This is a genomic window from Chryseobacterium sp. RLHN22 (assembly GCF_051011795.1).
In the GTDB taxonomy this organism is placed as follows: domain Bacteria; phylum Bacteroidota; class Bacteroidia; order Flavobacteriales; family Weeksellaceae; genus Chryseobacterium; species Chryseobacterium zhengzhouense.
In genome coordinates this window covers 1-57,671 of the sequence record NZ_JBPCHW010000018.1, presented here as the reverse complement: position 1 = coordinate 57,671, position 57,671 = coordinate 1, and the positions used below count along the sequence as shown (strand labels likewise).

40 protein-coding genes and 1 pseudogene (1 of these 41 running past the window's edge) are annotated in these 57,671 nt (G+C 35.8%); 10 read left to right on the top strand and 31 right to left on the bottom strand.

All coding sequences use genetic code 11. The features are described from left to right. Positions 1 to 165, bottom strand: partial view of a CoA transferase subunit A gene (locus ACR1PN_RS16175; protein ID WP_433980865.1) — the beginning only. 537 nt of this gene lie to the left of the window's left edge; only the first 165 of its 702 coding nucleotides appear in the window; its start codon is at positions 163 to 165; its stop codon lies beyond the left edge, outside the window. A gap of 282 nt (positions 166 to 447) precedes the next feature. Here ACR1PN_RS16175 and rplS point away from each other — a divergent pair, with 282 nt between their 5' ends. After that, positions 448 to 801 carry a 50S ribosomal protein L19 gene (gene rplS, locus ACR1PN_RS16170; protein WP_089742977.1) on the top strand — a complete coding sequence of 118 codons (354 nt, stop codon included), beginning with the start codon at positions 448 to 450 and terminating at the stop codon, positions 799 to 801. A gap of 169 nt (positions 802 to 970) precedes the next feature. On the opposite strand, the gene ACR1PN_RS16165 is transcribed toward rplS, so the two are convergent. From ACR1PN_RS16165 to ACR1PN_RS16100, 14 genes and pseudogenes are all read right to left on the bottom strand, one after another. Next, a complete protein-coding gene (locus ACR1PN_RS16165; RefSeq protein ID WP_433980864.1) occupies positions 971 to 1,966 on the bottom strand; it encodes an alpha/beta fold hydrolase in 996 nt (331 codons plus the stop codon). Positions 1,967 to 2,167: 201 nt separating this feature from the next. Beyond that, on the bottom strand, positions 2,168 to 3,151 hold the full coding sequence (locus ACR1PN_RS16160; RefSeq protein ID WP_433980863.1) for an EamA family transporter: 984 nt from the start codon (positions 3,149 to 3,151) through the stop codon (positions 2,168 to 2,170). Between the two features lie 116 nt (positions 3,152 to 3,267). Continuing rightward, the gene (locus ACR1PN_RS16155) at positions 3,268 to 5,871 is read right to left on the bottom strand and encodes a T9SS-dependent M36 family metallopeptidase (RefSeq protein WP_433980862.1); all 2,604 of its coding nucleotides are present in this window, start codon (positions 5,869 to 5,871) and stop codon (positions 3,268 to 3,270) included. Between the two features lie 116 nt (positions 5,872 to 5,987). Then, a pseudogene (locus ACR1PN_RS16150) lies at positions 5,988 to 8,444 on the bottom strand (T9SS-dependent M36 family metallopeptidase); the annotation flags it as partial. Positions 8,445 to 8,456: 12 nt separating this feature from the next. Then, a complete protein-coding gene (locus ACR1PN_RS16145; protein ID WP_433980861.1) occupies positions 8,457 to 8,588 on the bottom strand; it encodes a hypothetical protein in 132 nt (43 codons plus the stop codon). 169 nt (positions 8,589 to 8,757) lie between these two features. Further along, entirely contained in the window at positions 8,758 to 10,545 is a 1,788-nt protein-coding gene (gene rpsA / locus ACR1PN_RS16140; protein WP_433980860.1) for a 30S ribosomal protein S1, read from the bottom strand. Between the two features lie 265 nt (positions 10,546 to 10,810). Then, a complete protein-coding gene (locus tag ACR1PN_RS16135; protein ID WP_433980859.1) occupies positions 10,811 to 11,638 on the bottom strand; it encodes a hypothetical protein in 828 nt (275 codons plus the stop codon). Positions 11,639 to 11,648: 10 nt separating this feature from the next. Beyond that, positions 11,649 to 12,491, bottom strand: a complete 843-nt coding sequence (locus tag ACR1PN_RS16130; protein ID WP_433980858.1) for a hypothetical protein — start codon at positions 12,489 to 12,491, stop codon at positions 11,649 to 11,651. Between the two features lie 19 nt (positions 12,492 to 12,510). Then, a complete protein-coding gene (locus ACR1PN_RS16125; RefSeq protein WP_433980857.1) occupies positions 12,511 to 13,317 on the bottom strand; it encodes a hypothetical protein in 807 nt (268 codons plus the stop codon). A gap of 167 nt (positions 13,318 to 13,484) precedes the next feature. Then, a complete protein-coding gene (gene rluF / locus ACR1PN_RS16120) occupies positions 13,485 to 14,207 on the bottom strand; it encodes a 23S rRNA pseudouridine(2604) synthase RluF (protein WP_433980856.1) in 723 nt (240 codons plus the stop codon). Between the two features lie 43 nt (positions 14,208 to 14,250). After that, on the bottom strand, positions 14,251 to 14,949 hold the full coding sequence (gene truB / locus ACR1PN_RS16115; RefSeq protein WP_433980855.1) for a tRNA pseudouridine(55) synthase TruB: 699 nt from the start codon (positions 14,947 to 14,949) through the stop codon (positions 14,251 to 14,253). Between the two features lie 237 nt (positions 14,950 to 15,186). Further along, on the bottom strand, positions 15,187 to 16,005 hold the full coding sequence (locus tag ACR1PN_RS16110) for an undecaprenyl-diphosphate phosphatase (protein ID WP_433980854.1): 819 nt from the start codon (positions 16,003 to 16,005) through the stop codon (positions 15,187 to 15,189). 86 nt (positions 16,006 to 16,091) lie between these two features. Continuing rightward, positions 16,092 to 16,388 carry a DUF3098 domain-containing protein gene (locus tag ACR1PN_RS16105; protein WP_378181324.1) on the bottom strand — a complete coding sequence of 99 codons (297 nt, stop codon included), beginning with the start codon at positions 16,386 to 16,388 and terminating at the stop codon, positions 16,092 to 16,094. A gap of 2 nt (positions 16,389 to 16,390) precedes the next feature. Beyond that, positions 16,391 to 17,287 (bottom strand): cell division protein FtsX, encoded by an 897-nt coding sequence (locus tag ACR1PN_RS16100; protein ID WP_378181321.1) that lies wholly within the window; start codon positions 17,285 to 17,287, stop codon positions 16,391 to 16,393. Positions 17,288 to 17,378: 91 nt separating this feature from the next. Here ACR1PN_RS16100 and rsmA point away from each other — a divergent pair, with 91 nt between their 5' ends. Further along, positions 17,379 to 18,149: a 16S rRNA (adenine(1518)-N(6)/adenine(1519)-N(6))-dimethyltransferase RsmA gene (gene rsmA, locus ACR1PN_RS16095; RefSeq protein ID WP_433980853.1), complete on the top strand. Its 771-nt coding sequence runs from the start codon at positions 17,379 to 17,381 to the stop codon at positions 18,147 to 18,149. A 54-nt stretch (positions 18,150 to 18,203) separates the two neighbouring features. On the opposite strand, the gene ACR1PN_RS16090 is transcribed toward rsmA, so the two are convergent. From ACR1PN_RS16090 to ACR1PN_RS16055, 8 genes are all read right to left on the bottom strand, one after another. Next, entirely contained in the window at positions 18,204 to 20,552 is a 2,349-nt protein-coding gene (locus ACR1PN_RS16090) for a choice-of-anchor L domain-containing protein (RefSeq protein ID WP_433980852.1), read from the bottom strand. A 123-nt stretch (positions 20,553 to 20,675) separates the two neighbouring features. Further along, positions 20,676 to 24,287 carry a choice-of-anchor L domain-containing protein gene (locus ACR1PN_RS16085; protein WP_433980851.1) on the bottom strand — a complete coding sequence of 1,204 codons (3,612 nt, stop codon included), beginning with the start codon at positions 24,285 to 24,287 and terminating at the stop codon, positions 20,676 to 20,678. Between the two features lie 167 nt (positions 24,288 to 24,454). After that, positions 24,455 to 26,821: a choice-of-anchor L domain-containing protein gene (locus ACR1PN_RS16080; protein WP_433980850.1), complete on the bottom strand. Its 2,367-nt coding sequence runs from the start codon at positions 26,819 to 26,821 to the stop codon at positions 24,455 to 24,457. Positions 26,822 to 26,982: 161 nt separating this feature from the next. After that, positions 26,983 to 27,513: a DUF1003 domain-containing protein gene (locus tag ACR1PN_RS16075; protein ID WP_378181305.1), complete on the bottom strand. Its 531-nt coding sequence runs from the start codon at positions 27,511 to 27,513 to the stop codon at positions 26,983 to 26,985. Positions 27,514 to 27,523: 10 nt separating this feature from the next. Continuing rightward, the gene (locus ACR1PN_RS16070; RefSeq protein ID WP_433980892.1) at positions 27,524 to 28,291 is read right to left on the bottom strand and encodes a TIGR02757 family protein; all 768 of its coding nucleotides are present in this window, start codon (positions 28,289 to 28,291) and stop codon (positions 27,524 to 27,526) included. A 179-nt stretch (positions 28,292 to 28,470) separates the two neighbouring features. Next, on the bottom strand, positions 28,471 to 29,385 hold the full coding sequence (locus ACR1PN_RS16065; RefSeq protein WP_433980849.1) for a ribonuclease Z: 915 nt from the start codon (positions 29,383 to 29,385) through the stop codon (positions 28,471 to 28,473). A 210-nt stretch (positions 29,386 to 29,595) separates the two neighbouring features. Next, on the bottom strand, positions 29,596 to 30,171 hold the full coding sequence (gene rdgB / locus ACR1PN_RS16060; RefSeq protein WP_433980891.1) for an RdgB/HAM1 family non-canonical purine NTP pyrophosphatase: 576 nt from the start codon (positions 30,169 to 30,171) through the stop codon (positions 29,596 to 29,598). Positions 30,172 to 30,270: 99 nt separating this feature from the next. After that, positions 30,271 to 31,101, bottom strand: coding sequence for a lysostaphin resistance A-like protein (locus ACR1PN_RS16055; protein WP_433980848.1), 831 nt, complete (start codon positions 31,099 to 31,101; stop codon positions 30,271 to 30,273). A 173-nt stretch (positions 31,102 to 31,274) separates the two neighbouring features. Here ACR1PN_RS16055 and ACR1PN_RS16050 point away from each other — a divergent pair, with 173 nt between their 5' ends. Beyond that, positions 31,275 to 32,474 carry an MFS transporter gene (locus ACR1PN_RS16050; protein ID WP_433980847.1) on the top strand — a complete coding sequence of 400 codons (1,200 nt, stop codon included), beginning with the start codon at positions 31,275 to 31,277 and terminating at the stop codon, positions 32,472 to 32,474. Positions 32,475 to 32,738: 264 nt separating this feature from the next. Then, positions 32,739 to 34,334, top strand: coding sequence for a peptide chain release factor 3 (locus ACR1PN_RS16045; RefSeq protein ID WP_433980846.1), 1,596 nt, complete (start codon positions 32,739 to 32,741; stop codon positions 34,332 to 34,334). Positions 34,335 to 34,411: 77 nt separating this feature from the next. Here the strand turns inward: ACR1PN_RS16045 and ACR1PN_RS16040 are convergent, their stop codons facing one another. Next, entirely contained in the window at positions 34,412 to 36,760 is a 2,349-nt protein-coding gene (locus ACR1PN_RS16040; protein WP_433980845.1) for a reprolysin-like metallopeptidase, read from the bottom strand. A gap of 16 nt (positions 36,761 to 36,776) precedes the next feature. Then, positions 36,777 to 37,166 carry a hypothetical protein gene (locus ACR1PN_RS16035; protein WP_433980844.1) on the bottom strand — a complete coding sequence of 130 codons (390 nt, stop codon included), beginning with the start codon at positions 37,164 to 37,166 and terminating at the stop codon, positions 36,777 to 36,779. Positions 37,167 to 37,490: 324 nt separating this feature from the next. Here ACR1PN_RS16035 and ACR1PN_RS16030 point away from each other — a divergent pair, with 324 nt between their 5' ends. Beyond that, on the top strand, positions 37,491 to 38,414 hold the full coding sequence (locus ACR1PN_RS16030; protein WP_433980843.1) for a DUF4349 domain-containing protein: 924 nt from the start codon (positions 37,491 to 37,493) through the stop codon (positions 38,412 to 38,414). Between the two features lie 134 nt (positions 38,415 to 38,548). Here ACR1PN_RS16030 and ACR1PN_RS16025 read toward each other — a convergent pair whose 3' ends face one another. Together ACR1PN_RS16025 and ACR1PN_RS16020 are read right to left on the bottom strand one after the other, a co-directional pair. Further along, the gene (locus tag ACR1PN_RS16025; protein WP_433980842.1) at positions 38,549 to 38,914 is read right to left on the bottom strand and encodes a hypothetical protein; all 366 of its coding nucleotides are present in this window, start codon (positions 38,912 to 38,914) and stop codon (positions 38,549 to 38,551) included. Positions 38,915 to 38,936: 22 nt separating this feature from the next. Then, complete coding sequence (locus ACR1PN_RS16020) at positions 38,937 to 40,076, bottom strand: acyl-CoA dehydrogenase (RefSeq protein WP_378183740.1); 1,140 nt, start codon at positions 40,074 to 40,076, stop codon at positions 38,937 to 38,939. A 227-nt stretch (positions 40,077 to 40,303) separates the two neighbouring features. Here ACR1PN_RS16020 and ACR1PN_RS16015 point away from each other — a divergent pair, with 227 nt between their 5' ends. Beyond that, complete coding sequence (locus ACR1PN_RS16015) at positions 40,304 to 42,082, top strand: AMP-dependent synthetase/ligase (RefSeq protein ID WP_378183737.1); 1,779 nt, start codon at positions 40,304 to 40,306, stop codon at positions 42,080 to 42,082. A gap of 270 nt (positions 42,083 to 42,352) precedes the next feature. Here the strand turns inward: ACR1PN_RS16015 and ACR1PN_RS16010 are convergent, their stop codons facing one another. Together ACR1PN_RS16010 and ACR1PN_RS16005 are read right to left on the bottom strand one after the other, a co-directional pair. Next, on the bottom strand, positions 42,353 to 43,129 hold the full coding sequence (locus ACR1PN_RS16010; RefSeq protein WP_378183734.1) for a zinc ribbon domain-containing protein: 777 nt from the start codon (positions 43,127 to 43,129) through the stop codon (positions 42,353 to 42,355). A gap of 2 nt (positions 43,130 to 43,131) precedes the next feature. Further along, positions 43,132 to 44,229, bottom strand: coding sequence for a Nif3-like dinuclear metal center hexameric protein (locus ACR1PN_RS16005; RefSeq protein WP_433980841.1), 1,098 nt, complete (start codon positions 44,227 to 44,229; stop codon positions 43,132 to 43,134). Positions 44,230 to 44,287: 58 nt separating this feature from the next. On the opposite strand from ACR1PN_RS16005, the gene ACR1PN_RS16000 reads away from it, so the two are divergent. Together ACR1PN_RS16000 and ACR1PN_RS15995 are read left to right on the top strand one after the other, a co-directional pair. Next, positions 44,288 to 45,115, top strand: coding sequence for an ion transporter (locus ACR1PN_RS16000; RefSeq protein ID WP_433980840.1), 828 nt, complete (start codon positions 44,288 to 44,290; stop codon positions 45,113 to 45,115). 42 nt (positions 45,116 to 45,157) lie between these two features. Further along, a complete protein-coding gene (locus tag ACR1PN_RS15995; RefSeq protein WP_378183725.1) occupies positions 45,158 to 45,319 on the top strand; it encodes a hypothetical protein in 162 nt (53 codons plus the stop codon). 114 nt (positions 45,320 to 45,433) lie between these two features. Here the strand turns inward: ACR1PN_RS15995 and ACR1PN_RS15990 are convergent, their stop codons facing one another. Both ACR1PN_RS15990 and dnaE read right to left on the bottom strand, forming a co-directional pair. Continuing rightward, positions 45,434 to 49,033: a fibronectin type III domain-containing protein gene (locus ACR1PN_RS15990; RefSeq protein ID WP_433980839.1), complete on the bottom strand. Its 3,600-nt coding sequence runs from the start codon at positions 49,031 to 49,033 to the stop codon at positions 45,434 to 45,436. 323 nt (positions 49,034 to 49,356) lie between these two features. Next, on the bottom strand, positions 49,357 to 54,039 hold the full coding sequence (gene dnaE / locus ACR1PN_RS15985; RefSeq protein WP_433980838.1) for a DNA polymerase III subunit alpha: 4,683 nt from the start codon (positions 54,037 to 54,039) through the stop codon (positions 49,357 to 49,359). 225 nt (positions 54,040 to 54,264) lie between these two features. Here dnaE and ACR1PN_RS15980 point away from each other — a divergent pair, with 225 nt between their 5' ends. Beyond that, on the top strand, positions 54,265 to 56,337 hold the full coding sequence (locus tag ACR1PN_RS15980; RefSeq protein ID WP_433980837.1) for an alpha-ketoacid dehydrogenase subunit alpha/beta: 2,073 nt from the start codon (positions 54,265 to 54,267) through the stop codon (positions 56,335 to 56,337). Positions 56,338 to 56,432: 95 nt separating this feature from the next. Then, positions 56,433 to 57,464, top strand: a complete 1,032-nt coding sequence (locus ACR1PN_RS15975) for a bestrophin family protein (protein ID WP_433980836.1) — start codon at positions 56,433 to 56,435, stop codon at positions 57,462 to 57,464. The last annotated feature ends 207 nt before the right edge of the window (positions 57,465 to 57,671 follow it).

The following is a 57,671-nucleotide window of genomic DNA, read 5'->3' as shown; positions in this document are numbered from 1 at the left end:
AGCGTTGTTTGAAATACAGGTAAGATCCTTTACGTTACTATCTACCAATGCATTAATTGAATTTTCAGGAATTCCGCAAAGACCAAATCCCCCCAACATCAGCGTCATTCCATCCTGAATTCCTTCAATCGCTTCTTTTGCATTTTTTACTCTTTTATCTATCATTATTATAGTATTAGATTTTCAGTTCTAAATTTAAACATTTTTGTGAAACCGTGAAAACAAGTTCATATAAAGCAATATTTAAAAACAAAAGACTTTTTATTAACCATTAAGGTAATGAAGAAATTAAGTAAAACTTATCTGTTTTTCATGTTTAAATTTTTATAAAAAATATTACGTAAGGTATTGGTTTTTATATAAAAAAGTTATAATTTTGCATCCTGTTATTCAACCTCTGACGATAACCGTGTAAGTTGCTTAGCTTTAACATTTTATTTATTAATAATGGATTTATTAAAGTACGTACAAGATAAGTACATTGCGAAAAAAGAATTCCCTGAATTCAAAGCAGGTGATACAATTACTGTGTATTACGAAATTAAAGAAGGACAAAAAACAAGAACTCAGTTCTTCAAAGGAACAGTTATCCAATTAAGAGGTACTGGTTCTACAAAAACTTTCACGATCAGAAAAATGAGTGGAGACGTAGGTGTTGAGAGAGTATTCCCTATCAACATGCCAGCTTTACAAAAAATTGAAGTGGATAGAAGAGGTAAAGTTAGAAGATCTAGAATTTATTACTTCAGAGACCTTAGAGGTAAAAAAGCTAGAATTAAAGACGTTCCTTACAAGAAATAATTCAGACAACAATACATACAAAAAGAGACTGCTAATTTTTAGTAGTCTCTTTTTACTTTTTAGTTATCTATAGAAGTCAATCATGAATTTTTACTTCGTAAGTGAATAGTCAATTATAAATGCTTAAAATTAACAATTGATTGACCTTTTACTTTTAAAATTGACTTTCTCACTTTATAAATCCATACAACGCATTCCAAAATTTGTCATACACTTCTATATGCGGAAGATGACCTACATTTTCAATTTCAACCAATTTTGAACCCTCGATCTGCTGCTGGGTTTTCTTTCCTAATTCCTGATACTGGCCCATTTTTGATTGTAATTCTTTCGGAGCTCTGTCTTTCCCTATGGCTGTTCTGTCTCTTGTTCCGATAATTAATAAGGTTGAAACTTTGATATTTTTAAACTCATAGCAAACCGGTTGATTGTAAATCATATCTGAAGTTAAAGCCGCATCCCAGGCTACTTTTGGATAATCAGGATGTAACGTCCAACCTGCAATTAAATCCAGCCATGGTTGATATTCTGCTTTCCATTTATTATCATAATAGAATTTCAGCTGATAATTTTTATAGGTTTCAGCCGTATTTTTAAGTTCCGACTGATATGCCTGATCTATCGTCTGATACGCTGCAAAAGTTTTATAATCTTCCAATCCGATTGGGTTTTCAAGGATTAACTTCTGAACTCTTTCAGGATATAACAAAGTAAATCTAGTTGCTACCATACCTCCCATTGAATGTCCTAAAACAATAGCTTTATCGATTTTCAGTTCATCTAAAATAGCTTTTGTATTATCTGCCAATTGAGAAAATGAAAACTGGTAGCTTTGCGGTTTTGAAGACTTTCCAAATCCGATCTGATCCGGAATGATCACTCTAAAGCCTTTTTCGGAAAGATCTTTTGCTGTTCTTCCCCAATACGCTCCGTTAAAATTTTTGCCATGAAGAAGCAAAATTGTTTTTCCGTTTGATGCTTTTGGCAGTACATCCATATAAGCCATTTTCAAATCGTTATTCTGAGATTTAAAGTTAAGAAAGTGAACTTCATAAGGATATTTGTAGTCTGTAAGTTCCGCATCCAGAGGTTTAACCTGAGAAAAAACGAAAGACGAAGTAATTGTTAATGAAATTCCTATGAGAATATTTTTGAAATGGTTCATGAAAGTTGAATTTAAATATAAATTTAAAAAAACCGCTTCAAAAGAAACGGTTTTGAGTGTTATTTATAATTTAATTATGATTACTGTGAGTAAGTTTTAAACCCAAAGCTCACTAAGTTTTTTTACCATCTAAATGTTTTAAGTTGCACAAAGCTGTTTCACTTATAAAACTTCTCTGAATAATTCAACATCCAATCAACTTTACGAAATTTGTTCGGGAATCAGCTTTTCTTTTTTGGAAGGTAAATTCATTAAAACGATTGCCATTAAAATAAGGACAATACCAATCCATTGAACAAGGATTACTTTTTCGCTTAATAAAATAAAAGCCATCGTTACGGAAACCGGAAGTTCGAGAGATGAAATGATGCTTCCTAAGCCTAAACCTGTATTTGGAAAACCTAGATTGAACAAAATTGGAGGAAGAATAGTTCCGAATAATGATAATATAAAGCCATATGACCAAAAAATTGAATAATCAAACGGTCTTATATGTTCGGTATTTTCGGTAAAATTTAAATAAAAAGACTTAAGACCATCAGAATACAGCGGGCCGATCTGAGCAAAAAAGAGAAATGTTAAAACAATAACCGAACCTCCTGTCAGCATAATGATACTTTTTCTGAGAACCGGTAAATGGGTTGCCAAAGTGTTGGATGTAAACATGGTCATCGTAAATGATGCCGCAGCCATTAATCCCCAAAAAATTCCGTGCCCATCTAATGTTACTTCTAAATTAATAAGATTGGTAGCCAAAACTGTTCCCAACAAAACAACTAAAGTGGCAATTACTTTTTTGGTATTCGGAAATTTTTTAGTGATAAAACTTTCAACAACAACACTGAACCAAACTGACTGCATCAACAATACAATTGCAATAGAGACAGCAATATATTGAACGGCAATGTAATAAAATAAACTTGTACATCCCAAAGAAGTTCCTGCCAATAAAAGCATTCTGAATTCTTTACGGCTTGGCGATGACAACCTTTTTTTTGAGGTAATCGTCTGAATGAAATTTAAAACTAAAAGCCCCACCAAACCAAGCACAAACTGGGAGGTTGTAACTTCCGAAGTTGTAAAACCGTCTTTGTATGACATTTTAACGAAGGTAGCAAGCATTCCGTAAATACTTGCACCAAGGCCAACAAATAATACTCCTTTAAAAATATTTTTCTTCTTCATAATTTTTTTCGCGGCCGGCAAAGTTACGATATATTATTTTAAAAACCAGACATGTATATAATAACAAAAATCACTTCAGAAGACTCTGAAGTGATTGTATTGATAGGATTTAAAATCTATTTCTTTACAATAATTTTTGTACTTGAATTAATCCCGATCCCTTGCAATTTTACAACATAAGTGCCATTTTCAAAGTCTTTGGTAGAAACCGGAATTCTTGAATCCTGTGATGACATGTTTTCTGAAAGTACTAATTTTCCGGACATATCATAAATCTGCAGATGAAGATTTCCAATAGCAAAATCTTTTAAATAAATAAAAAATTCGTCTTTTGCAGGAATCGGATAAATTGATATTGAACTTCTATCCGGTTGAGCATTTGAGTTTCCGTCGGTACAGTCTTTAGGAATAGAAAAGTCTTCCACCTGATCGTTGATGTTCATTTTATTTCCCGGTAAAGCGTTTAAACCTAAACCTCTTCTTGCAAAGGTTTTCCAGATCATACAACGGTCTTCTCCTTTTGTAGTCAACATTTCGGCAGACAAAATAGCATTACGCCCATCTATAAATGTAGGATTACAAGCCTGTAATTTCAAAGCATCGGTTACCAACTGCAAAACTCTTGCACTACCGCTGTTTACGCTAGAAATAACGTCTGATGAATAACCATATTTTGCTGCATATTGCCAATGAAGATCCCAAAGCATTGAAGCCCAAACAAATCCGATTCTGTGTACATCGGGAACAATTTCGCCATCTTCCTCGATTTCCATTCCGTTTGTATCTCCGTAAGTATAATCATTGATAGAAAAATCCGCAGAATATTTTGCTGGCCTGAATCCCACTCCGTTTGTGTTTTGCCCACTCGCATAACTACCAATACTTCTTGGGACATTTGCGGTGGCGTCGGGTTGATTGGTTAGCATCAAAGCAAAAAAATCTGACCATCCTTCTCCCATTTGCTCTTTACTTGCCGATTTTAAAAGACAAGTGTAGCCGTTTCCTGTTAACCGGTTTGAAATTCCATGTCCATATTCATGGGTAATAATTCCATTATCGAAACTTCCATCAGGTGTAACTGCTGTTGCGGGATCACTTTTTAAAGTTACATTTACTGTTAATGAATTATTGAGCTGGATTTTGATAAATTCACCTTCATCATTTGTAATTAATACTGACGGAATTGTAATCGTAGTATCTGTTCCGCCCATTGAAGAAGGAAAGTTTGTAGCTGTAGGATTATTGTAAATAATTGCGGCAATTGCTCCTGCATTTTGTGCGTTTTTCACTTTTAAAGCAAATGTACAGTTTGTTCCGCCTCCTCTTTCAATCAATCCTATTTTTCCTGCTAAAGAACCTGAAGGCAAAGCGGAGCAAGCGTCAATTACAGAAGCTAAAACTATATCTCCTGTAACTCCTGTTCCATTCAGTTGTGGACCAAATTGGGCCGGATTCGCCTGTGGAACTCTTGGTATTGCAGCAATGGGTGTATTATAAAAGAAATACCTGTTTACTGTTGACCAAAGATACATTTGCATCAAAGGTTTGTTTCCATCGGAAGGTGTTGTGAAATTGGCGTTGTTTAAACCACCTCCATCCTGAGCTTCTGCTAAAACATAATCGTTTCCGACTCCACCTTTTCCAAAATTATTTTGCTGAAAGTTTCTGGCAGATTCCGTAAATCCGAATTTGTAGAATATATCATGTACTTTGTTATTGATATAAAATAGATTCGTAATTGCAGCACTTCGATTAAAAGACGGAGTTCCGTTTATTGAAAAAGGGAAATCAAAATTCCTGTTTACACCACCATCCGGGGAAAAGCCCGGCAAATTTTTATCTGCGGTATCTTCATAAGCATATACATTATTTCCTCTTGTAATGGTATAACTTGTATTTCCTGTTGAATGCCATCCTTCAGGAGAAGAAGCTAAAATCCATGGGTTTGAAACAATAGAGCGGCTTCCAAAAGTTGGTGCTTCAATTGGTAAAGGAAAAACATTGTAACTCGCGTTATCGGCTAATTTTAAAGAATTCTTCTGAATATTCTGAAAGTTTAAAATATCACTTGAGCCATTTGAATAAGCGTCAGAATGGAAGTTACAGGTTAGATTTAAATTTTCTTTTGAAATAATTTTACCTGAATTAGCATCTACTAAAATATTCCAATAGTTTGAAGAACCGGGTTCCCGGAAAGAAAATTCGTATGCAAGTTTCAAATCTGAATTTACTTCAATAAAAACCAGTCTTTGTTTAACAGAATTTTTATTTTCGGTTTCATCTGATGCACTTTCTAAAATCTGAAAATCAGCAATTTCATTTTTATTTAGGGCTAAAGCAATATTTTTAAGTGCTTTTTCCTTATTTATTGTAGCTTCAGATGTTGCCGAATTATAATTTTTAATAAATGAGTCTGAATAATAAAGAATTTTACTGTCTTTAATCAAAGCCGTTCCGACAGCATTATAAACGGGATAACCTTTAAATTTCTGCTGAATTTTTACAATATCTCCATTTAACGATTGAGATTTGTCAACATTATCAATTTCAAAATCTCTGAGATCAGATTTCTCAAAACTCTGCGCAAACTTTTTTGAAATATAATTCTGTAAAACTCTTTTGTACTCCTGAGAAGATAGAGATAATGGCAAAAAAGCAAACAGAATAGGTAAAAACCGACCTTTTTTAATTTTTATATTTAAAATAGAGTTTCTGATCATAATTATCGTATTAACTTTATAAAATTAAGAGATTTTATGTAAAATATTCTTTTTTTAAGATAAAAAAAGCTGCCTTAAATTTAAAACAGCTTTCATTATTAATAATTAAAAAAAGTTTATTTACTGATAATTACTTTAGAGGTTGTGTCAATTCCTAAACCTTTTACTTTCACAAGATAAGTTCCGTTGATTAATTTATCTGTAGAAATTGCTTTTTTAGATTCCGGTGAGACCTTGCTTTCTGAAGACACCAGTTTTCCTGACATATCATAAATCTCCACATTTACTTTTCCTAAAGTATTGCTCGGGAAGTTAATATAAAATTCGTTCTTTGCAGGATTTGGGTAGATTGAAATTCCAACATTTTTCACAGTATTTGTCTCAGATGTAGAAAGCAGACAATCTGCAGGAACTGTAAAATCCTGCACCTGATCATTGATATTGGTTTTAAGCCCAGCAGAAGCATTAATCCCCAAACCTCTTTTTGCAAAACTTCTCCAGATCATGCATCGGTCTGTCCCGTTTGTTTTTGCCAATTCAGCCGCCAAAATAGCATTTCTGCCATCAACAAAAGTTGGGTTACAAGCCTGTAATTTCAAAGCATCAGTTACCAATTGTAAAACTCTTGCACTTCCGCTCGCTGTATTTGCAGTTACATCTGAAGCATAGCCATACTTTGCTACATATTCCCAATTCAGATCCCAAAGCATTGTCGCCCATACAAAGCCAATTGAGTGTACATCCGGAACTATTGCAGAACCGTTGTTGTATTCCATCCCATTGGTGTCGGTATACGTATAATCGTTAATGGTAAAATCCGGCGAATATTTTGCAGGTTTGATTCCTCCTCCGGTTATAGACTGACCTATAGGATAAGTTCCCATTCCTCTTGGTACCGAAGCATTATCTCCCGGCTTGTTTGTCAGCATAAGCGCAAAGAAATCTGACCAGCCCTCTCCCATCTGTTCTCTACTTGCACCTGCGTTCAAGCAATTATACCCTGTTCCTGTTAATCGGTTTGAAATTCCGTGACCATACTCATGTGTAACGATACCATTATCGAAACTTCCGTCGTATTTTGCATCCAATCTCAGATCGACGTTCACCGGAATATTTGATGATAATTTCGTCTTAATATATTCTCCTTCATTATTTGTAATAAGAATAGAAGGGATCGTGATTGTAGTGTCCGTTCCACCCATATTTAGTAAGCTAGAGCCATTTGCGGCATCATTATAAATAATAACACCGATTGCTCCTGCGTTTTGCGCATTTTTTACTTTAACCGAAAAAGTACAGTTCGCTCCTCCACCTCTTTCGATCAAACCAATTTTACCTGCAAATTCTCCTGCCGGAAATGCAGTACAGCCATTAATATTACTGGCAAATTTTACATCCCCTGTAATCCCTATATCATTCAGGCTAGGACCAAACTGAGCTTGGCCGCCAATTACAGTACGGTTAACAGCATCAACAGGCGCATTGTAAAACAAAACTTTATTTGATCCTAACCAAAGATACATCTGCATAATCGGGTTATAATTATCCGGATATGGAGCAAAATTAGCATTGTTATAACCTCCTCCGTCTTGTGACTGTGCAAAAACCTCATCATCATCCAGTCCACCATTACCAAAATTGTTGCTTTGGAAGTTTTTAGCAGATTCAGTAAAGCCAAATTTATAGAATACATCATGCACCATATTGCTTATATAAAACAAGTTGGTTGTAGATGCAGATAAATTATTAACTGCTTTGGCTGTCGCACTGTACGGGAAATCAAAATTACGTAGTGCACCACCATCCGGAGAACTTCCAAAAGTTGTTTCATCATCATCTTTATCGTCATACGCATACACATTGTTTCCTCTCGTAATTGTATAATGAGTCGTTCCGTTAGAATGCCATCCTTCAGGTGAAGAAGAAGGAATCCACGGATTTGTAACCAAACTTCGAGATCCAAATGTAGGAGCTTCTATTGGCAATGGAAAAACATTATAGGAAGCATTATCTGCACTAAGAAGTAAATTTTTATTGTTTACAACAGGATAATAGTCTTTGTTTTGTGGCAAAGCTAAAACTTGTGACTCGTGCGAGTAAGCTCCTTCATGAAAATTACATGATAAGTTCAGGTTTAATTTATGAATTACTTTTCCCGAATTTGCATCAATAACGTAATTCCAGTGATTAGAAGTTTTTGGTTCATGAACCAGAAATTCATAAGCCAGTTTTAGATTTTCATCTTCATCGATTGCATACACTAATCTTTGCTTGGCAGCAATATGCTTATTCTCTCCTTTTTGAAAGAAATCTAATAAAGGAAGATCTGATATTTCATTCTTACCAAGATCTGCTGCAATTTTATCCAGGGCTGCTCTTTTATCTAAAGAAGCGGTTGTGGGTGATGAAGTGTTATAGTTTTTAATAAAATTATCTGTAAAATATACCACATCATTATTCTTAATCAATGTGGTAGCAATTACGCCATATACCGGAAAACCATTATAAGTCCGCTGAATCTTCAATACATCACCATTTAATGATTTTGAATAATCCACATTTTCAATAATAAATTGATTAAGATCTTATTTTTTATATTCTCTTGATTTATTTTGAGAAATATATTTTTTTACAAGTATTTCATTTGTCTGAGCAAATGATTTTGATGGTATTATTGCAAAAACCGCAATAAAAAGTGGTAGAATTACTTTTTTCATTTTTACTTTTAAAGGCGCAAATGTACAATTAAAACCTAACGAAAACATAATACCTTCACATTATTAACAAAATAAATCAAATAGAAAATTCTAACAGACTACATCTAAATATTAAAATAAAAAAACCACTCTTTCGAGTGGCTTCCTATTTTAAAAAATGTCAGTCGGATTATTTACCTCCTTCCATTTTCTTTTTCAATTCTGCTAAAGCATCGATATCTCCAAGAGTTGATCTTTCTTCATTACCTGAAGAAGTTACATTTCTAGAAGCAGATTCTTTCACATTCTTTTTCTCCTCATCTCTGAAGATCCCTGTGTGAGAAACAACTACTCTCTTGAATTCTTTATTGAATTCGATTACTTTGAACTCAGCAGTTTCACCTTTCTTGATTTTAGATCCGTCTTCTTTCTCTAATAATCTTGATGGGCAGAATGCTTCAACTTCAGCATCTTCGAATTGTACAGAAGCTCCTTTATCGTGAACTTCTACAGCAGTTCCTGTGTGTACAGTTCCTTCAGCATATTTAGTTTCGAATGCATCCCAAGGGTTGTCAGTTAATTGTTTGTGACCTAGAGACAATCTTCTAGCTTGGATGTCTAATTCAAGAACTACAACATCTAATTTGTCACCAACTGCACAGAACTCAGATGGGTGCTTGATTTTCTTAGTCCAAGAAAGATCAGAGATGTAGATTAATCCGTCGATACCTTCTTCTAACTCTACGAATACACCAAAGTTAGTGAAGTTTCTTACAGTTCCTACATGCTTAGATCCTACCGGATACTTAGCTTCGATATTTTCCCATGGATCTTTGCTTAATTGCTTGATACCCAAAGAAATTTTTCTGTCTTCTCTGTCTAAAGTAAGTACTTCAGCTTCAACCTCATCACCTACTTTTACAAAGTCACCTGCAGATCTCAAGTGAGTAGACCAAGACATTTCAGAAACGTGGATTAATCCTTCTACACCTGGAGCGATTTCTACGAATGCACCATAGTCAGCAAGAACTACTACTTTTCCTTTTACTTTGTCACCTACTTTCAAGTCAGCAGAAAGAGCATCCCAAGGGTGAGCTTCTAATTGCTTCATACCCAATTGGATTCTTGTTTTCTCATCGTCAAAGTCAAGGATAACAACTTTTACAGTCTGTCCGTCCTCAAGGATTTCAGATGGGTGGTTCACTCTAGACCAAGAAAGGTCTGTAATGTGGATCAATCCATCAACACCTCCAAGGTCGATGAATACACCGTAAGAAGTAATATTCTTAACAGTACCTTCAAGAACTTGTCCTTTTTCTAACTGAGCGATGATTTCTTTTTTCTGACCTTCGATATCTGCTTCGATCAATGCTTTGTGAGATACTACTACGTTTTTGAACTCAGGGTTGATTTTCACAACTTTGAACTCCATAGTTTTACCTACGAACTGATCGTAATCTTTAATTGGCTTAACGTCAATTTGAGAACCTGGTAAGAATGCTTCGATTCCGTGTACGTCAACGATCATACCTCCTTTAGTTCTAGACTTCACAAAACCGTTAACGATTTCTCCAGTTTCGTGTAGCTCATTTACTTTATCCCAAGCTTTAAGCGTTCTAGCTTTTCTGTGAGATAACTGTAACTGACCTGTTTTGTCTTCTCTTCTGTCAACCATTACTTCAACCTCGTCTCCTACTTTAAGACCTTGGTTGTAACGGAATTCGTTAAGAGAAATAACACCTTCAGATTTGAAGTTGATGTCTACGATAGCTTCTTTGTCAGTTAATCTTACAACTTTTCCAACTAAAACGTCATTATCGTCTAGGTTGTTAAGAGATCCGTTGTAGATTTCTTCAAGATCGCTTTTTTCTTTTCTCGCATCTGCATCAAGACCTGATTCGAAAGAATCCCAATCAAATTGTTCTGGTGCTACGTTTTGGTTTAAAATAACCTCTGCTGAATTTGTCTCTTTTGACATTTTCTAATAAAATTTGTATTCCTTCTTTCTTAATGGTTTGAATAAATGTGGATTTAAAAAATACGGAAGTAATTAATTTATAATAATTTACCTTTTCAAACCTTCCCACAAAAAGTGACTGCAAAAGTACGATTTTTTTTTGTTTTAACAATAAAATTATAAAGTTTATTATCTCAACACTATTTTCATTTTCAAACCTTTAGTTAAGCAAAAGAGGCTGCCTCCTCAGGCAGCCTCACAAAAAAACACAAATCATGTAAAATCTCTAATTGAGAGATTCTACTACCGTAGTACTTAGAGAAATTTTAGATAAAAATTTGCTCATATTATCGCAAGGAGTTCCATTCTCAAATCTCGCAACGCCTCCATAAACAATTTGTTGTGTAGAAGAGTTTGTTGTTGAAGAGATATTTCTGGCCATCACTTTTATTGTATGACTTCCTATGCTTAGATCATTTACCACTCCATTCAGAATAAACTTATGCCACGAACAAGTAAATGATTCTGCTTGTTTATGGTATTTTCTCACTACGACCAACTTATCATCTACAAAAACCCCTATTGCGTATTCGTAAAACTGATTAGTACTTTTATCAAGTTGAGTCATACCTTCAATAGTAAATGCCAAAGAATTTTTTGTTCTTGAAAATGTTTTTGTATCGGTAATTCCTAAAGAAGTCCAGCCAGACGTTCCTGTTCCCAAAGAAATAGCACCCGGAGTAAAACCAGTAATAGCAATACTGCCTGGTGAAGAGACAGAACTTACACTTACCAAATCAAGTTTAGAAGTTATTTGTTCTTTAGTGTAGACTGCATTCCATTTTCCATCATCAAAATAAGTAACTGTCTGTGGCAGTGTTGGAGAGGTATTGGTATTAAAAACAATATTTCCGTTTTGAGGATTCGGGACGGATGTAACATCCGTATTAGAAATTAAAGGAATTCTTGGGTATAAAACCCCTTTTTTATCTGAATCCAGCTTTAAAATAGCACTATTATCTATAATTGCCTGAGTTTTATCTGTCATCACAACCTGCGCAAAAAACAGCGTTGGAAACATTATTAAAATAAATATGTTGATTGATTGTTTCATGATTACGAGATTAATAAGGTAAAGGTTGATTAACTAAAACAATAGCACTTATTTTAGCTTCATCATTTGAAATATTGGTACATCCTGATGCCTTTTGTCCATAAGAGACAGTTGCTGTAGTTGTGCTTGATCTGTTCATAACGGCCAGTCGTAATGTATGATTACCTACAGAAAGATTATCTCCTAACCCAGTAATAGTGAACTCCTGAAAAGCACATGTATTATCTACATTCATTGTTGCAGATTTAGATGAAACAAGTTTATCGTCTACAAATATTCCCAATCCATAAGTTAAATCACTTCCGGCTGTTGATGTATTATTAAGCTGAAGCATACCTGTAAAAGTAACCACAATATTATTTACAGGTCTGTCGACTGTAAAATTAAAAGATGAACCATCAGTAATCTCAACCCATGGAGAAGATAATGCACTCCCACTCACAAATGAATTGACTGAAGTAGCATCTGCAGTATAAACATTTGTATTAATCCCGGAATTGTAAATTTTTGAATAATATTTTGTAATCCCCAGCAAAAGATTAATATTTGCAGAATTGAAGTAATAACTCCATCTCACGCCATCCCAGTAATAAATACCTTTTCCACCCGGAAATGCCGCGTTCGTGTTGTATATTAAAAGCGACTCAGTAGGTGAAGTAGCCATAAAGCTAAAATCTGAAACATTAGCGGGATTGAGAGAAACCTTGGGAATCATTATTCCTTTATTAGAAGACAGTAAATCTAATACTGCAGATGCATCTGGTGAATTTGTTCCAATCCCAACCGATCCAGTTTGAGCAAACGTTTTACTTCCAAATAATATTAATAGGAAACTAAAAAATAAATTTTTCATTTGTGTTTATATTTAATTCTTACGATTTTTCTGTTAATTTAATAAACATATTTATCTTAGACATATCTGCATTTACTGAAGAAGTATCTGCAGGTCCCCCAAATTTCCACGAAGAAGCATTGGTATAGTTATTTACCCTCATCGTTACATACGTTTTTATGGTATGGGTGCCTAAGCTTAAATCTTTAAGCAATGTATTTATTGAAAAGAAATCATACTGATAAGATTTACCGTAATTGGTAGAATAGTTTCTTACACCCGCCAGTTTTCCGTCAACAAAAATTCCTACAGCATAGGTAAAAGTATTGGCTCTGCTTGCAAGCGAATTGTTAGCCTGTACCATACCTTCGGTAATAACAAAAATGCTGTTGTTGCTCTGAGTAATCGTAATATCTTTTGAAAGACCAGGAACCTCAGTCCAGACTGTACCAGGTAATGAGTTTTCACCATAATTTAAAGCTCCTGAAAGTGTTGTAATACTTATAGGTGCAGAGTTTGATGTACTGTAAGAGATCGTTAGTCCTAAAACAGAATAAACATTTCTTGAATCTACGAGTTCACTCCACTTATTTCCATCCCAAAAGTTAAATCCTTTTTTACCATTATAATTGTTGTATGCCAGTAAACCAAATGAGGGAGAATCTACGGGATTAGCAGCATTAAGATTGGGAATGGTAAGATTAGGTATCAGAACTCCTTTATTTGCTGACGATACTTTTAATAAAAGATCATTTTCAATGGCAGTCGTACCTATCCCTACCTGAGCCTTGTAGTTATTTAAAAATAGCATACTGTAAGCTGCTATCAATAGAAATAATTTTTTCATCTTGAATATATTTGTGTTTATAATCTGACTTAAAGCTTTTTAGATTCTAACTGATTACCATACAAATATACGTCAATCTAATTAATAACCAAATTAATTTTATAAAAAAAGCACAATATTGATTCTTTCAATATTGTGCTTTTTTTATAGTTAAGTTTTAGAAGATATTAATCAACAGTTTTATTGGAATCCTGAAGCAGAAAATTTAGATTTTTCATTTCCTCATCCGTCAGATCTCTCCACTTTCCTATTGGCAGATCCAGCTTAATATTCATTATTCTGATTCTTTTCAGCTTTTTAACTTCATAACCAAGATACTCGCACATTCTTCGGATCTGTCTGTTCAAGCCTTGTGTAAGAACAATTCTGAATGTCATATCATCAATCTTTTCAACTTCACATTTTTTTGTAACAGTATCGAGAATCGGTACACCATTTCTCATTTTCTCCAGAAATTTAGGATTGATGGGTTTATCAACCCTTACCAAATACTCCTTTTCGTGGTTATTTCTTGCTCTTAAAATTTTATTAACAATGTCTCCGTCACTTGTGAGCAGGATTAAACCTTCACTGGGCTTGTCTAATCTTCCAATCGGGAAAATTCTTTTCGGATGATTAATAAAATCTATAATGTTATCTTTTTCACGTTTGGTATCTGTGGTGCAGACGATCCCAACAGGTTTATTAAAAGCAATATAAACAGGTTTTTCTTCAGTATCTCGGATTGGTTTTCCGTCAACTTCAACGATATCTTCATCAGAAATTTTGGTTCCAAGCTCAGGAATTTTACCGTTTATTTTTATTCGTCCTTCTTCCAAAAGTTTGTCAGCCGCTCTTCTGGAGCAGTAACCAACTTCTGATAAATATTTATTAATACGTGTTTTTTCCATTGTACTACTCTTTGTTTTTTACTTAAAGAATGTAACTCATTTATTAATCCTTATTAAATCTGAAATCATTGTTCAAGTACAAATCTGTTGCATCTTCCACATTATAATCCCCAATTTTTGTTCGCCGCAACTGTGTAAGATAGGCACCCACACCAATTTCCTGTCCGATATCATGAGCTAAGCTTCTGATGTAAGTTCCTTTTGAACAACCAACAATAAAGCTGATCAAAGGAAAGTTGATCTCGACATCTTTAATATAATGAATGATCGTTTTTCTGGATTTCATTTCAACCTCCTCACCTGCTCTTGCTAAATTATAAGCTCTTTCGCCATCAATTTTAATGGCTGAAAAAACAGGTGGTTTTTGTTCGATTTCACCTAAAAATTTCTCTAAAGCATTATGCATATCACTTTCAGTAACATTTGAAAAATCCTGATGAAGAATTTCAGGCTTTTCAGTGTCGTAAGATTCTGTCTGAACTCCGATTTTTATTTCTGTCCAGTATTCTTTTGGTGCGTCCTGAATTTCTGGGATTTTCTTTGTGAATTTCCCTGTGCAGACAATTAAAAGCCCTGTGGCTCTTGGATCTAAAGTTCCGGCATGACCGATTTTGAATTTTTTCGGGAGGTTAAATTCACGCTTTAGTTTATATTTCATTTTATTGACAGCCTGAAAAGAAGTCCAATCCAAAGGTTTGTCTAATAAAAATATGTGTCCTGATTGTAATTCTTCTGCGGTCATGTGGAGATTTGAAATTTGAAGTTCGAAATTTGATTTTGGATTTGTTTTCTGATTTGAGTTTTGTGATATTCCAAGATTTCAATTCAGAAGAAATTTCTTATTATGACATCATTGCAGCCCGGCTTGAACGGAGCTCTTTTTACCGGAGCGAAGCGGAGGTAAAAAAGCGGGAGTGGAAGACGGAAATTGCTGCCCAAATAAATATAAGTAATATGTAATTGGTAATGAGTAATAATTTTATTTAAAATAATAGAAATAAATCAGCAACGCAACACCGACAAAAATACGATACCATCCCCAAGGTTTGAAACCATATTTGTTTAAAACTCCGATGAATGCTTTGATTGCGATAAGAGCTGTGATAAATGCCACAATATTTCCAATAACGAAAATCATGATATGCTCCTGAGATTCAAGAATCATTTCATAACCTTTGCTTTCGTTCGGAGTGTCTTTCCCCCAAGTTTTCACAAAAACCGAATAAACAGTCACCGCCAACATCGTAGGAACTGCCAAGAAGAAAGAAAATTCTGCAGCCGCTTTTCTTGATAAACCTTGCGTCATCCCACCAATGATTGAAGCCGCACTTCTGCTCGTTCCGGGCATCATCGCAAGACACTGCCAAAAACCAATCGTCACCGCTTTTTTTATGGAAATGTCTTTTTCGTCATTGATCACAGGATTTTTGAACCATTTATCAGCAAAAAGTAACACAACTCCACCCAAAACCAAAACCGATGAGATGGCAATCTGATTTCCTAAAACCGCCTCAATCATATCATCAAAAATATATCCTAAAACCAAAGCCGGAATTACTGCAAAAGCCAGTTTATAGTAAAACTGAAGATTTTTAAGATCAAAAAATTTCTTCCAATAGGCAACAACTACCGACAAGATCGCACCAAACTGTATGGAAACCTGAAACATTTTTAGAAACTCATCTTCCTTTAACCCCATCAGATTGGCTGTAAACCCCATGTGCGCAGTTGATGAAATCGGTAAATATTCTGTAAGTCCTTCGATAATGGCAATGATGATTGCTTTAATTAAATCCATTCTTGTTTGATTAAAAGATTTAAAACAGTAAAAGATTCAAATTAAAATTCAAATCTTTTATTGGTTAATCTTTATTTATATAAAATTTATTTTCTTTTTAAAATTGCGTACACTTCAATTGCGAAACCAATGACAACCAGTAATGGAGCAATTCTGATTCTTCGTATCGAAAAAATATCATCATTCCATGAGTTTGGATCTAATTTTCCGTCAACCGTGTTAGCATCAGGTCCCATCATCAGAAGAAAACCGACTATGATGCAGGCAAGACCAATTAGCATCCATTTAAAATTCTCTTTCCCGAAATAAAAACTATTTTCGTTGGGAACTTCTGTTTCGTTACCATAATCTGATGCCGAAAATTTATTTGTTTTTTTGCTCATTTTTAAGAATAGTATAAATCGTCAACATTAGATCTTAAGAATCTCCAGGTTGCAATGATTGTACTTAATACTGTGATGAAAACCCCTACTCCGAAAATTGAAACAACAAGCCAAACATATTGATTGGTGTCTTGTACAAAAGGAGTTTTAATGGTCGTTGTAAAATAATACCAGATTCCGAAAAGCGCCAAAAGACCGATTACTGCACCCAGAAGTCCCAAAATAAGAGCTTCTTTAATAAATGGTGTAAGAATAAATCTTCTTTTTGCACCAACCAACTGCATGGTTTTGATAATGAATCGCTTAGAGAAAACCTTCAATCGAATTGAGTTGTTAATCAATACAATAGCCAGAATTAAGAATAAAATACAGAATGCCAAGATCCATTTTAAAATTTTATTCAGGTTATCATATATTTTCTGAGAATCTGAGTCGTTTTTTACATCCACGATTCCCGGAACTGCTTTGATTTCTTTTAAAACAGCACCTATTTTTGTAGAGTCTGTGTACTGAGGTTTCAGAGCAATTTCTACAGAAGCGGGAAAAATATCTTCTTCAAAAAGTGCTTCACTGTTGATGCCCAAACTTTTTTTAGCTTCCTGCGAAGCCTGCTTTTTTGAAATGTAAGTTGTACGTTTTACCGACTCCATTCCCTTAATAACCTCAACGGCAACCGCTTCCTGCTTTGCTATTTTAGCTGAATCTTTAATATCGTAGTTTTCATCAAAATAAGCATTTACTACAAGCTGCTCTTTCAAATAGTCTGAATATTTTTGTGCATTGATCAAAATAAGCCCCATCAATCCCAGCAAAAACAATACTAAAGCGATACTTACTACGACTGTAATATTGCTGGACCGAAGCCTTTTCTTATTAAACTCATCTACAGATTTAGCCATTAATATTAAAATTTTTGGCTAAAATAGAAAAAATCTTCCGAAATTTGGGACGAATTAGAGAAAATCATTGTTAACAAAATCATAAAAAACATTGAGTGTAAAAGCAAAAAAACATCTCGGTCAACACTTTCTGACCGATGAAAATATCGCCCGGAAAATAGTAGAAGGATTAAGCTTTGAAAACTACGGAAACGTACTTGAAGTAGGTCCCGGAATGGGTGTTCTTACCAAATATTTAATTGAAAAAGAACAAAAATTATTTCTTGCCGAAATTGATACTGAATCGATTGAATATCTGAAACAAAACTATGGCAAAATAACAGAAGAAACTTTTGTAGGAGACTTTCTAAAGCATGATTTTGCAGGTTTAGAAAATGAACAAATCGCAATTATCGGTAATTTCCCTTATAATATTTCTTCACAGATTTTATTTAAAATTGTTGATCATTATGAGCAGATTCCTGAAATGGTAGGGATGTTCCAGAAAGAAGTTGCAGAAAGAACTGCTGCAGTTCCCAGAACAAAAGATTACGGAATTCTGTCTGTTCTGATTCAGGCATACTATGATGTAAAATATCTTTTCACAGTACATGAAAATGTTTTTAATCCGCCTCCGAAGGTAAAATCGGGCGTTATACGACTAACAAGAAACCCCAAAGAAGGTCTGGCCGGAAATGAAATTCTTTTTAAGCAGATTGTAAAAGCAGGTTTTAACCAAAGAAGAAAAAAACTTTCGAACGCTTTAAAAATTTTAAATATTCCTGAGGCTTTGAAAACTCATGAATTTTTAGATAAAAGAGCCGAAGAACTTAGTGTAACAGATTTCATTTCGTTTACCCAGGTTTGGAAAGAAAATCAATAAACAAAAAATGCCCTTCAGATCTGAAAGGCATTTTTTATTAATATTAAAATTAAATTATTCTCTGTTTTTCAACATAATCCAACCCGATCTGCTCATCTGAGTTTTAGATTTGTTATATTCAAAATTGAATTTATACCAATACGTTGCAGTTGGCAATCTTTTTCCACCTACAGTTCCGTTCCAAACCGGTGTTTCTTTTGAGAATCTAAACACTTCAACACCATACCTGTCATAGATAGAACCTGTAAAGTTTTTGAAGCTTCCTAACGAAGTAAGATCTAAAACATCATTCACCCCATCATTATTCGGAGTAATGACGTTATTAATCTTCAGGGTAAAGAATTCTATTGAATTGCTACAGCTCGTTCCTTTAATTCTCACATGCAAAGTATAATTTGTATTATCTAATAATCCTGTGAAGATGTTTGATTCTTGCCAAACAACTCCATCAACAGAATACTCAAGGGTTTGAGGTAAATTATTAATGGTCGGGTTATGTGCGGTTACTGTTAAAGAATGATTGTCATCATAACTCAAATTCGTGAAATATGGCAAAGCTGCAGCCTGCACTTTTACCTGAAATTCGTCCTGACAAACACCATTGTCAATTACAACACTGTAAATTCCCAGCTCATTTGCCACAATAGTCTGTGTTTCAGCTCCCGTATTCCAAAGATAAGTGTAGTTAGTTCCCGCACCGGCATCTAAAACGATACTGTCACCAATACACATTTCAACATCCAACAAAGGCGAAGTAATGGCAGGAATTACTTCGATTCTTACTTTTGCAGGTTGTGAAGATCTACATCCTTTCGTTCCGACTGCATATACTTCGAAATCAGCGGACTGATATAAAGTAACGGTTTGAGTATTTCCGTTTCCTCCAAAATTTCCCCATTCATAAGTTACACCACCGGAAGCTGTAAGCGTAACCGATTCTCCCGCACAGATTCTGAACTGTGAAGCAGTAAGATCAGCGACAGGAGTCTGTTCTTTATGCAGAGTAAGTTCCACCAATCTGCTACAGAAACCACCATTTGAAACTACAACATATAAAATTTGCCCGTCTGTACCATTATAGCTGTATATATTGGAAATATAATTATTATTTTGTGCTAAAGCATCTGCCTGGCTTTCATAAAAATGAAACGTCGCGGTCAGCGCATCATTACTTAAGGCCGGCTTTGTAGCATTTAAGTTGAAAGTGGTCACATCGGGCGTGGCACATAGTAAATAAGTTCCGTTATGAGCTTCAGGTGTTGTTCCTCCATTAATTTTTATGCTTGCTGATCCCGGACAAGGATTTCCAGGAATACTGACTTCAATTTTATAATCTCCCGGCTGAATTGCTGTAATTGTGTTGGTTGTTGCTCCAGGTATTGCCGTACCATTGTAATACCATTGATACACCAAATTAGGGCCACTTGTAGAAGCTGTAATCACCTGTGGAACATTATCACACACATTGATTTCTGCGGGTAAAACAGCACCGGAAGGGTCCTGTAAGTTTACACCGATATCAAAAGAACCAGCTTCCAAGAATACAGCTGAATCATAACTACCATCTCTTGCATCTGCCAATACCATTTTAATATGATAACTCTGTCCAGGAATTACCGTTGCTTCTGCCGTTAAAGGTATTGTTCTCCCATAATAGTTAACCTGGTTTGGAGGTAAAGAACCAAAATATTGTGCATTAATAGGTCCACAAGAAAAAAGTGGGTCCTGTGGAACAATATTGGTCGCAGAAACAGGTCCTGCACCACCAGGTAAAACCGCTAAGTTTGTATAGGTAGCTCCTGCAACATTAGGCTTTAACAATAGCGCAAATGCATCATCATAATTGGAACACGGATATCCCCCTGTATATTCTTCTGAAGCAAATATATAATTGAACTTCATCTGTGTACTTGTCGGAACGAAATCAAATTCCAAAACAACAGCATCATAAAGCTGCTGTGTCGTACCGATTGCTGCAACCAGATCAGGATCAGACATCGTACCTGTGCTTCCCATTAAGACATCACCAATTGCAGTATTTCCTGCTTCTCTTGCATACCCTGTGGTCAAAACAATACCTTCATCAAAAGGAAATCCTGAAGTAGATTTATTAAAATATCCCCAAAATCTATCCGTATCTGTAACAGATTGATTGGGGGTAATTGTAACATTCGAAATATTAGGAGTTCCGCAAGAACCGGAAGTTCCAACCAATACATCTGTGACCAATTGAGTTGGTGTATAATTACTTGCCGGATAAGGAGGAACATTTACATCGATATAATCACCTGCTTTTGCATTGATTGGAATATTTTTTTTTGCGAGAGGTCTTTTAGTCTGAGAATATGAGTAATTAAATAAAGTTAATAGAAACAGTGAAAAAAGCAGTATTTGTCGATTCATAATAAATTTTGTTTCAACAAATTTATGTTTTTTATGTATATTATCTAAATAACTCTAATCTTTTTAACAAAAAAAATAAAGCTTTTCAAAATTGAAAAGCTTTAAAGATTTTTATGGTTGTAATTATTCTCTGTTTTTTAACAATATCCACCCGGATCTCAATTCAAGTTTTTTACTTGCAGGATTTTCCCATTGTACACGATACCAATAGCTTGCAGTAGGGAGATTGATACCTTTCAGAGAGCCGTTCCACATAGTATTGTCTTTACTTGCTTTAAATAATTCTGCACCATACCTGTCGAAAATTGATGCTGCAAAGTTTCTGTAACTGCTGATTCCAGAAAAGTCTATAAAATCATTTAAGCCGTCATTATTAGGTGTAATAGCATTATTTAAAACAAAAGTAAAATACTGTAGAGAAGTAGCACATTTTGCTCCTTGGGCTCTTACCACCAGATTATAATTTGTGTTTTTAAGTGTATTGTAGAATATATTAGAAGCCTGCCACGTTACTCCCCCGTCAATAGAATATTCTAAAACTCCTCCTGCCGGATTTGTAGCTGTAATGGTGAGCGAATTATTACTGTTCTCAAAAACAACATTTGTGAACTGCGGCAAATCAGGATTTATAATCTGAGCCGTAAATAGCTTAGAGCAAGTTCCGTTACTGATTGTCACAGAGTATGAGCCGGGAACACTGGTGGTAATTGTTTGTGTTGTTTCGCCAGTACTCCAATTATAGGTATAACCAGGTCCTGCACCTGCGTCCAATGTAGCAGGATCGCCTGCGCAGGCATACACATCTGCTAATGTCGAAGTAATTGCAGGAACCACTTCAATCGTAACAGTTGCCGGAGTTGTAGAAACACAACCATTTCCTCCTAAAGCAAATACCTGATAAGTCGTTGTAGTATTTGGCGTTACTATCTGTGTATTTCCATTTCCTGTAAGACCAACCCAATTATAAGTAAAGCCTCCGCCAGCCGTTAAAGTAACAGGCTCACCAGCACAAATTTTTATTTTAGAAGCTGATAATGTAGCTGTAGGTGGTCCTACAATAACTGTAATTGTTGCCGGTGTTGCAGAAACACATCCGTTTGCTCCGACAGCAGTTACCGAATAAACAGTAGTAGTTGCAGGCGAAACAACCTGTGTATTTCCGTTTCCTGGTAAAGTTGACCAGTTATATGTAACTCCTCCCGATGCAGTAAGGGTAACCGACTCTCCAGGACAGATTTGTCCGACAGAAGTTGCTAATGTAGTTACAGGAAGAGCCTTATCTTCTACAACAGTAACATTTGCTGTAAAAGTACAGGTAAGATTTCCAGGTTGTGTAATATTAGTTACGGTCAATGTATAAGTACCGCCTGCATTAACTACAGGATTTAATGAATTAGCTCCGGAAACAATATTTCCGCCAGTTGTTGTCCATTGTATTGTTGATCCTGCAGGAACTGTTGACGCTGATGCATTCAGAGTAAACTGAGGTACTGTACAGGTTATGGTCTGAGGCGCAGCAATTGTTAAATCAGTTGGTGCCGTAGCCAATAATTGTAAAGAAACCACATAAGAGCAACCTCCGTTTTTAACGAGTACATAAATTGTCTGGTTTCCGCCACTTGGAAATGTTGTCGGAGCTGCAATCGTGCTGGTATTGCCTGCGTTTGCATCTGCCTGATTAATATAATAAGCAAAAGTGGCAGAAGGAGCTGTCGTTATCTGAGTTTGAGCCGCTGTAAGATCGTAAATGATGTTTCCTTGCTGATAACATTTTAGAAGGGTCGCATTTTGTACCGTTATCGGTTGCGAAACTTCTATGGTGATCGTTGCCGGATTCGTAGATACACATCCGTTTGCTCCAACTGCTGTAACAGAGTATGTAGTTGTTGTAGCAGGCGTTACCGTTTGGGTGTTACCCGTTCCTGTAAGACCTGTCCAATTATAAGTTGCTCCACCGGAAGCTGTAAGAGTAACAGATTCTCCGGCACATATTAATATTTTGCTCGCTGTTAAACCTGTGGTTGGATGCGCACTGTTACCTGCAACAGTAACTGTTGACGCGCCTGTACACGAAACATTTCCTGGCTGAAAGCTATTTGAAATTGTCAAAGTATAGGTTCCTGCAGCATTCACTACAGGATTCAATGTATTTGCGCCGGAGACGATATTTCCGCCGGTTGTTGTCCATGCGAATGTTGATCCTGCAGGATAAACCGAAGCAGAGGCATCTAGTGTAATTTGAGAATTTGTACAAGTTAATGTTGTGGGCGTTGCAATGGTTGCCGTTATTTGAGGCGCTTTAACTAATTGCAGCTCGGCAACTTTTGAACAAAATCCATTTTTAACCAAAACATATATTGTTTGTCCTCCGGCGCTTGAAAATGTAGTAGGTGCTGCAATTGTGCTTGTATTTCCTGCATTTGCATCTGCCTGATTTACATAATATGAAAATGTAACTCCTGGGGTAGTACTGATCGCTGATTCTGCTGCTGTCAGATTAAAATTTACATTTCCAGGTCCGTAACAGCTGGTAAGCGTTGCGTTTTGAACCGTTGGTGAAGTTCCTCCAACAATTGTAACCGTTGCTGATCCCGGACAAGAATTTCCCGGTATAGTAACTTCAACCTTATAAATACCCGGCTGTGTTGCAACATAAGATGCTCCGGTTGCTCCCGGAATAACATTATTATTTAGATACCATACATAAGTAGCATTGGGAATCTGTGTGGATGCAGTTAAAGTCTGTGGTGCATTATCACAAACATTAATCGATGCTGGTAACTGTACTCCACCCGGTCCTAAAATCTGGACCCCGATATCAAATGAACCGGCCTCTAAAAAAACTCCGGAGTCATATTGGTAATCCTGGAAATCTGCCAAGACCATTTTAAAATGATAAGACTGACCAGGAACTACTGTAGCCTGCGCAGTCATTGGAATAGTTCTTCCGCTGAAATTCGTTTCTATGCTTGATGTATTGTAACCTCCAAAATAAGATGCATTGAGTGCACCACAACTTAATGGAGAACCATCAAATTCTATTCCCGGACGAATATTTTTTACGCTCACAGCACCAGCTGTGCCCGGTAAAACGGCTAAATTTGTATAAGTAGAACCAGGAGTATTTGGCTTTAATAATAATGCAAAACCATCAGTAAAATTGCATGGGAAATCACTGAAATATTCTTCTGATGCAAATAGATATCTAAATTTCACTTCAGTTGCCGTTGGGACGAAATCAAACTCAATATAACTTGCGTCTTTTAAAAGGTTGTTGGAAATTCCAAGCGCCGCAGCAAGATCTGCATCTCCCTGTACTGAAAGCTGATCGCTTAGTTGTCCCGATATTAATGAATTACCAGATTTTCTGGCATACCCCGTTGATAAAACAATACCTTTTGCAAATGGAAAATTTGTAGTACCCTTATTAAAAAAACCCCAACTTCTGTTTTGCTCGCTTGCCGAAAGATTCGGAGATACTACAACATTCGAAACATTTGCAGTTGAACAGGTGGAACCACCTGCGATAAGAACATCTTTTACAAGCTGAGTTATACTGTAAGCAGATTCAGGGTAAGTTGCTGTATTAACATCTATAAATGCCCCTGCCTTCATAGATTGACCTGAAGGACTTGGCAGACTTTTATTTTTTATTCTTTGCTGAGAAAAACTAAAGTTGCCAAGAAGCATCAAAATCAAAACAGGAAGTAAATTTTGTATTCTGCTATTTAACATTTTAAACTATTTTCAACAAAAATACTATTTTTTTAATTTAAAACTAAAGCAAACTTCATTTATATTAGTATTATTACAATTACACAATCATCACATTTCCAGTTGTTTTTACCCTAAAATAAAAAAAGACCGATTTTTCGGTCTTTTATAATTATTTTTGATAAATTTCATTCAATGTTTTTCAGTAAAATCCAGCCGGTTTTCACAGTAAGCTGCTTACTTGCAGGATCTTCAAATGTTACCTGATACCAGTAAGAAGCTGTTGGCAATTTTTTACCCTGGAAATATCCGTCCCAGAAAGGTCTTGTCTTTTCTGCTTTAAAGACTTCTTTTCCGTAACGGTCAGAAATTACAGCCTGGAATTTATTGTAGTCACTTACCCCTCTGAAATCAATCATATCGTTCACATTATCTCCGTTTGGCGTAATTACATTCTGCATCACAAAAGTAAAGTATTCAAGGAAACCTACACAGCTTGTTGTTTTCACCCTTACTCTAATAGAAATAACTTTATTATTAGGAATATTGTTGAATACATTTGATCCCTGCCATGACACTCCGCCATCTACAGAATATTCCAGAACACCCGCACTTGGGTTGGATGCAGTAACGATTAAAGTACCATTCTGATTATAGTTGACATTAATAATTTCCGGAACAGTTGCAAGTTTCACTTCGGCTGTATATCTTTCCATACAAACTCCGTTGCTGATGTCTACATAATAAATTCCCGGAGTTTCAACAACAATGGTTTGTGATGTAGCTCCGTTACTCCAAGTATATGTATAGTTCGGGCCAGCTCCTGCATCTAAGGTAATTCTATCGCCTACGCAAATAATTCCGCCTTTAAGATTGGAAGTTATCGCCGGCACGACTTCTACAGTAATTGTTGCAGGCTGTAATGATTTACATCCTTGTGTTCCGATTGCATACACTGTATAAGTTGTAGTCTGAGTTGGAGAAAGGGTACGAACTGCAGTACTGATTGCAGAATCATTCCACTGATAAGTAACTCCTCCTGAAGCAGTTAAAGTAACTGATTCACCAACGCATATTTTCACTTTTGAAGAGGTAAGTTGAGCAACCGGAGTAGCTTCTTTATGAAGAGTTAATGTCACAAGTTTACTGCAGAACCCGCCATTGGAAACAACAACGTGTAGAACCTGACCATCTGTACCCGGATAGGCTGCTAAACTTGCATCGGAAAGATAATTACTGTTCTGTGCCTGAGCATCAGTCTGATTTACATAAAAACGGAATACAGCCGCAGCTGTTGTACTTATCTGTGGTTTTGCATCATTTAAATTAAAAGCAATAATACTTGGCGTGGTACAAAGTTTCAAAGTTGCATTCTGGGCTACGGGTGTGGTACCGCCGACAATGGTTATTGTTGCGGATGCAGGACAATTATTCCCCGGAACGACAACTTTTACCTCGTATTTACCTGGTGCTGTTGCAATATAGGTAGATGAAGTTGCTCCAGCTATGATGTTGTCATTTAAATACCATTGAAACGTAGTTCCAGGAACTGCATTCAGCTGCGCAACTAAAGTCTGAGGTACATTATCACATATATTTAAAGTTGATGGCAGTACGGCACCATTACCATCTACAAGCTTAATTCCTATATCAAAAGATCCCCCTTCAATAAACACCGCCGAATCATAGCTATGATCCCTGTAGTCTGACAAAACCATTTTAAAATGATATGCTACTCCCGGTGTTACTGTTCCAACTGCTGTTAACGGAACAGTTCTCCCGTCATAATTAGTCACAATATTTGGTGAAGAATTATAACCTCCAAAGTACTGCTCATTGATTGCAGGACAACCAAAAGTTCCCGGAATAAGCGGGTGGATATTCGTCATCGCAACGGGTCCTGCGTTGTTTGGTAAAATAGCCAGATTAACGTAAGGACCTCCTGCAACGGGCTTTATTAGTAGTGCAAATGCGTCTGAGTACTCACAAGGATAAGTTCCTGAATATTCTTCTGAGGCAAAAATATAATTAAACTTAACTTGGTTAGAATTCGGCACAAAATCAAATTCCAACATAACATTATCATTATAATCATCACCAGGATTTGGATTTGGGACTGCTGCCAACAAATCCGGATCATTCATCCCTGCATTAGGAATTGTATAACTGGCGCTTGATGCTACGTTTCCTGCTTGACTGGCACGGCCTGTCGTTAAAACAATTCCATCCGTAAAGGGAAAATTTGTTGTTCCTTTATGAAAATACCCCCAAAACCTGTCTGCACTACTAACAGGCTGAGCGGGTGTGATTGTAACATTAGAAACATCAGGAACCGAACAGGTAGAACCACCGTTGATAAGAATATCTTTTACCAATTGCTCCGGTGTATAAGTAGATGGAGCGTACCCCGCTGCGTTTACATCTATAAATGCTCCAGCTTTTTTATTGACAGCGTTAACCACATTTTTAGGTGGTTTTCTTTGTGCAGAAACCGAAGCGCAAATAAACAATAGTACGGAGAGAAAAAGATAATTTTTTAGTCTATATTTTAACATTTTGCTGTTGTTTGTTCAAAATTACCATTTTTTAGTGACTTAGAACATACACTTAGAGATATTATTAACAGCAATATTGCATTTTATTTAAATTTTAATGAAGTTTTAATTCTATTCTAATAAAAAGACCATCGGGTGAAATCCAGAGTTTTTAAAAAAAGTTAATCTTTTCTAAGTTCATCAATTTTATTCTGAAGTTCAGCGATTTTATCTTTTAAAGCCTTAATTTCATTCTTATTAGAACTTACATTGCTTTTAAGAATCACATTTTTTGCCCGCTCATTGTGATCTTCATCATCTTCATCCTCATTTATTTCTTCAATGTCCTCCTGAATATCTTCAATGTCTTCACTGATTTCTTCAATATCCTCGGAAATCTCCTCAATATCTTCACTGATTTCCTCGATATCCTCCTGAATGTCTTCGATATCTTCCTGAATATCTTCAATTTTTTCATGACTTTTATTTACCGACATCTGGATCAGAATCGAAAGATAAATTGCTTCCAGAGATAAAACAGTGGTTAAAACAAGCAGCATTTTATCAAAATCAATAATTCCTAAAGCAGGCAATAAAAACGCAGTAATAAAGAATAATGTATGCAGAATTAAAGAGGGAATAGAACCAATCCATGAGGTGATTCCGTCTGCCAGTTTTTCTAAAAATTCTATTTTCTCGTGCGGTGTTTTCATCCTTCCAGTTTTAAAATAATTCTTTTGTTACTCCCAATCCAAACAAAGCAAAATCATATTTTGCAGGATCTTTTTCATCAAATTTTCTGATGATTATATCTAATTCTTCTACAGTTTTCCAGTCATTCTGAGTTCTGGAAATCAACCCAAGCTTTCTCGAAATATTTCCGGTATGCACATCCAAAGGAATTGATAAAAATTTAAGATCAATATTTTCCCAAATTCCAAAATCTACGCCACGCTTATCGTTTCTCACCATCCATCTCAAAAACATCATAATTCTTTTTGATGACGAATTTTTATAGGGTGAGCTCACGTGTTTATGTGTTCTGTGTTTTTCAATTCCTAAAAACTTCTGCCTGAATCGTTCTATCGAATGATAAAAATTGTTTTCTTGATGATTGATTAAAAACAAATTCTCAAGACTTTGATTTTCGTTATAAATCTTATGAAACTGTTTAATAAAATAAGAAAAATCTTCCCCGTTAAAAGTCCTGTGAATGCTTTTATCCTTTAATAATCTCAAATCTTTTTCAGAATGATTGAGAACAAAATCATAAGGAGAATTGCCCATAATATCGAGCATTTTCTCAGCCGATTTTATAATTGACTTCCGGTTTCCCCATGAAATTGTTGCTGCCAGAAAACCGGCAATTTCAATATCCTGTTTCAAAGAAAAACGATGCGGAATCTGAACGGGATCATCCTGAATAAAATCCGGTTTATTATAAACATCAGCTTTTTCGTCAAGAAAACCTTTTAATTCTGAAAAATTCAACTTCATTATTTAAACATTCCTTTTATCAAACTATTATTTAATTGAAATATTAAGATTGGGTGAAGTTTAATAGATAATTTAAGAAAATATATAAAATATTATTAAGCCCAATTCTCAACTCAGATTATTTGCATTTTAAAACTGAAAAGCCTTAATTTTTAAATATATAATTAAAAATTTTAAATTTTCACACACTCTAAAGCTTTCGGGAGATAAGTGTTTGGGAAAATCTGCCTCGCTTCGTCCGTAAATACCGTCAAATCTCCATAACGGTTTGAAAAATGTCCTAGAATAAGTTTTCCTACTTCCGCTTTTTTCGCAATTGTTGCGGCTTCCAGAGCCGTTGCATGACCTGTGTAATCCGCCATTTCCTTTAAATCATGTAAAAAGGTAGATTCATGATATAAAACCGTCACATTTTTCACAATAGGAATCACAGATTCCAGATATCTCGAATCACTGCAAAATGCATAAGAAACCGAAGGAGCTGGTTCTGTAGTCAGAATTTCATTCTTCAGAACATAACCGTCACTTAAAACAAAATCTTTTCCGGCTTTCAGATTATGATAATCACAAGTTTCAATTTCATCATATTTTGCCACTTCTTCCATATTGATATGGCGATCTTTTGGTTTTTCTTTAAAAAGATAACCGTTACAGTAAATCCTGTGGTCAAGCGGAATAGTAAACACTTCTACCCTATTATCTTCATAAATTTTTTCAGAATAATCTTTATCCAGTTCATGATAAATGACTTCAAAACCACGATGTGTTTCGGTAATGGTAAAAATGGTTTCAAGCATATTTTTAATTCCTTTCGGACCATAAACATGCAACGGATTTTCTCTTCCCAAAAGTCGGAAAGATGCAATCAGACCCGGCAAACCAAAACAATGATCTCCGTGAAGATGTGAGATAAAAATATGATTGATTTTTGAAAATCTTGCTTTTGCTTTTCGCAGCTGAACCTGTGTTCCCTCTCCGCAATCAATCAGAAAACATCTTTCTTCCATTTCCAAAAGCTGCGATGTCGGCGATGTGTTGACTGTCGGTATCGCTGAATTAAAGCCTAATATCGTTAAATAAGTACTCAAATCAATAGTTTATTAAAGCAAATGTACAACAAAAGGTTGAAGTTGAGGGTGAGAATTAGACCGAGGTTAAGGCTGAGTCTCATAATAATATAAGAATGCAGTTCGGACTAAATTATAGAAGAAGTAAAGTCGCAACCTTAACCTTAACCTTAACCTTAACCTTAACCTTAACCTTAACCTTAACCTTAACCTTAAACCTTAACCTTAACCTTAACCTTTCAAAAACTCCAGAAACAAATCCAAAGCCTGTTTTCTGTGGCTGATTTTGTTTTTGTCTTCCGCTTCCATTTGTGCAAAGGTGATGTCATAACCTTCCGGAACAAAAATCGGATCGTAACCAAACCCTTTGTGTCCTTTATTTTCCGTCAGTAAATTTCCGTGTGCCCTACCGTCGAAATATTTTGCACCGTTTTCGTCATAATAACATAAAACAGTAATGAAATAGGCTTTTCTGTTTTCTACATCTTCCATTTCACTTAAAACTTTTTCAATGTTTTTAGCAAAATCGTGGTCTCCTGCATAACGTGCCGAAAAAAGTCCCGGTCTTCCGTCTAAAGATTCGACAACCAAACCACTGTCATCACCCAAACTCGGAATTCCTGTTTTCTCGAAGCAATATTTAGCTTTAATCAAAGCATTGGCGTTGAAAGAATCTCCGTCTTCTACAATTTCATCATGTAGATTGTAATCAGCGAGACTTTTTACCACAAATTTGTCTCCCAAAATCTGTTGAATTTCTTCTTTTTTATGCAAATTGTGGGTTGCAACTAATAATTCCATTTTTATTTTATTTTTTAGTTTAAACACAAATTTTCATACGAACAAACGCTATAAATCTTGTAAAATTTGTGATAACATTAGTATAATTTATGTTTAAAATTAAAGTTAAACTTCAGAATAATGCACTTTGTATTTCTTTATAAACAAATAATAAAACACAGAAAAAAGTACAATTCCTACAGCCAATACCATATATTCCGAAACCTGAAATGCTTCGGCGAAATTTTCTTTTTCTGTATAAAATATTAAAACTGAAGAACAAAGATTATTGAATCCGTGTAAAAGCATTGGCAAAAGCAAAGATTTTGTTTTGTAATAAACCAAACCTAAAACACAACCCAATAAAGTAGCGCCTGCAAATTGCCACGGATTTCCATGAATTAAACCAAATAAAATGCTTGAAAGCAGAATTGCCTTCCAAGGTTTAACACCTTTATTAACCAGCCCTTTCTGTATAATCCCCCTGAAAATAATCTCTTCAAAAATCGGTGCCATGATGACCGCCGTTAAAATCATGACAACAGGATCATCAACAAGATTTGCCATCAGATTTTCAAAAAACTCATAAAAGTCTCCGAAAAAAGGACCCGTTGTTGGAATTTGAGAAGTGACAAATTCACCGATGAACATCATTCCCAACATCAAAGGGAAAATGAGAAGATAGGTATAAAAATTGGTGGGTGAAAAGTTGAAATTAAGTTTTTTTCCTGTTTTCGGACGAACAATCAGAAAATCGAATGCTGCAATCATCAGACAAAATACCACCGCATTCGAAAACATTAAAAACCAAGGTTTTTGCATGAAATCAAGTTTAAAAATAAACTTTCCTCCTAACCCCAGAAAGCCAATTGCAATACTTCCTGCAATGTAACCTGCAAAAAGTATTAAACCTCCTATCCAGTCAAAAATATATTTCGGATACCTCGATTGCTCCATAAATTCTGATTTTAGCGAGACAAAGATAATTGATTTCACTCAAAATTATTCTCAATTAATGCTTCACTTTTACAACTTCATTTTATCAATATGAAACAATAAGTATTATCTATCGTATTTCTACCAATCTCAACTGCTATCAAACTATCTTTGCAGCTTAATTTTTTCTTTCCATGGACAATTCCTTACACCGAAAAGAAAATGTGAATCTTCAACTTATTACTTATGTTTGTTTCACATTTGTCGGTTATTTCATTATTGGATTATCACTGTCAGTTCTTCCGATTTTCATTAATAAAAATTTAGGTTTTAGTTTACTTATTGCTGGATTGGTTATCAGCTTACAATATGTTTCCACATTTTTTCTGAGAGCATATTCCGGAAAAGTCATTGACGGAAAAGGTCCGAAACCTGCGGTTTTGTTCAGTATGATTAGTTTTTCATTAACTGGAATCTTTCTGATTATTGCTTATTATTTTAAACTTTCACCAATTATCAGTCTTTCCTTTCTGGTGATTACCCGTTTACTGACAGGCTGTGCGGAAGGAATGATTGGTGCAAGCCCTATCAACTGGGCAATTATGGCAGTTGGAGAAAAACATACAGCAAAAATTATTTCCTATAACGGAGTTGCCTGTTATGGAGCTTTAGCCATCGGAGCTTCATTGGGGGTTACCATCGAACATGAATTCAGTTTATATGGAATCGGGATTCTTTCGATTATTTTAGGAATTTTAGGATTTCTTTTTGCAAAAACCAAAGAAAATAAAACCAATGCAAATGCTCAGGAAACCCAGTCTTTCTGGAAAGTGTTGGGTAAAGTTGCTCCTTTCGGCGTTTGTCTGGCGCTGGGTGGAATTGGTTTTGCCAGCATTTCGGCATTTATCACTCTGTATTACAATCATTTTCATTGGAATAATGGTGCTTTGTGCCTTTCTGTTTTTGGTGGATTATTTGTTGCGGGAAGATTGGTTTTCAGTAATGTGATCAATAATTATGGCGGAATTAAAGTTGCCATTGCCTGTCTTTTAGTAGAAACTATCGGACTTTTAACTATTGCTTTTGCTACGAATGCACAAATTGCTTTAATTGGAGCAGGTGTTACCGGCTTAGGATTTTCATTAATATTTCCGGCTTTAGGTGTACTGGCTATAAAAAGTGTTTCACCATCCAGTCAAGGATCTGCATTGGCAGGTTATGGGCTTTTCATTGATATATCTTTAGGCGTTGCAGGACCTATTGTCGGAAGTGTTGCCGATTTTTTCGGAATGCAGTTTATCTTTCCATTCAGTGCAGCGATGGTTTTTATCGGATTGGGACTTGCATTTTTTCTTAAAAGAAGATCAAATTTGAAAAAGCCGGCTGAGGGATAATATGGAATGGATTTTTATTCCATGGGTCTCACCCACGGCTATGGATATTGAACCACTTCGTGGTTCTCAGCTCACACATTAAGCATTTGATTTTTAAAAACTTATATTTCTAAAATATGTATCATACATTAGACTAAATCTTATATGACTCATGGGCTAAAAAACTTTTGTGACTTTTGTGGTTAAATCTCATCCATTTGGCAATCAAAATTCAATTTTCAAAATCCGATAAAATTCCCGATTTTTGCAACTTCAAAATACGATATGTCAGACTTAATCAAAGAAATAGAAAAAAGAAAAACCTTCGGAATTATTTCTCACCCGGATGCCGGAAAAACCACCCTTACGGAAAAGTTGCTACTTTTCGGGGGTGCGATTCAGGAAGCGGGTGCGGTAAAATCCAATAAAATAAAAAAAGGAGCGACCTCCGATTTCATGGAAATTGAAAGACAGAGAGGAATCTCCGTGGCAACTTCCGTGTTGGCTTTTGAATACCGAGATCACAAAATCAATATTTTAGATACTCCGGGGCACAAAGATTTCGCAGAAGATACATACAGAACTTTAACTGCCGTAGATTCCGTAATCGTTGTCATCGACGTTGCAAAAGGGGTCGAGGAACAGACGGAAAAATTGGTTCAGGTTTGTAGAATGAGAAACATCCCGATGTTGGTTTTCATTAATAAACTTGACCGTGAAGGTAAAGATGCTTTCGATCTATTGGATGAAGTTGAGCAGAAATTAGGATTAACGGTTTGCCCGCTTTCTTTGCCAATTGGTATGGGTAGCGACTTCCAGGGGATTTATAATATATGGGAAAACAATATTCAGTTATTCTTAGAAGAGAAAAAACAGAAAGTTGGAGATTCTATTAAGTTCAATGATATTAATGACACTTCAATCGATGAAGTTATTGGCGAAAAAGCGGCAACTACCTTAAGAGAAGAGTTAGATTTAGTTCAGTCTGTTTACCCAGAATTTAATCGTGAAGATTATATGAAAGGTGATCTGCAGCCTGTCTTCTTTGGTTCAGCTTTAAATAATTTTGGAGTTCGTGAGTTATTGGATGCTTTCATCGACATCGCTCCAATGCCACAACCAAAAGAAAGTGATACGCGTTTGGTAAAACCTGAGGAAAGCACTTTCACAGGATTCGTTTTCAAGATCCACGCCAATATGGATCCGAAACACAGAGACAGATTGGCTTTTGTGAAAATTGTTTCGGGAACGTTTAAAAGAAATGAAAATTACTTATTGGTAAGAGAAGGCAAAAAAATGAAATTCTCTTCACCGAATGCATTCTTTGCCGATAAAAAAGAAGTGGTAGACGAAAGTTTCCCTGGAGATATCGTAGGTCTTCACGATACAGGAAGTTTTAGAATTGGCGATACGTTGACAGGCGGTGAAAAATTGAGCTTTAAAGGAATTCCGAGCTTCTCTCCTGAACATTTCAGATATATTAATAACAACGATCCGTTGAAGGCAAAACAACTGGCAAAAGGTATTGATCAGTTGATGGATGAAGGTGTTGCGCAGTTATTTACCCTTGAAATGAATGGCAGAAAAATCATTGGAACCGTAGGGGCGCTTCAGTATGAGGTAATCCAATACCGTTTGGAGCATGAATACGGTGCAAAATGTACATATGAACCACTTTCTATGCATAAAGCTTGCTGGGTTGAAGCCGATGAAAAATCGGATGAATTCAAGGAATTTGCAAGATTGAAGCAGAGATTTTTGGCGAGAGATAAATATAACCAATTAGTTTTCCTGGCTGATTCTTCCTTTACGATTCACATGACGCAGGAAAAATTCCCGAATGTGAAACTGCATTTTATCAGTGAGTTTCAGAATGCTTAATTGAAAATAAATTTGATTAGTCTAAAAAATAAAACCCGTTAAGTAAAAAACTTAACGGGTTTATTATTAATATTATCTTATTTTCTAAGCATCAATAATTTCTTAACAATTCGTTCTCCATTCAGCTCAACATCAATCATGTAAGCTTCTGTAGGTAAATGCGTCAAATCAATTTTTTCTAAATGCTCCGAGAAGAAAAGACGATTTCTCTTAGGAATTACAAGCTTACCGTCCATCGCATAAATTGTATATGAGAATGCATACGGAGCAAGCGGACTTAATCTAGGGAAATCTAATTTGATATAAACATAACCGTCATAAGAAGGAATAGGATAAATCATTAAACCCTGATAAGCAATAGAAGGTGAAGTTCCCGGTGTTCCTGGAGTTCCCGGCGTACCTGGAGTTCCAGGATTCGGAATTGGAGGCACTACAACAGCAGATGAATTAACTGTAAAATTCTGTGAATTTACATTTAAAAATACATTTTCTACAGCCTTCACCATGATTCTTGCGGTTGTACTATTTCCTAAACCACCAGGAACATTGAACGTATGACTTCCGTCATTCGGTGTACTGGCAACCAGAATATGTGGGAAAGTAACACCACCATCGGTTGACAACAAAATGCTTACATTCGGTGTACTTACAGGAGCTGCTGTTGTGTTGGCAACATCCCATGTTACGGTCTGAGATTGTCCTTCAGTCCAGACAGTTCCCGCAGTATTCTGAGAAGTTACCACAAAAGGACCTGCCGTATCAATAACCGTGAGCTTCACATCGTCACGTCCGGTTTGCCCCCCAAGCGAATTATTATCTCTAACCATAACAGAGAAATTTAAAGCTCTGGCAATGGAGGGAAGCTTCTCCCAAGCTTTTACATCCGCCGGATTCACAATCGCAGGATTATATCCGGAAACAATCGTTGAAAGTCTCGGAAAATATCTTGATGGTGAAGCTGTAGGCATTACGGATCTGAAAAGAGGTCCAACAGTATTTGTCGGTTGAGGCGGCATTGGTGCAACTCCGGCATCTATCTGTTCCCATGTATACGTTAAAGGGTCATTATTTGGGTCTGTAGCCGTTGCAGTCAATAAGAAAGGTGTACTCTTCGGAATATTTCTATCTAAACCAGCATTTACAACAGGTTCCCCGTTGGCTATTGATGTTTTAACCCCACAAGTAGATGTAGAACCCGACGTAAGTCTTGTATACATCTCATTGATACTTATCGAGTGGAAGTAGACGTCACTGTTTGACTGAACATTGGGCGGACAAATACCTGCATATCCCATAATCGAACTTGCACTACCCGGTTCAATGGTTGTAGGTACATTTCTGTTACAGTTATTATTCTGTGTATGCATTGCTCCAAACTGATGTCCCATTTCATGGGCGACATAATCTATTACGAAAGGATCTCCAACCGGAACTGCCGATCCTGTAACGCCACCTGCTTTACTACCTCCACAGATTGAAGGTGTTGCAGCCAGACCGTTATCGTTTCCTGCATTTGCCTGGAAGAATAAATGGCCGATGTCGTAATTGGCAGCACCGATGATGTTGTTCGTTACTGTAATATTTTCATTGAGCATTTGCCCTGCGTCTAAAGCATTGAAAGTATCTGTGCTGATGAAAAACAGCGCATCTGTATTGGCTATAAGCTGCAATCTTACCGCAATATCTCTTTCAAAAACCTGATTTAATCTGGTCACCGCTAAATTTACTGCCGCAAGTACAGCCGCTTTTTTCTGAGCATCCGTTCCGGAGCCTACACCTGCCTGTCCAGCAATATATGCTGTATATTCTGTGGTTGTAGTAATGGCAAGACGATACTTTCTGTTTAATCCGTCGATCACTGTTTTTTGATTGAGAGCAGATTCTTTCAGCTCGCTGTCCCCATTAAAAAGACATTCAAACTGGTTAAGAGAAGATGCTTTTTTTCGGTCGTAGATTTTATATACCTGATTATCTTTTGTATAAGAATCAATGTAATAAATTCCTTCGTTATTCGAGATCATTCCGTTAAACCCGAAATAAGGATCAATGGTAAATCTTATTGCAGAAGATTGATCACCTTTTTTGAATCCTATATAAGATCTGATTTCAGAATATTTGGTTTGAAGATCAGGATGCATCGTTGTCGATTCATAAACTTCATAAGTATCATAACTTCCTTCAAGATTAGGAAAATCGATCATTACACCTTTACGACTTGAGCTGTAATCTCTGTCGGCTACATTTTTTAGTTGGTTCTGAATATCCTGAATATTCAGTGTAAACAGAGAATAATCTGTAATCCTCACATTATTCTCACGAACTTCACTGTTGATTTTAGAATCATATTTTTTCCAGTGATTCTTCTGCGCAAAGCCTGCTGCAGAAAACAAAAGCAAAGTACCCAGAACGAGTAGTTTTTTCTTCATATATTTTTTTATTTTTTTAAATATTAACGGCTATGAGTTTTATACTTTTAGGAATATTCCCTTTTATTTTTAAAATCAGAATAGGATTTTTTTGTTTCTCGGCTAAATATTCATCATTAGAAACTTCTTTATAATAAACATTTAAGACAAAGTTATTTTCTTTTATTTCAGTAACTTCAATATCTCCAAAAGTCTGCTTTTTCATTATTGGTTTCAATACTAAAAGAAATTCATCATCCGAAATTGTAGGAATCGGTGCTGATCTGGAAAATTTTTTGTCATCCAGTTGCTTATAGAGCGCTAAAGTTTCATTAAAAGTTGTAATGATTGTTGACTCTTTTAATGACACTTCTCTGTTCAGCCTTCTCACTTCGGAAAACTCTACCGAATTATTTTTTTCAGTCATTGGAACCCTTTGATTTAAATCATTTTTTAAGCCCGCAGAGTTTGTGCAATTATTCCCTAAAGCAACAAACAAAAACGAGAAAACAATCAGACAAAGGAATTTCATATCAAACTCTTAAAAAGCAAAGTTAAATATTATTATATTTCCAAAGAAAAAAAACTTTTAACATTTTTTATAATTTATAAAAAGCTTTGTAAAATGCATTATTTTATTTTACAAAATACTCATTATCAATAAAATAAAATTTTACCAAAATCATACATTTCTTTTACAATCATTACAAAAAAATCAACTATAATTTTACTTCAACAAAAAAATAATCTTATGAAAAAGTTCATTTTATTAGTTGCAGTATCGGGTACTTTTATCATGTGTAAAAAAGGTGAAGCAGCAACAACACAATTAGAAAACGCCATAAGTACCACAGATAGTGCTGTTACAAACGTTCATGAAAAGATTAATTCAATCAATGATGAAGCAAATGCAGTTGTTGACTCTGCAAGTATCCGAATTAAAGACTTCGAAAAAACAAAAAGTGAAGCCGAACAGAAAATAGAAGCCACTTCCAAAAGTATTGACTCTTTATCTGATAAAATTGCCAATCTGAAACTTGAGTCTAAACCAGAAAAGAAAGATTCTGCTGAAAAGAAAATCGTGGTCCATGTTCCCGCTCCTAAAATAATCAAAGAAACCAAAATTGTTTATAAAGATAAACCACAGACAGAGAAAACGATTTCTAAAAACAAGATGATAAAAACAGGCGTTTTGGAATTAAATGTAAACGACGCAGAAACCGCTAAGGAAATTATCATAGAAGAAGTAAAAAAATATGACGGATTTATAAAAAGTGAAAACATCTCTCTAAATAACAACCAAAAGAAAATTGCTTACTTAAGAATAAAAGTTCCCATTCAGAAATTTGATTATCTTATGGATGACTTGAGCTACAATATCGGTGAAGTTGAAAATAAAGGAATTGATGTAAGCGGACAGGATTTTGTAAATAACACCATGTGTGACGTAGAAATTACACTTTACGGAACTTCAAAAAATGCTTTGATAAAAGATGAGCCTCAAACCTTTGGCGGAAAATCTCTCGCAGCAGTTTCTTCTGGCTGGAATGTGATTACTTCTATTTTTCTCTTTATTCTTCCGCTTTGGCCGCTTTTCGTCATCGCAGGAATTGGGTATTATTTTTACAAAAAGAAAGCAAATAATCGCGCCGGAAATCATTCTAACCGGGATTAAATGAATTTTTAAGTAAATTTTAAGTAAAGAAATGAGCAAGTAATTGATTTTTCTATTAATTTTATCACATCATAATATTATTAATATTTGTGGTTTGGTGAAGGTAAAAGGCTCTCGATCGAGAGCCTTTACTGTTATTTCATATTCACTACTTTGTCTACGACATATCTTGTATTTCCCCGCCATGGAAGAGCGCCTTTGTATTCTTTATAGTGCAAATCAAAAACTTTTCCGCTGTTGAGTTCCAATTGTTTGAAAACCTCAGGATCTGAAACCGAAAACTCAAACTCATAGCTTGTGATGGTTCCTGTTTTTCCTTTTCCAAAACCTTCCTGAATCAATTTACCTTCATACGTTTTAAAAACATATCCTTTTTTAATGGCGTAATTAAGGTAACCTGACTTCACACCCTCTCCAAAAACGAAGAAAAATTTATACCAGAAGAAAACTCCTAAAAGAAGTACAATCACTCCGCCGGTAATCCACAAAGATTTTTTCATAAGCAGTGTTTTAATTTTTAAATTATTTAGAAATACTTCTAGAAATCACAATTTTCTGGATTTCAGAAGTTCCTTCATAGATCTGAGTGATTTTCGCATCTCTCATTAATCTTTCTACGTGATATTCTTTCACATATCCGTATCCACCGTGGATTTGCACAGCTTCAATCGTAGTATCCATTGCTACCTGAGAAGCATATAATTTTGCCATTGCCCCACTTTCAGAGATGTCTTTTCCGGCATCTTTTTCACAAGCAGCCTTAAAACAAAGCATTCTTGCAGCCGTGATCTGAGTTGCCATATCTGCCAATTTGAAAGCAATCGCCTGATGATTGATGATCTCAGTTTTGAAAGCTTTTCTTGTTTTAGCATATTTCAAAGCCAATTCATAAGCTCCGGAAGCAATACCTAAAGCCTGAGAAGCAATACCGATTCTACCACCGTTCAAAACAGCCATTGCAAAATTAAATCCGAAACCGTCTTCCCCGATTCTGTTTTCCTTCGGTACTTTTACATTGTTGAAGATTAAAGAATGCGTATCACTTCCTCTGATTCCTAATTTATCTTCTTTTGTTCCGATTTCGAAACCTTCCCAACCTCTTTCTACGATGAAAGCGTTAATTCCTTTATGTTTTTTCTCCGGATCAGTCTGAGCAATTACGATATAATAAGTCGCTGTTCCTCCATTTGTTATCCAGTTTTTGATACCATTTAATAAATAATAATCTCCTTTATCTTCTGCAGTTGTTTTCTGAGAAGTTGCATCAGACCCTGCTTCAGGCTCAGACAAAGCAAAAGCTCCGATTACCTGCCCGCTTGCAAGAGGTGTAAGATATTTTACTTTTTGCTCTTCAGAAGCAAACTTTTCAAGACCTGCACAAACCAAAGAGTTGTTTACAGACATTACAACAGCCGCAGAAGCATCTATTTTTGCAATTTCCTCCATTGCCAGAACGTAAGAAACACTATCCATACCGGCACCGCCGTATTTAGGGTCAACCATCATTCCTAAAAGTCCCATTTCTCCCATTTTCTTCACTTGTTCTGCAGGGAATTTCTGATCACGGTCTCTTTCGATAACTTCAGGTAATAGTTCCGTTTGAGCAAAATCTCTCGCTGCCTGCTGAATCATCAGCTGTTCTTCTGATAAATTAAAGTCCATAAAATTTTCTATTATATGGTCGCTAATTTACACTTTTTGTAGAAATCTGAAAACAGAATTAATAATCTGAAATTAGGCTCATTAAATTATATTTATTAAAATGAGATTAAATTTAAATTATAAAACATATTATGGCATACATTTTATTAAATTTTAAATCATTAGTTCTAATTTTCGCAATTAAAAAAAATGCTTATATTTAAAATTCCAACTATATAATAAATACCATGTCTATAAAAAGATTATTCGATATACCTCATTATGCGCTGCAGCATCTTCCGAAAAGTGACATGTTTGTTACAAAATATCATGGGGAATGGAAAAAAACTTCTACGCAGGAGTTTATTAATCAAGGAAATAAAATTTCCAGAGGACTTTTAAAGCTTGGCATTAAACCGGGTGATAAGATTGCTCTGATTACAACAAATTCCCGAACAGAATGGGCTGTAATGGATCTAGGACTTTCACAGATTGGCGTTGTTTCGGTCCCGGTTTACCCGAGTATTTCTCCCGAAGACTACGAATTCATCTTTAATAATGCTGAAATTAAATACTGCTTTGTTTCCGATAAAGACCTGTTGAATAAAGTAATGAAGATTAAGCACAATGTTCCGAGCTTACAGGGAGTTTTCACGTTCGATAACATCAGCGGAGCAGCAAACTGGAAAGAAATCCTTGACTTAGGCGAAGACGATTCTACCCAGATTGAAGTGGAAGATCTATCTAAAGCCATTAATGCCGAAGATTTAGCGACTTTAATTTACACTTCCGGAACGACAGGAAAGCCCAAAGGTGTAATGCTTAGTCATGAAAATATTGTTTCTAATGTTTTAGGTTCGATTCCTAGAATCCCGAAGAAAAAAAGTTTAGATTATAAAGATACGCGTGTTTTAAGCTTCTTGCCGATTTGCCATATTTTTGAAAGAATGTTGTTTTATCTTTTCCAATACAATGGTTTTTCCATTTGGTTTGCAGAAAGCATTGAAAAAATGGGTGAAAACGTAAAAGAAGTAAAACCACATTACATGAGCGTTGTTCCTCGTCTTGTGGAAAAAGTGTATGATAAAATTTACGCAACCGGTTCTTCTGCAGGCGGAATTAAACAGAAAATTTTCTTCTGGGCACTGGATATCATTCAGAAAAAGAAAGAGGTTTCAAAACCCTCAGGTTTATTTGAAATTATTGCTGACAAGCTGGTTTTCAAAAAATGGAGAGAAGGTTTGGGCGGTGAAATCATCACGTTGGTTTCCGGATCTGCAGCCTTATCCACAAGATTAAATTTAATGTTTCAAAACGCAGGAATTCCTATTCTGGAAGGTTATGGTTTAACTGAAACATCACCGGTAATTTCAGTAAACTCTTTTGGAAAAATGAAAGTGGGTACTGTAGGACATCCTTTAGACAATTTAACGGTAAAGATCCAGGAAGACGGTGAAATTACCGTAAAAGGACCTTCTGTTTTTAAAGGCTATTTTAAAAACGAGGAGCAGACCAAAGAATCGTTCACAGAAGACGGATTTTTCAAAACAGGAGACATCGGTCACATCGACAGCGAAGGTTTTTTACAGATCACTGATCGTAAAAAAGAAATGTTTAAAACTTCAGGTGGAAAATACATTGCTCCGCAAACGATAGAAAATTTAGCCAAAGCTTCGAAATTCATCGAACAGATTATGGTTGTAGGTGATGGCGAAAAAATGCCTACTGCTTTGGTACAACCCGATTTTGAATTTGCTAAAAGCTGGGCAATGAGAAACAATCTTAGCATAGGAACAACGCCTGCAGAAATTGCAAAAAGCCCTGAGTTGAAAGCCAGAATCGAAAAAGAGATTGATGACATCAACGAACATTTAGGAAACTGGGAGAAAATCAAGAAAATTGAATTAACTCCTGAAGTTTGGGGAATTGAAGCCGGACTTCTAACGCCAACTTTAAAGCTGAAAAGAAAGGCTATTAAAGAGAAATTTATTGATTTGTATAATAAGATGTACGAACATCATGAATAATATGAAACCGCTTCTTTTGAGGCGGTTTTTTTGATCTAAACACTAATGACACGAATGTTTTTCACTAATAACACTAATTTTATTGAAAAAAGATTCTTCACTCCACCTCGTTCCGTTCTGAACGACAAGTAGGACATATAAATCATGCAATATATTACGAAAAGGATTTCAGTTATTAGTGAAAATATTTGTGCAATTCGTGTTTTTAAAGAAAAAGCTGTCTCAAAAAAATTGAAACAGCTTTAATATTTTTAAAATTGTAATTAAAAATTAGAATTTAATTACAGATTTCATTTTTTCGTTTTCTTCCATTACCAACTCATCGTCAACAAGTATTTTTCCTGAATGCTCATCAATAATAATTTTCTTTCTTTGAGCAATTTCCATTTGTTTTTGTGGCGGAATTGTGAAGAATGATCCTTTTGGAGCACCTCTTTCCAAACCTACAACTGCTAAACCAGTAGAAGAGCTCGTTCTGATTCTATTGTAAGATGCCAATAATCTTTCGTCGATTTTAGAAGCAAATTCTTTAGACTGCTCAATCAGATATTCTTCTTCTTTCTTAGTTTCAGAAATCAAACCTTCCAGCTCTTCTTTTTTGAATTTAAGATGGTTTTTAAGATCGTTGATCTTGTTGTTCAGCTCAGCAAGTGTTTCTTCTTTGTGAGCGATTTTAGCACCAAATTCTTTGATTCTTTTTTCAGAAAGCTGAATTTCAAGTTCCTGATACTCAATTTCTTTTCCTAAAGCTTCAAATTCTTTATTGTTTCTTACATTATCTTGCTGAGATTTGTATTTTTCAATAAGATTTTTAGCATGGTTGATCACTTCATTTTTAGTATTGATCTGATCGTTTTGTTCTTTAATATCTGCATGAAATTTTTCAGCTCTTGTTTCAAGACCTTCAATCTCGATTTCAAGATCTTCAACTTCGATTGGCAATTCTCCTCTTGTATTACGGATTTCGTCCAATCTTGAATCTATGATCTGCAAATCATATAAAGCTCTTAATTTTTCTTCAACTGAAATATCGTTGGTTTTTGCCATATCTAAAGGAAATAATTTACTGGGTTTGTTTTTTCACTAGATTTTAAGATTGCAAATGTACTAATTTTTTGTGACAAAATTTCAAATAATTGTTGCACAACCCATTGTTCTGATTCATAATGCCCTACATCACAAATCAGCATTTTAGATTCCGCCAGAAAATAATCGTGATATTTAAGGTCTCCCGTGATATAAGCATCACAATTTTTAGATAAAGCAGATTTTATTCCGCTCGCTCCTGAACCGCCCAAAACTCCTACTCTCTTGATTTTTCTGTTCGTAAAATCTGAGTGCTTGATAACTTCTATATTGAATTTACCTTTTATAAACTTCAAAAAATCTTTTTCATCCATTTCCTCATCAAATTCACCATACATCCCTAAACCTGAATATTGATTTTCATTATCTAAAGAATAAATCTGATGCGCCACTTCTTCATAAGGATGCGCTTTTTTCATCGCAGCAATAATCCGGTTTTGTTTATACGATTCAAAAATTACTGAAATCATACTTTCATCCGCATTTTCTCTTACATTTTGCTGCCCGGAAAAGGGATTCGAGCCCTCAATCGGCCTGAAAGTTCCGTTTCCTTCTATTTTAAAGCTGCATTCATCATAAAAGCCAATATTTCCGGCTCCGGCGGAAAAAAGAGCTTCTTTTAGCTGCTCAGAATAATCGTTAGGAACATAAACCGTAAGTTGCTTTAAATTATTTTTTTTAGGCTGCAATATTTTTAAATTTTTTAAACCCAACTGATTACATATTCCAGCATTTACGCCAAAATAATCATTATCAAAAGCTGTGTGAACGGCATAAATTGCTATTTTATTTTCGATGGCTTTTAAAACTGCTCTTTCAACATAGTTTTTACCCGTAATTGATTTTAAGCCTGAAAAAATAATCGGATGAAAACAAACGACAAGATTACAATTCCGGGAAACTGCTTCATTGATGACATTCTCCAGAGCATCATGGCAAAATAAAACTCCACTTACATTACGGTCAGGAACTCCGCATAAAAGTCCAACATTATCAAAATCTTCGGCTTGTGGAATAGCTATTTGATTCTCTATAATAGAAATTACTTCTTTTATTGTCATTTTATTCTGTAAGTTTGTCACGAAATTAATCATAATTTTACTCAAAACAAAAACACTCATGGAAAGAGAACACAATCTTGTTCCTGAAGATAAACTGTGGAAAAGATTTTTATACCGAATCATCTACCGGTCTGATACCAAACTAGGAAAACTGTTTGACGTCATCCTCCTATCACTTATTCTGATAAGCACTTTTATTATTATGATGGAAAGTGTACCGAAGCTTGATAAAAAATTTCATACATATTTTATTATTTCCGAATGGATTATTTCTATATTTTTTACAGCAGAGTACTGGTCTAGAATTGCTGTGGTTAAAAATAAGAGACAATATATCTTCAGCTTTTTCGGGATTATTGATTTTCTTGCATTAATTCCTTTTTATCTGAGCTTCTTTTTTCCGGTAACCAAGTATTTTTTAATCTTCAGAATGTTGAGAATGCTGAGAGTTTTCAGGGTTTTCAATCTTTTGGATTTCATGAACGACGGAACGGTTATCGTTCGTGCATTGAGAAACAGTTCAAGAAAGATTTATATTTTTTTATTATTTCTGATTATTTTCTCGGTCATCGTTGGATCATTAATGTTTATGGTAGAAGGAGGAAGGCCCGGTTTTGAAACCATTCCGCAATCTATTTACTGGGCTGTAGTCACAGTAACAACTGTTGGATACGGAGATGTTTCACCGATAACTCCGATGGGAAAATTTTTTGCGGTTGTATTAATGCTTGCAGGTTATTCCATTATTGCAGTTCCGACCGGAATCGTTACTGCTGAAATGAGAAACAAAAGACAAAACTTAGAACTTGTCTGTGACCGTTGCGGAAATGAAGATATTGACGATGATGCACGCTACTGCAAACAGTGTGGCAAGAAATTGGCTTAGTAGATTTATACAATTCATCTATTAACTCAAATCAACAAAATCATGGAACCACAAAAGAAAAACACCCCTAATAAGGCAATTGTAATTTTATTCTCTCTCATTATACTCACTGTAGTGGTTTATTTCATTCTTCAGATGATTCTCCCGGAATTATTTCAGAATATGCCGACAGGAGAAGTGCAGCCTGTGAAGCCAAACGAATAGTCTTAATTTTAAAAAATCAAAAGCTTTCTGCCAAAACACAGAAAGCTTTTTTATACCTAAATAAAAAGAGACTGATCTAGTGATCAGCCTCTTTAAAGAAATTCTTAAAATCAATTATTTTTTAATTGCTTTAATTGTTTGCTTAGAACCATCTTTCATATTTAAAATCACTAAATACATTCCTGAATTTAAATCTCTTAAATGAAGTGCAGATTCCGGTTTATCAAAAGTTTTAACCAATTTACCAGAGATATCTACTACTGAAATGGATTTCACATTTGAAATGTCTGAAATATTCAATACATCAGCAAATGGGTTTGGATAAGCTTGGATATTCTCTTTCGATGGAGATGCCACATTTGAAGTACCTAATGAACTTGCTAAATCGTACATCAAATCGTCGATCAACACACTGTAAGCTGGCGAGCCCGCATTCCTTAAAGCCAATGTTGTAACACCAGCCGGAACTCCCGTAATAGCTAAATAATAATCATCTATTACCGTATTACTTGTCGTCGTATAAGTTCCTAAAGTCACAAACGTTGAAGCATTAGCAGGGTCCGTCATGTAACCAACATCAATTTTACCACCAGCTGTATAATTAGCTCTGCCCTTAAATTTAATTGCATAATTACCAGTACTTAGATTAGTAATGCTTGGCAATTTAACGATAACAGGTTCAGTTGCGCTATTTCCATAAATGTATAAATTATTAGGCGCACTCATTACTGTACTTGCCTGAACATAAGCATTTGATGATGTACCTGTCACTAGCTTACTCCAGCAGTTTGGTAAAATATTCCCAGTACTAGATGTACTATCAAAATTCTCATTAAGACTGGTTATATCAACACATGAAGTGGTGAATGTTCCATTCGATGACCAGACACTTTTATCTGTAGTGCTACAAACTGATCTCACCCAGACATAGTACGTAGTGGCTGCCGCCAATCCAGATAAAGGTGTACTAACTGTAGCACTCGTACCAGAAATTGTAGTAGTTGCTGTAGGCGCTGTGTTCACAGTTGAGTAGTAATACTCATATCCGTTTGCAGGCGCTGTTGCAGGTGCTGTCCAAGATATTGTAGCGCCAGCCGCAGTGATATTAGAAGCTATAATAGCAGTTGGCTCAAGACAGGTTGGAGCAGTCTCAACTATAAAGTTATCAACGTAGAAATTATAATCAGGTGTATCACCAACAGTTCCATCAGAACCAAAGACTGCAAATTTAACCTGATTAGATGTAGATGCTATGTTATAAGTAAAGGTATTATTAGTATTACTTGGTGCGTTAGCAGCATTCCATGTTTGAATAATTGTCCATGTTACTCCATTATCAGTAGACATAAGAACATTTACAATATCGTCGGATCCCATTGCTGAAGTTCCTGTACCTGAATATGTTGTTATACCATAATTAAACTTCACCTGATAACCACCAGCTGTTAAATTAAATACAGGAGAAATTAGCCATCCTGCTCTATCAGTTGAATATAAGTTTATTCTTGCAGCACCTGTAGATGTATTATTTAAAAAGCCGTCTTCAACCCAATAGTTTGTTGTGCCCGTTCCAGGACCTGTAGAAGGTGTTCCTCCGTTAGCAAGCGTCCAGCAAGCTCCTGGGAAAGTAGAAAAATCATTTGTATAACTTGGCACATAGGTATTACAAGCAGTTGTGAATGTTGCCATAAGAGACCAAGCACTTTTGGTTGAAGTTGTACAAACAGATCTAACCCAAATATAATATGTTGTATTGGCTGCTAATCCAGACACAGGAGTACTTGTTGTAGTACTTGTGCCAGAAACTGCTGTTGTTGCAGTTGGAGCTGTATTAGTTGTTGAATAGTAATATTCATATCCGTTAGCAGGTACTGTCGCTGGAGCAGTCCAAGCTATAGTAGCACCACTAGAAGTGATATTTGATGCAACAATTGAAGTCGGTTCTACACATGACGGTATAACTTCTACATTAATATCATCAAGACGCACAGATCTATATGTACCACCTCCATTATGTCTAAAAGCTAAAAACTGATTTGTTCCAGATGGAATATTTACAGTATATTGCGTAAACGTTGTTGTTAAACTTATCGGACTCCCAATCGCAACAAATGTACTTGCATCCATAGGGTCAGATAGTGTACCTACCTCCATAGTATAACCTGCTCCTCCTCCATTTGCATAGAATCTCACTCTGTTATTACCATTCATTAAATTAGTTGTCGGAGGAGAAACCAACATTCCCCCACCAGTTGTAGCGGTATCTGTATAAATATAATAACCATTAGGCGCGGATGTATTATAGGTATAAACATAACCGTATCCTGCCCAACCGGAAGGCTCGAGATACTTCCAGCAGTTTGGAGCATTAGTATTAGTAGTACTTCCTACAGCAGTAGTATCAAAGTTTTCAAAATAAGGAGCATTAGTACTTGTACAATTTGTTGTAAAAGATGAAACAGCTGTCCAGACACTTCTATCAGTTCCAGCACAAGCCGATCTAACCCAAACATAATAGGTAGTGCCTGATAACAATCCATTTAAAGGAGCAGATGTTGTAGTAGAAGTTACTGAGTTTGTTGAATTCAAGACTGTTGAAGACGTTGGCGCAGTATTAGTAGTACTGTAATACACCTCGTATCCGTTAGACGGAGCAGAAAAAGGAGCCGTCCAATTAACTGTTGCTGTTGCTGTTGTAAGATTAGAAATGGTAACTCCTGAAGGAACTATACATGTAGGAGGAGTCCATGTGAATGTTTGCCCCGAAGCAGGGAAAATCAGATTATCTCTATGAACACTTGCAGAATTGGTTGTCCCAGCTGTTGTTGTAGCCCAAGTTCCTGTTGCAGAAGCTAATCTATTATTAAAGTCACTATTTGATGCACCCCGTAATCCAATCTGATTTGTTCTGGCAGTAGTGCTAACATTGAAATTCGGACCATAAACAATAGAAACAGTATTTGTTGACTCAGCCAATCTCAACTGAAAATTAAGATAATTACTTCCAGCTGAAGTTGTAGCATAATCATTATAACCAATCCACTCAATTACAAAAACTCTATTGGGAGCATTACCTTCAGTAGAGGTTAAAATTTTACCTGTTCCGTATCTAATAACTGCCGTAGCAGAACTTAAAGTAGCAGGTGCTGACATCGTAATTGTACCTGCAGTTTCGTCAAAAGCAGTTACCGTAGTACCTGTCGGAATCCCATTAGTCGTAGTGTTACCCAATACTTTCCCTACTTCAATTCCTTTAAAAGAAGCAACATTAGTTATTATATTTGAACCACTTGTTGTTACCCCAGAAGTAATGAAAGCTCCCCACAAATCTCTATTCATTACGCCTACAGCTCCAGAGTAGGCAGTAGATGATGAAATAACAGTCGAGCTTGTACTTGTTGTTGTTCCAAATATTACACCTCCATTAGAATTAACATAAACTGACGTGTAATTAATATTATTGAAATTAAAATCAAAAGGAATTGTAACAGCCCACCCCGAGGTATCATTCGTAGCTTCAGTTGTTGCTTCACTTCCTGCTACTAGAGCACCACTGGAGGCAATACTGTTAAAAGTTCCGGAGCTTTGCGTAAAAGTATAGAGATTTACCTGCGCATTGACGCTTTGTAAAGTCCCAAACATAGCGAAGGCCGCAAATCCCAAGCTTTTCAAACCATGACATAGATGCCGTGATTTTTTGTAAAGGTTTTTCATATTCAGATAATTAAAAATTAGATGGCTAAATTAACAAATATTAATATTGAAATCAAAAAAAATGTTAATTTTTTACAAATACACCAAAACCCAGCAAAAATAACTGAAAAAAAATCAAACAAACATTTAATTACCTTTTAAAATTCATAATAATAACATATTAAAAAACATACAAGATCAATCGGTTAAGTAAAAAACCAACCCCTTTATTTAACAATAAATTCTTATTCTTTTTTATCAGCTGAAAAATGAAGTTTCTTCAAAAAAACAATCGCAACCTAATTTTTAGATTGCGATTTTCTTTTTCAATTATTAAATAAATATTAGTTCAAATAAAATTCATATTTATTCAATAATTGTATCTCTTTAATCAAATCTCCATTCAAATTTACCGAATGCTTCATCGATTGCACTTCAAGATGTTCTGTATTCAAATCATCATCAACATTTTTGATATAAAATTTCAGTTTCTGATTTCCCTGATTTCGCTCTAATACTGATCTGAAAAAAGCAAGATCCTCCGGCCGGAAATCCATCACATCCATGACCAAAGAGATACTTTTCGCAAACCTTTCGAATGCTTCCTGAAGCTCTATTACATCATTTACATTCACAAATACCCTTCCGTCTTTTACCTGGGCAAATTTTATCTTTAAAATAACAAATCTCTGAACTTCAAGTTTTTCCTTCAGCTTCATATAATCCCGATCTCCTAATCTGAAAGAATATGATCCCGAGTAATCTTCCAACGTCAAAAAAGCAACCTTTTCACCACTTCGGAAACCATCTTTCACAACATATTCCGTGATTAAACCAGCAACAGTATATTCTTTTCCACCACCACCGTTTTCTCTTTCTTTCTGTAAGGTTTTCCAGTCTTTTTTCTTTTCTTCGAACAATTCTTCCTGCTTATTGGCAAAAGCCTGTTCTTTATAAGCATCAACCTCATCAAGATTCAAAAAACCAAAAACACCTTTTGGCTCTGCCTTTTTTATAACTTCTTCTATAATCTCCTCTTCTTCACCTGCCACAACATCATCAGAGACAATCTCTATTAAATCCGCAACTTCATCTACGGAATCTTTTTCCAAAATTGGAACTTCATCAACAATTATTTTGGCCTCATCATCTTTTTCAAGCACCGCTTTTTTAGATAAGCTCCCCTGCATGAACTGATACTGATATTTAAATTCATCCAGCGGATGCGCAGAAAGATAGAAACCGATGATTTCTTTTTCTTTATTAAGCTTATGCATATTCGGCCACTCCGGGCAAGGTGCCAATTTTGGCTGCTCGATCTGAACTTCTTCCGCAAAATCAGCAAAAAGCGAATGTTCCATTTCATTTTTACTTTCCTGAAAACTTTGTCCGTAACGGATCAGTCTTTCGAGGTTGGTTCTTCCCGCCATATCAATATCGAAATACTGACCTCTGTGAAAAGTATCCAGTTCATCGAAACCTCCTGCCAAAACCAAACTTTCCGCAACCCTCTTGTTCATTTGAGACGGCAAAATTCTTTCAAAGAAATCGTAAATATTTTTAAACCTTCCGTTTGCTGCTCTTTCCCTTGTAATTGCTTCGCTCGGCCCTTCACCAATACCTTTGATAGCACCCAGACCGAAGCGGATCTGTCCTTTCTCATTTACCGAGAATTTATATTGGGATTCATTCACATCCGGCCCCAAAACATCAACCCCCATACTTTTGCAATCCTCCATGAACATGGTAATCGCTTCCGTATTGTTAATGTTATTACTCATCACACTTGCCATATATTCTGCAGGATAGTTGGCTTTTAAAAATGCTGTCTGATAAGCAATCAAGGCATAACAGGTAGAGTGAGATTTGTTGAAAGCATATTCAGCAAAAGCTTTCCAGTCGTTCCAGATCTTTTCTAATCTTTCTTCATTCAGATTATTTTTTCGTCCGCCTTCAATGAATTTCGGGTACATTTTATTCAGAACGTCGATCTGCTTTTTACCCATTGCCTTTCTAAGCGTATCGGCCTCACCTTTTGTAAAGTTGGCCAGTTTCTGGGACAGCAACATTACCTGCTCCTGATAAACGGTAATTCCGTAGGTTTCCTTTAAATATTCCTCTGTTTCCGGTAAATCATAGACAATTTCCTCGATTCCGTGTTTTCTGTTGATAAAGTTTGGAATATACTTAATCGGACCAGGTCTGTACAATGCATTCATCGCAATAAGGTCGGCAAAAACTGTGGGCTTAAGCTCTCTCATATACTTTTGCATTCCCGGACTTTCGTACTGGAAAATACCGATCGTTCTTCCTTCTTTAAATAACTGATAGGTTTTAGTGTCTTCAAGACCTATTTCATCAGGATTGATATCTATTCCATGTCTCTCTTTAACCAGTTTTAAAGCATCTTTAATGATGGTTAAAGTTCTCAGACCCAAAAAGTCCATTTTCAAAAGTCCCGCACTTTCCGCCACCGAGTTATCAAACTGGGACACCAGAATGTCAGCATCCTTCGCGGCAATCGTCACCGGAACCAGGTTACTCACATCTTCAGGTGTAATAATCACCCCACAAGCGTGAATTCCGGTATTTCGGATGCAGCCCTCCATTTTTTTAGCACTTGCCAAAACGCTATGACGCGCATCATCAGGAGTACTGAGAACATATTTCATCTCATCGACAAGCATCTGTTCTTCGGGTTTCAGCTTATCATATTTAGATAAAGCTTTTGCAATATTCATCCCCGGACTTGGAGGAATCAGTTTGGCAATATTATTGGTATCAGGAATTGGAACATCCAGCACCCTTCCTGCATCTTTAATCGCAGATTTCCCACCCAGAACTGAGTACGTAATAATCTGCGCTACCTGCGTTTTACCATATTTTTCAACAACCCATTTGATAATTTTATCCCGGCCTTCATCATCAAAATCGATATCAATATCGGGCATGGAAACCCTTTCAGGATTCAGGAATCTCTCGAAAAGGAGATCGTATTTTATCGGATCAACATTGGTAATTCCGATACAATAAGCTACTGCCGATCCCGCTGCAGAACCACGACCCGGACCAACCCAAACGCCCATTTTACGGGCTTCATTACAGAAATCCTGTACAATCAAAAAGTAACCGGGATAACCTGTATTGGCAATAACTTCCAATTCAAAATCCAAACGTTCACGTACGTCGGCAGTTATGCCTTCTTCACCATATCTTTTTCTGGCACCTTCATATGTCAAATGTGTTAAATATGCCATCTCACCGCGTTTCCCACCGTCAACATCATCTTCTGCATGAATAAATTCCTGTGGAATATCAAATTTTGGAAGGAGAACGTCTCTTTTTAGAGTATAAGGTTTGAATTTTGCCGTAAATTCTTCATACGCCTCAAAAGCATCAGGATACGCCAGAAAAGTTTCTTTAATTTCATCTGCATTTTTGATATAATATTCTCCCGTCGCCAAGCCTCTTCTTTTTCCAAAACCTTTTCCGACCGGGGTTGTCAGTTTTTCACCGTCTTTGATACAGCTTACAATATCCTGAATATTGGAATCGTCTTTATTGGAATAAAACGTTTCGTTCTGTGCTAAGATTTTAACATTATATTTATCTGCAAAATGCAATAAAACATCATTCAAATGCTCTTCTTCAGGCAGTTTGTGATTCTGAATCTGAACATAAAAATCATCACCAAAAGTGTCTTTCCACCATTTGAAAAGTTCCTCTCCTTTCTGTTCACCAGTATTTAAAATCGCATCCGGAATATCTCCGTGAATTCCCGATGTCAAAGCGATTACTCCTTCTTTATATTCTGCAATCAGTTCCCTGCTTATCCTTGGAACCCCGAAATAGAATCCTTTCAGGAAACCTATACTTGAAAGTTTTGCTAAATTTTTATAGCCGTTAAAATCCTTCGCTAATAAAACGACCTGCGTTCTTCTGTCAGGATCGTCTTTGGTAAACTGTTTTTGCTCATAACGGTCTGAAATATAAAACTCACATCCAACAACAGGAATCAAAGGCTCTGAAACCGGCTCTTCTTCATTAAACTCTTCTCCTTTCTCTTCCGCTTCCTGTTTTTTAGATAAATATTCTTTATGTTTTTTTGCACGGTCACCATTCGTTCCTTCAACCGCAGAAACAAATTTAAAAGCCCCCATCATATTTCCCAGATCCACCATTCCGACGGCTGGAAAATTATCATCAGTCGCTTTTTTAATTAAATCATTAATGCTTGAAGTCGCCATCAGTGTGGAAAAAACACTGTGATTGTTGAAATTGAAATATTTACCTAAATCAATCTCATCAATACTTCCGAAATCCTGTTGTTTTTTCTTGTTGTTAAAATCAGCAACCTGCCTTCTGATAATAATATTGAAAGGCTTGATCGGATCTGGATACAATGTTTTGAAATACGCCAACTGATCTTCCGACGTTTTCAGAACCTCAGCAGGAATTACCCCGATTCTCATCATTTCGAAGAAAACCTGAGCCGTTGCATTTACGTCTGCCGCCGCGTTGTGTGCTTCATCGAACTTATGACCGTATAATTTTTCGTACAATTCTTCCAGTTTCGGAGGTTTGAATCTTCCTCCACGACCGCCTCCAAGCTGGCAAAAATCCGTACCCAAAATCATGGTATCGGCTCTTGGCTTTTCCTGAAGATTATCTTTTATATTTTTTCTGTAAAATTCGGCTCCGACAATGTTATAATCAAATTCAACGTTATGTCCGGAAACGACTCTTACTTTTTCTAAAACTTTAGAAAATTCGTTTAAAATCTCCTCAAGATCACGCCCTTCTTCGTTGGCAATTTTCGTAGTGATCCCGTGAATTCTTGCTGCGTTGAAAGGAATATCATACCCTTCAGGTTTTATAATATAATCCTGGTTTTCAATTAAAGTTCCGTCATCATCGTGCAACTGCCACGCAATCTGAACCATCCTTGGCCAGTTGTCTGAGTCTGAAAGCGGAGCGTTGAAATTCTTTGGTAAACCTGTGGTTTCTGTGTCAAAAACTAAATACATCTAAATTTTTTCTAGCTTTTAATTAAAAGAGAATGTAAAGTTACTTTAATTTTTTCTGTTTTAAAATTAGTTTTATAAATCTCTTCCAATCACATTATATATTTCGGATAAGTGTAAATTCTAATTTCATGTTAATTTTTAATTTAAAGGCTTTGAAAATCATCAAATTACTCAAAAACACTAACAGATGTTAGTATTTTGTTTTTTTGTTTATCTTTGTTTCCTATGGAAAATACACTTCACGAGAAAGTTTCACAGGATATTCTGCTCAAGGCTTATAACCACATGATGTTGGCGAAAGCCATGGCAGACATTTACGAAGAAAACAGGAATGTTACCAAATATGTTCACAGTACATCAAGAGGGCACGAAGCGATTCAGTTGGCAACTGCTTATCAGTTAAAAAAGGAAGACTGGGTTTCTCCTTATTACAGAGATGAGAGCATTCTTTTGGGAATTGGTTTCGAGCCGTATCAACTGATGTTGCAATTATTGGCAAAAGCTGATGATCCTTTTTCAGGAGGTAGATCTTACTACTCTCACCCATCGAGCAGAGATGAAGACAAACCCAAAATCATTCATCAAAGTTCAGCAACCGGAATGCAGACAATTCCGACTGCAGGAGTTGCACAAGGGATAAAATATATTCAGGATTTTAACTTACAACAATTTGAACATAATCCGGTTGTTGTTTGCAGCCTTGGAGACAATTCTGTAACGGAAGGTGAAGTGAGTGAAGCACTTCAGTTTTCAGCATTACATCAGCTTCCTATCATTTTCCTTGTTCAGGATAATGAATGGGGAATTTCCGTAACGAAAGATGAAGCAAGAACTTGTGACGCTTACGATTTCGTTGCAGGATTCACTGGTTTAAGCAGAATGAGAGTGGACGGAACAGATTTCGTAGAAAGTTTCGAAGTAATGAAAAAAGCGGTTGATTTTGTACGAACTGAAAGAAAACCTTTAGTAGTTTGTGCAAAAACGGTATTGATTGGTCACCATACTTCAGGTGTAAGAAGAGAATTCTACAGAGATGAAGAAGATTTAGCAAAACACAGAGCAAAAGATCCGGGAGAAATCCTTAGAAATCAATTGCTTGAATCTGGTGTTGATGAAGAATTACTAAAACAAATCACAAAAAAAGCCCGTCTTGAAGCCGAAGAAGCATTTGACAGAGCACAAAAAACAGCAGATCCGGATCCCGAAACGGTAATGAATCACATTTTCGCACCAACTCCGATTACAGAAGAAGTGGGAACACGTGAGCCTGAAGGCGGAGAAAAAATCGTCATGGTTGATGCTGCGATCCACGCGATTCAGGAACTGATGTGGAAGCATCCGGAAGCTTTATTGTACGGACAGGATGTTGGAGAAAGAATTGGTGGAGTTTTCCGTGAAACGGTGACTTTAGGGAAAAAGTTCGGAAGCAAAAGAGTTTTCAATACAGCCATTCAGGAAGCTTATATTATTGGCTCTACAACGGGAATGAGTGCGGTTGGCTTAAAACCGATTGTTGAAGTTCAGTTTGCAGATTATATTTATCCAGGAATCAATCAGTTGATTACGGAGATTTCAAAATCGAGTTATTTAAGTCAGGGTAAATTTCCTGTAAGCAATATCATCCGTGTTCCGATCGGAGCTTACGGAGGCGGTGGTCCTTATCACAGCGGAAGTGTAGAAAGTATTTTGGCTAATATTAAAGGAATCAAAATCGCTTATCCTAGTAATGCAGCCGATTTTAAAGGGTTATTAAAAGCAGCTTATTACGATCCGAATCCAATTATTATGTTGGAACATAAAGGTCTTTACTGGAGCAAAGTTCCGGGAACCGAAGAAGCAAAAACGATCGAACCGGCAGAAGATTACATCTTACCTTTCGGAAAAGGAAAAGTAATCATCGAAGCAGATAAAAACGACACCGAAAAAGGCAGAACTTTATTGGTTGTGACTTATGGAATGGGTGTTTATTGGGCTAAAGAAGCGGTGAAGAATTTTAACGGAAGAGTTGAGGTGATCGATTTAAGAACATTAATCCCTTTGGATGAGGAATTGGTTTTCGAAAGAGTAAAAGCCCATGGAAAGTGTATCGTTTTAACGGAAGAGCAGCTTAATAATTCATTTGCGGAAGCTTTTGCACACAGAATTTCTAAGAATTGCTTCAAATACCTTGATGCTCCGGTGGAAACGATGGGATCTTTGGATACTCCAGCTGTTCCGATCAACTTAGTTTTGGAAAAAGCAATGCTTCCCAACGCAGAAAAACTAAGTGCAAAAATCGAAGAAATGCTGAGATATTAATTCAGACAAAAAAATAAATTTAACCTCTAAAAATTTTTTAGAGGTTTTTTTGTACGCTTTTTGCTAACTTGGATTTAGAAAATTTACTTCTACAAATGATCACAACAAAATACGTTAATTATAAGCAGGTTCTTAATTTATCAGGATTTCACGTAATCCTGATTTCCATTTGGTGTACTTTAATTGCAGTGCTGTTCCACTTTTTTCATTGGGACTGGATGATCATTCCCTGGGTTCCTGTTGCACTTATCGGTACGGCTGAAGCTTTTTTGGTAGGTTTTAAAAATAATCAGGCTTACGACAGACTGTGGGAAGCAAGAAAAATTTGGGGTGGAATCGTAAATTCAAGCAGAATGTTAGGCTCTATGGTATATTCTTTTGATACTGCGAATGAAGATATTGGGAAATTTGATTTTGAAGACCGAAGAAAAAAGATTGTTTTCCGTCACATAGCATGGTTGTACCAGTTTCGTGATCAGCTTTTGATTCCTGCAGAATGGGAACACATAAAAGTAGAAGAAGAACATTTCAAAAATATTGATCATAAGCGTAACAGATTAATCAAAGCCGGATTCCCTGATTATGGAAGAACACCAATTTTCCTTAATAAATATCTGAGTGAAAAAGAAGTAGAACTACAGCCTCATTACAAGAATTTTGCGACTTATCTTATTGCACAGCAGTCAAAAGATGTGAATGAGCTGAAAAATATGAATGCCATTTCAGAGTTCAATCAGATACAGTTACAGGATTGCCTTAATGAATTTTATACTTTGCAGGGACAGGCGGAAAGAATCAAGAAATTTCCTTTGCCGAGACAGTTTGCAAGTACCGCTTTCGTTTTTAATGTCATTTTCATCATGCTGCTTCCTTTAGGTTTGGTAAGTGAATTTGCAAAATTAGGTGATTGGGGAATCTGGGCATCCATTCCGTTTTGTATTACGATTGGATGGATTTATATCATTATGGAACTGGTGGGAGATTATTCTGAAAATCCTTTTGAAGGTTTGATGTTTGATATTCCGATGCTTTCTATTTGTCGGGCGATTGAAATTGATCTTTTGCAAATGGCAGGAGAAACCGATTTACCGGATGCTATTACTTCTAAAAATGGGGTTTTGGTATAGTTTTACTTAAAAGTTATTTTTTAATTTAATTATTTACATAATTTTTATCGTTTAGGACTTTTTCTAAATTTTATTTGAATAACTGCGACCCTAGCCCCAATTGTAGTCTTGTCTGAGCTCATTTTATTTGTTTCGGGGGGGGGGGGGGGGGGGGGGGGGGAGAAAAAAAAAAAAAAAAAAGAGGGGAAAGAAAAAAAAAACACCAAA

Excerpts from the sequence above, each read along its gene's own strand:
- ACR1PN_RS16055 (WP_433980848.1), bottom strand. The coding sequence starts at position 31,101 with ATGGAGCAATCGAGGTATCCGAAATATATTTTTGACTGGATAGGAGGT.
- ACR1PN_RS16160 (WP_433980863.1), bottom strand. The coding sequence starts at position 3,151 with ATGAAGAAGAAAAATATTTTTAAAGGAGTATTATTTGTTGGCCTTGGT.
- ACR1PN_RS16135 (WP_433980859.1), bottom strand. The coding sequence starts at position 11,638 with ATGAAACAATCAATCAACATATTTATTTTAATAATGTTTCCAACGCTG.
- ACR1PN_RS15975 (WP_433980836.1), top strand. The coding sequence starts at position 56,433 with ATGATCACAACAAAATACGTTAATTATAAGCAGGTTCTTAATTTATCA.
- ACR1PN_RS16105 (WP_378181324.1), bottom strand. The coding sequence starts at position 16,388 with ATGAGCAAAAAAACAAATAAATTTTCGGCATCAGATTATGGTAACGAA.
- ACR1PN_RS15995 (WP_378183725.1), top strand. The coding sequence starts at position 45,158 with ATGGAACCACAAAAGAAAAACACCCCTAATAAGGCAATTGTAATTTTA.
- ACR1PN_RS16145 (WP_433980861.1), bottom strand. The coding sequence starts at position 8,588 with ATGAAAAAAGTAATTCTACCACTTTTTATTGCGGTTTTTGCAATAATA.
- ACR1PN_RS15990 (WP_433980839.1), bottom strand. The coding sequence starts at position 49,033 with ATGAAAAACCTTTACAAAAAATCACGGCATCTATGTCATGGTTTGAAA.
- ACR1PN_RS16130 (WP_433980858.1), bottom strand. The coding sequence starts at position 12,491 with ATGAAAAATTTATTTTTTAGTTTCCTATTAATATTATTTGGAAGTAAA.
- rpsA (WP_433980860.1), bottom strand. The coding sequence starts at position 10,545 with ATGTCAAAAGAGACAAATTCAGCAGAGGTTATTTTAAACCAAAACGTA.
- ACR1PN_RS16000 (WP_433980840.1), top strand. The coding sequence starts at position 44,288 with ATGGAAAGAGAACACAATCTTGTTCCTGAAGATAAACTGTGGAAAAGA.
- dnaE (WP_433980838.1), bottom strand. The coding sequence starts at position 54,039 with ATGTATTTAGTTTTTGACACAGAAACCACAGGTTTACCAAAGAATTTC.
- rluF (WP_433980856.1), bottom strand. The coding sequence starts at position 14,207 with ATGGAAAAAACACGTATTAATAAATATTTATCAGAAGTTGGTTACTGC.
- ACR1PN_RS16030 (WP_433980843.1), top strand. The coding sequence starts at position 37,491 with ATGAAAAAGTTCATTTTATTAGTTGCAGTATCGGGTACTTTTATCATG.
- ACR1PN_RS16090 (WP_433980852.1), bottom strand. The coding sequence starts at position 20,552 with ATGAATCGACAAATACTGCTTTTTTCACTGTTTCTATTAACTTTATTT.
- ACR1PN_RS16075 (WP_378181305.1), bottom strand. The coding sequence starts at position 27,513 with ATGAAAACACCGCACGAGAAAATAGAATTTTTAGAAAAACTGGCAGAC.
- ACR1PN_RS16080 (WP_433980850.1), bottom strand. The coding sequence starts at position 26,821 with ATGTTAAAATATAGACTAAAAAATTATCTTTTTCTCTCCGTACTATTG.
- ACR1PN_RS16050 (WP_433980847.1), top strand. The coding sequence starts at position 31,275 with ATGGACAATTCCTTACACCGAAAAGAAAATGTGAATCTTCAACTTATT.
- ACR1PN_RS16005 (WP_433980841.1), bottom strand. The coding sequence starts at position 44,229 with ATGACAATAAAAGAAGTAATTTCTATTATAGAGAATCAAATAGCTATT.
- ACR1PN_RS16110 (WP_433980854.1), bottom strand. The coding sequence starts at position 16,005 with ATGGATTTAATTAAAGCAATCATCATTGCCATTATCGAAGGACTTACA.
- ACR1PN_RS15980 (WP_433980837.1), top strand. The coding sequence starts at position 54,265 with ATGGAAAATACACTTCACGAGAAAGTTTCACAGGATATTCTGCTCAAG.
- ACR1PN_RS16125 (WP_433980857.1), bottom strand. The coding sequence starts at position 13,317 with ATGAAAAAATTATTTCTATTGATAGCAGCTTACAGTATGCTATTTTTA.
- truB (WP_433980855.1), bottom strand. The coding sequence starts at position 14,949 with ATGACCGCAGAAGAATTACAATCAGGACACATATTTTTATTAGACAAA.
- rplS (WP_089742977.1), top strand. The coding sequence starts at position 448 with ATGGATTTATTAAAGTACGTACAAGATAAGTACATTGCGAAAAAAGAA.
- ACR1PN_RS16015 (WP_378183737.1), top strand. The coding sequence starts at position 40,304 with ATGTCTATAAAAAGATTATTCGATATACCTCATTATGCGCTGCAGCAT.
- ACR1PN_RS16155 (WP_433980862.1), bottom strand. The coding sequence starts at position 5,871 with ATGATCAGAAACTCTATTTTAAATATAAAAATTAAAAAAGGTCGGTTT.
- ACR1PN_RS16045 (WP_433980846.1), top strand. The coding sequence starts at position 32,739 with ATGTCAGACTTAATCAAAGAAATAGAAAAAAGAAAAACCTTCGGAATT.
- ACR1PN_RS16165 (WP_433980864.1), bottom strand. The coding sequence starts at position 1,966 with ATGAACCATTTCAAAAATATTCTCATAGGAATTTCATTAACAATTACT.
- ACR1PN_RS16035 (WP_433980844.1), bottom strand. The coding sequence starts at position 37,166 with ATGACTGAAAAAAATAATTCGGTAGAGTTTTCCGAAGTGAGAAGGCTG.
- ACR1PN_RS16085 (WP_433980851.1), bottom strand. The coding sequence starts at position 24,287 with ATGTTAAATAGCAGAATACAAAATTTACTTCCTGTTTTGATTTTGATG.
- ACR1PN_RS16010 (WP_378183734.1), bottom strand. The coding sequence starts at position 43,129 with ATGGCAAAAACCAACGATATTTCAGTTGAAGAAAAATTAAGAGCTTTA.
- ACR1PN_RS16040 (WP_433980845.1), bottom strand. The coding sequence starts at position 36,760 with ATGAAGAAAAAACTACTCGTTCTGGGTACTTTGCTTTTGTTTTCTGCA.
- ACR1PN_RS16100 (WP_378181321.1), bottom strand. The coding sequence starts at position 17,287 with ATGGCTAAATCTGTAGATGAGTTTAATAAGAAAAGGCTTCGGTCCAGC.
- ACR1PN_RS16020 (WP_378183740.1), bottom strand. The coding sequence starts at position 40,076 with ATGGACTTTAATTTATCAGAAGAACAGCTGATGATTCAGCAGGCAGCG.
- ACR1PN_RS16025 (WP_433980842.1), bottom strand. The coding sequence starts at position 38,914 with ATGAAAAAATCTTTGTGGATTACCGGCGGAGTGATTGTACTTCTTTTA.